This window comes from Microbacterium sp. Root553 (assembly GCF_001426995.1).
In the GTDB taxonomy this organism is placed as follows: domain Bacteria; phylum Actinomycetota; class Actinomycetes; order Actinomycetales; family Microbacteriaceae; genus Microbacterium.
The window spans coordinates 169,696-225,445 of sequence record NZ_LMFY01000003.1; the positions used below are offsets into that span (position 1 = coordinate 169,696).

Annotated in this window: 58 protein-coding genes, 1 tRNA gene and 1 riboswitch (2 of these 60 running past the window's edge); of the genes, 40 read left to right on the top strand and 19 right to left on the bottom strand. The window is 67.3% G+C overall.

The genetic code is table 11. From position 1 onward, the window contains the following. Positions 1-13, top strand: partial view of a dihydrofolate reductase family protein gene (locus ASD43_RS16465; protein ID WP_056421194.1) — the 3' portion only. 563 nt of this gene lie to the left of the window's left edge; 13 of the gene's 576 nt are visible here — the last part of the coding sequence; its start codon lies beyond the left edge, outside the window; it ends in the stop codon at positions 11-13. A gap of 83 nt (positions 14-96) precedes the next feature. Continuing rightward, complete coding sequence (locus ASD43_RS16470; protein ID WP_056420990.1) at positions 97-1,017, top strand: cation diffusion facilitator family transporter; 921 nt, start codon at positions 97-99, stop codon at positions 1,015-1,017. A gap of 3 nt (positions 1,018-1,020) precedes the next feature. On the opposite strand, the gene ligD is transcribed toward ASD43_RS16470, so the two are convergent. Further along, positions 1,021-3,000: a non-homologous end-joining DNA ligase gene (ligD, locus tag ASD43_RS16475; RefSeq protein WP_056420993.1), complete on the bottom strand. Its 1,980-nt coding sequence runs from the start codon at positions 2,998-3,000 to the stop codon at positions 1,021-1,023. Positions 3,001-3,058: 58 nt separating this feature from the next. Between ligD and ku the strand changes: the two genes are divergently transcribed. Then, the gene (gene ku / locus ASD43_RS16480) at positions 3,059-3,913 is read left to right on the top strand and encodes a non-homologous end joining protein Ku (protein WP_056420995.1); all 855 of its coding nucleotides are present in this window, start codon (positions 3,059-3,061) and stop codon (positions 3,911-3,913) included. Positions 3,914-3,946: 33 nt separating this feature from the next. Here ku and ASD43_RS16485 read toward each other — a convergent pair whose 3' ends face one another. Both ASD43_RS16485 and ASD43_RS16490 read right to left on the bottom strand, forming a co-directional pair. After that, positions 3,947-4,717, bottom strand: coding sequence for a DedA family protein (locus ASD43_RS16485; RefSeq protein WP_056421196.1), 771 nt, complete (start codon positions 4,715-4,717; stop codon positions 3,947-3,949). A 66-nt stretch (positions 4,718-4,783) separates the two neighbouring features. Then, positions 4,784-4,865, bottom strand: a tRNA-Leu gene (locus tag ASD43_RS16490). A gap of 120 nt (positions 4,866-4,985) precedes the next feature. On the opposite strand from ASD43_RS16490, the gene ASD43_RS16495 reads away from it, so the two are divergent. Further along, complete coding sequence (locus tag ASD43_RS16495; protein ID WP_056420997.1) at positions 4,986-5,345, top strand: hypothetical protein; 360 nt, start codon at positions 4,986-4,988, stop codon at positions 5,343-5,345. A 75-nt stretch (positions 5,346-5,420) separates the two neighbouring features. On the opposite strand, the gene ASD43_RS16500 is transcribed toward ASD43_RS16495, so the two are convergent. The 3 genes from ASD43_RS16500 to ASD43_RS16510 form a co-directional block, all read right to left on the bottom strand. Continuing rightward, positions 5,421-5,906 carry a hypothetical protein gene (locus ASD43_RS16500; protein WP_056421002.1) on the bottom strand — a complete coding sequence of 162 codons (486 nt, stop codon included), beginning with the start codon at positions 5,904-5,906 and terminating at the stop codon, positions 5,421-5,423. A gap of 21 nt (positions 5,907-5,927) precedes the next feature. Then, positions 5,928-6,590 (bottom strand): hypothetical protein, encoded by a 663-nt coding sequence (locus tag ASD43_RS16505; RefSeq protein ID WP_056421004.1) that lies wholly within the window; start codon positions 6,588-6,590, stop codon positions 5,928-5,930. Between the two features lie 66 nt (positions 6,591-6,656). Further along, entirely contained in the window at positions 6,657-6,974 is a 318-nt protein-coding gene (locus ASD43_RS16510) for a hypothetical protein (protein WP_056421008.1), read from the bottom strand. 61 nt (positions 6,975-7,035) lie between these two features. Here ASD43_RS16510 and ASD43_RS16515 point away from each other — a divergent pair, with 61 nt between their 5' ends. Beyond that, positions 7,036-8,451 carry a hypothetical protein gene (locus ASD43_RS16515; RefSeq protein WP_157551082.1) on the top strand — a complete coding sequence of 472 codons (1,416 nt, stop codon included), beginning with the start codon at positions 7,036-7,038 and terminating at the stop codon, positions 8,449-8,451. 864 nt (positions 8,452-9,315) lie between these two features. Here ASD43_RS16515 and ASD43_RS17710 read toward each other — a convergent pair. Further along, positions 9,316-9,828 (bottom strand): substrate-binding domain-containing protein, encoded by a 513-nt coding sequence (locus ASD43_RS17710; protein WP_082539509.1) that lies wholly within the window; start codon positions 9,826-9,828, stop codon positions 9,316-9,318. An 84-nt stretch (positions 9,829-9,912) separates the two neighbouring features. On the opposite strand from ASD43_RS17710, the gene ASD43_RS16535 reads away from it, so the two are divergent. Continuing rightward, positions 9,913-11,271 (top strand): hypothetical protein, encoded by a 1,359-nt coding sequence (locus ASD43_RS16535; protein ID WP_056421023.1) that lies wholly within the window; start codon positions 9,913-9,915, stop codon positions 11,269-11,271. Positions 11,272-11,447: 176 nt separating this feature from the next. Beyond that, positions 11,448-13,637, top strand: a complete 2,190-nt coding sequence (locus tag ASD43_RS16540; protein ID WP_157551084.1) for a hypothetical protein — start codon at positions 11,448-11,450, stop codon at positions 13,635-13,637. A gap of 129 nt (positions 13,638-13,766) precedes the next feature. Here ASD43_RS16540 and ASD43_RS16545 read toward each other — a convergent pair whose 3' ends face one another. The 5 genes from ASD43_RS16545 to ASD43_RS16565 form a co-directional block, all read right to left on the bottom strand. After that, positions 13,767-14,219: a hypothetical protein gene (locus tag ASD43_RS16545; RefSeq protein ID WP_056421030.1), complete on the bottom strand. Its 453-nt coding sequence runs from the start codon at positions 14,217-14,219 to the stop codon at positions 13,767-13,769. Between the two features lie 189 nt (positions 14,220-14,408). Next, positions 14,409-14,990 carry a hypothetical protein gene (locus ASD43_RS16550; protein ID WP_056421033.1) on the bottom strand — a complete coding sequence of 194 codons (582 nt, stop codon included), beginning with the start codon at positions 14,988-14,990 and terminating at the stop codon, positions 14,409-14,411. Positions 14,991-15,039: 49 nt separating this feature from the next. Further along, positions 15,040-15,552: a hypothetical protein gene (locus ASD43_RS16555; RefSeq protein WP_056421036.1), complete on the bottom strand. Its 513-nt coding sequence runs from the start codon at positions 15,550-15,552 to the stop codon at positions 15,040-15,042. A gap of 13 nt (positions 15,553-15,565) precedes the next feature. Next, positions 15,566-16,177 (bottom strand): hypothetical protein, encoded by a 612-nt coding sequence (locus tag ASD43_RS16560; RefSeq protein WP_056421039.1) that lies wholly within the window; start codon positions 16,175-16,177, stop codon positions 15,566-15,568. Between the two features lie 10 nt (positions 16,178-16,187). Continuing rightward, the gene (locus ASD43_RS16565) at positions 16,188-16,988 is read right to left on the bottom strand and encodes an adenylate/guanylate cyclase domain-containing protein (RefSeq protein ID WP_200946627.1); all 801 of its coding nucleotides are present in this window, start codon (positions 16,986-16,988) and stop codon (positions 16,188-16,190) included. Positions 16,989-17,128: 140 nt separating this feature from the next. On the opposite strand from ASD43_RS16565, the gene ASD43_RS16570 reads away from it, so the two are divergent. The 6 genes from ASD43_RS16570 to ASD43_RS16590 all read left to right on the top strand — a co-directional run bounded on the left by ASD43_RS16570 (position 17,129) and on the right by ASD43_RS16590 (position 22,034). Continuing rightward, positions 17,129-17,440, top strand: a complete 312-nt coding sequence (locus ASD43_RS16570) for a hypothetical protein (protein ID WP_157551086.1) — start codon at positions 17,129-17,131, stop codon at positions 17,438-17,440. Continuing rightward, positions 17,433-18,515: a helix-turn-helix domain-containing protein gene (locus ASD43_RS16575; protein ID WP_056421047.1), complete on the top strand. Its 1,083-nt coding sequence runs from the start codon at positions 17,433-17,435 to the stop codon at positions 18,513-18,515. The genes ASD43_RS16570 and ASD43_RS16575 overlap by 8 nt, the downstream gene beginning before the upstream one ends. A gap of 225 nt (positions 18,516-18,740) precedes the next feature. Continuing rightward, positions 18,741-20,156, top strand: coding sequence for an ATP-binding protein (locus ASD43_RS17265; protein ID WP_157551088.1), 1,416 nt, complete (start codon positions 18,741-18,743; stop codon positions 20,154-20,156). A gap of 168 nt (positions 20,157-20,324) precedes the next feature. Continuing rightward, entirely contained in the window at positions 20,325-20,729 is a 405-nt protein-coding gene (locus tag ASD43_RS16585; RefSeq protein ID WP_056421200.1) for a TadE/TadG family type IV pilus assembly protein, read from the top strand. After that, positions 20,719-20,985: a hypothetical protein gene (locus ASD43_RS17270; protein WP_157551090.1), complete on the top strand. Its 267-nt coding sequence runs from the start codon at positions 20,719-20,721 to the stop codon at positions 20,983-20,985. The genes ASD43_RS16585 and ASD43_RS17270 overlap by 11 nt, the downstream gene beginning before the upstream one ends. Before the next feature lie 176 nt (positions 20,986-21,161). Continuing rightward, positions 21,162-22,034, top strand: coding sequence for a hypothetical protein (locus ASD43_RS16590; RefSeq protein ID WP_056421054.1), 873 nt, complete (start codon positions 21,162-21,164; stop codon positions 22,032-22,034). Positions 22,035-22,333: 299 nt separating this feature from the next. Here the strand turns inward: ASD43_RS16590 and ASD43_RS16595 are convergent, their stop codons facing one another. Continuing rightward, entirely contained in the window at positions 22,334-22,885 is a 552-nt protein-coding gene (locus tag ASD43_RS16595; protein ID WP_056421057.1) for an NUDIX hydrolase, read from the bottom strand. Next, the gene (locus ASD43_RS16600) at positions 22,882-24,114 is read right to left on the bottom strand and encodes an MFS transporter (RefSeq protein WP_056421060.1); all 1,233 of its coding nucleotides are present in this window, start codon (positions 24,112-24,114) and stop codon (positions 22,882-22,884) included. The genes ASD43_RS16595 and ASD43_RS16600 overlap by 4 nt, the downstream gene beginning before the upstream one ends. Before the next feature lie 107 nt (positions 24,115-24,221). On the opposite strand from ASD43_RS16600, the gene prfB reads away from it, so the two are divergent. Further along, positions 24,222-25,331 carry a peptide chain release factor 2 gene (gene prfB, locus ASD43_RS16605; protein WP_056421063.1) on the top strand — a complete coding sequence of 370 codons (1,110 nt, stop codon included), beginning with the start codon at positions 24,222-24,224 and terminating at the stop codon, positions 25,329-25,331. Between the two features lie 99 nt (positions 25,332-25,430). On the opposite strand, the gene ASD43_RS16610 is transcribed toward prfB, so the two are convergent. Next, complete coding sequence (locus ASD43_RS16610; protein ID WP_056421066.1) at positions 25,431-27,038, bottom strand: DUF2510 domain-containing protein; 1,608 nt, start codon at positions 27,036-27,038, stop codon at positions 25,431-25,433. Positions 27,039-27,175: 137 nt separating this feature from the next. On the opposite strand from ASD43_RS16610, the gene ftsE reads away from it, so the two are divergent. The 3 genes from ftsE (at position 27,176) to smpB (ending at position 29,711) form a co-directional block, all read left to right on the top strand. After that, positions 27,176-28,237: a cell division ATP-binding protein FtsE gene (ftsE, locus tag ASD43_RS16615; protein WP_056421070.1), complete on the top strand. Its 1,062-nt coding sequence runs from the start codon at positions 27,176-27,178 to the stop codon at positions 28,235-28,237. After that, entirely contained in the window at positions 28,234-29,148 is a 915-nt protein-coding gene (ftsX, locus tag ASD43_RS16620; protein WP_056421072.1) for a permease-like cell division protein FtsX, read from the top strand. The genes ftsE and ftsX overlap by 4 nt, the downstream gene beginning before the upstream one ends. Before the next feature lie 86 nt (positions 29,149-29,234). Beyond that, on the top strand, positions 29,235-29,711 hold the full coding sequence (gene smpB, locus ASD43_RS16625; RefSeq protein WP_056421074.1) for an SsrA-binding protein SmpB: 477 nt from the start codon (positions 29,235-29,237) through the stop codon (positions 29,709-29,711). On the opposite strand, the gene ASD43_RS16630 is transcribed toward smpB, so the two are convergent. Both ASD43_RS16630 and lexA read right to left on the bottom strand, forming a co-directional pair. Further along, a complete protein-coding gene (locus tag ASD43_RS16630) occupies positions 29,712-31,577 on the bottom strand; it encodes a S9 family peptidase (protein ID WP_056421076.1) in 1,866 nt (621 codons plus the stop codon). It lies immediately after the preceding gene. 35 nt (positions 31,578-31,612) lie between these two features. Beyond that, the gene (gene lexA, locus ASD43_RS16635; protein ID WP_056421078.1) at positions 31,613-32,299 is read right to left on the bottom strand and encodes a transcriptional repressor LexA; all 687 of its coding nucleotides are present in this window, start codon (positions 32,297-32,299) and stop codon (positions 31,613-31,615) included. A 281-nt stretch (positions 32,300-32,580) separates the two neighbouring features. On the opposite strand from lexA, the gene ASD43_RS16640 reads away from it, so the two are divergent. From ASD43_RS16640 to hisH, 4 genes are all read left to right on the top strand, one after another. After that, positions 32,581-32,943, top strand: coding sequence for a LysM peptidoglycan-binding domain-containing protein (locus ASD43_RS16640; RefSeq protein WP_056421080.1), 363 nt, complete (start codon positions 32,581-32,583; stop codon positions 32,941-32,943). A gap of 67 nt (positions 32,944-33,010) precedes the next feature. Beyond that, entirely contained in the window at positions 33,011-34,105 is a 1,095-nt protein-coding gene (locus ASD43_RS16645) for a histidinol-phosphate transaminase (protein WP_200946628.1), read from the top strand. Then, positions 34,102-34,719 (top strand): imidazoleglycerol-phosphate dehydratase HisB, encoded by a 618-nt coding sequence (gene hisB, locus ASD43_RS16650; RefSeq protein ID WP_056421084.1) that lies wholly within the window; start codon positions 34,102-34,104, stop codon positions 34,717-34,719. The genes ASD43_RS16645 and hisB overlap by 4 nt, the downstream gene beginning before the upstream one ends. Then, positions 34,716-35,357 (top strand): imidazole glycerol phosphate synthase subunit HisH, encoded by a 642-nt coding sequence (gene hisH, locus ASD43_RS16655; protein ID WP_056421087.1) that lies wholly within the window; start codon positions 34,716-34,718, stop codon positions 35,355-35,357. The genes hisB and hisH overlap by 4 nt, the downstream gene beginning before the upstream one ends. Before the next feature lie 73 nt (positions 35,358-35,430). Here hisH and ASD43_RS17445 read toward each other — a convergent pair whose 3' ends face one another. Beyond that, positions 35,431-37,161 (bottom strand): MinD/ParA family ATP-binding protein, encoded by a 1,731-nt coding sequence (locus tag ASD43_RS17445; RefSeq protein WP_056421089.1) that lies wholly within the window; start codon positions 37,159-37,161, stop codon positions 35,431-35,433. Between the two features lie 154 nt (positions 37,162-37,315). On the opposite strand from ASD43_RS17445, the gene priA reads away from it, so the two are divergent. Then, positions 37,316-38,065 carry a bifunctional 1-(5-phosphoribosyl)-5-((5-phosphoribosylamino)methylideneamino)imidazole-4-carboxamide isomerase/phosphoribosylanthranilate isomerase PriA gene (gene priA, locus ASD43_RS16665; protein WP_056421092.1) on the top strand — a complete coding sequence of 250 codons (750 nt, stop codon included), beginning with the start codon at positions 37,316-37,318 and terminating at the stop codon, positions 38,063-38,065. Continuing rightward, the gene (locus tag ASD43_RS16670; protein WP_056421093.1) at positions 38,046-38,855 is read left to right on the top strand and encodes an SseB family protein; all 810 of its coding nucleotides are present in this window, start codon (positions 38,046-38,048) and stop codon (positions 38,853-38,855) included. The genes priA and ASD43_RS16670 overlap by 20 nt, the downstream gene beginning before the upstream one ends. A gap of 186 nt (positions 38,856-39,041) precedes the next feature. Here the strand turns inward: ASD43_RS16670 and ASD43_RS16675 are convergent, their stop codons facing one another. Continuing rightward, positions 39,042-39,440: a DUF1844 domain-containing protein gene (locus ASD43_RS16675; RefSeq protein WP_045252679.1), complete on the bottom strand. Its 399-nt coding sequence runs from the start codon at positions 39,438-39,440 to the stop codon at positions 39,042-39,044. Between the two features lie 231 nt (positions 39,441-39,671). On the opposite strand from ASD43_RS16675, the gene infC reads away from it, so the two are divergent. The 17 genes from infC to ASD43_RS16760 form a co-directional block, all read left to right on the top strand. Beyond that, the gene (gene infC / locus ASD43_RS16680; protein ID WP_082539511.1) at positions 39,672-40,322 is read left to right on the top strand and encodes a translation initiation factor IF-3; all 651 of its coding nucleotides are present in this window, start codon (positions 39,672-39,674) and stop codon (positions 40,320-40,322) included. Positions 40,323-40,394: 72 nt separating this feature from the next. Continuing rightward, the gene (rpmI, locus tag ASD43_RS16685) at positions 40,395-40,589 is read left to right on the top strand and encodes a 50S ribosomal protein L35 (protein ID WP_017828564.1); all 195 of its coding nucleotides are present in this window, start codon (positions 40,395-40,397) and stop codon (positions 40,587-40,589) included. Positions 40,590-40,621: 32 nt separating this feature from the next. Then, positions 40,622-41,008: a 50S ribosomal protein L20 gene (gene rplT, locus ASD43_RS16690; protein ID WP_045252681.1), complete on the top strand. Its 387-nt coding sequence runs from the start codon at positions 40,622-40,624 to the stop codon at positions 41,006-41,008. A 101-nt stretch (positions 41,009-41,109) separates the two neighbouring features. Then, the gene (locus tag ASD43_RS16695; protein ID WP_056421105.1) at positions 41,110-41,922 is read left to right on the top strand and encodes a TrmH family RNA methyltransferase; all 813 of its coding nucleotides are present in this window, start codon (positions 41,110-41,112) and stop codon (positions 41,920-41,922) included. A gap of 129 nt (positions 41,923-42,051) precedes the next feature. Continuing rightward, positions 42,052-42,720, top strand: coding sequence for a response regulator transcription factor (locus ASD43_RS16700; RefSeq protein ID WP_056421106.1), 669 nt, complete (start codon positions 42,052-42,054; stop codon positions 42,718-42,720). 6 nt (positions 42,721-42,726) lie between these two features. After that, on the top strand, positions 42,727-44,103 hold the full coding sequence (locus tag ASD43_RS16705) for a sensor histidine kinase (protein ID WP_056421108.1): 1,377 nt from the start codon (positions 42,727-42,729) through the stop codon (positions 44,101-44,103). Beyond that, on the top strand, positions 44,100-45,092 hold the full coding sequence (locus tag ASD43_RS16710) for a TAXI family TRAP transporter solute-binding subunit (RefSeq protein WP_056421110.1): 993 nt from the start codon (positions 44,100-44,102) through the stop codon (positions 45,090-45,092). Before ASD43_RS16705 ends, ASD43_RS16710 begins: the two co-directional genes overlap by 4 nt. Before the next feature lie 353 nt (positions 45,093-45,445). After that, the gene (locus tag ASD43_RS16715; protein ID WP_374612801.1) at positions 45,446-46,195 is read left to right on the top strand and encodes an amino acid ABC transporter ATP-binding protein; all 750 of its coding nucleotides are present in this window, start codon (positions 45,446-45,448) and stop codon (positions 46,193-46,195) included. A 75-nt stretch (positions 46,196-46,270) separates the two neighbouring features. Further along, positions 46,271-47,188: a glutamate ABC transporter substrate-binding protein gene (locus tag ASD43_RS16720; protein ID WP_056421112.1), complete on the top strand. Its 918-nt coding sequence runs from the start codon at positions 46,271-46,273 to the stop codon at positions 47,186-47,188. A gap of 81 nt (positions 47,189-47,269) precedes the next feature. After that, complete coding sequence (locus ASD43_RS16725) at positions 47,270-47,917, top strand: amino acid ABC transporter permease (protein ID WP_045252686.1); 648 nt, start codon at positions 47,270-47,272, stop codon at positions 47,915-47,917. Then, entirely contained in the window at positions 47,914-48,837 is a 924-nt protein-coding gene (locus ASD43_RS16730) for an amino acid ABC transporter permease (protein WP_056421115.1), read from the top strand. The genes ASD43_RS16725 and ASD43_RS16730 overlap by 4 nt, the downstream gene beginning before the upstream one ends. A 49-nt stretch (positions 48,838-48,886) precedes the next feature. Next, a complete protein-coding gene (pheS, locus tag ASD43_RS16735; RefSeq protein WP_056421116.1) occupies positions 48,887-49,927 on the top strand; it encodes a phenylalanine--tRNA ligase subunit alpha in 1,041 nt (346 codons plus the stop codon). Beyond that, the gene (gene pheT, locus ASD43_RS16740; RefSeq protein ID WP_056421204.1) at positions 49,927-52,431 is read left to right on the top strand and encodes a phenylalanine--tRNA ligase subunit beta; all 2,505 of its coding nucleotides are present in this window, start codon (positions 49,927-49,929) and stop codon (positions 52,429-52,431) included. The genes pheS and pheT overlap by 1 nt, the downstream gene beginning before the upstream one ends. Before the next feature lie 95 nt (positions 52,432-52,526). Continuing rightward, positions 52,527-53,243, top strand: a complete 717-nt coding sequence (locus tag ASD43_RS16745) for a DUF402 domain-containing protein (protein WP_157551092.1) — start codon at positions 52,527-52,529, stop codon at positions 53,241-53,243. Positions 53,244-53,307: 64 nt separating this feature from the next. Further along, on the top strand, positions 53,308-54,270 hold the full coding sequence (locus ASD43_RS16750; protein ID WP_056421119.1) for an NAD-dependent epimerase/dehydratase family protein: 963 nt from the start codon (positions 53,308-53,310) through the stop codon (positions 54,268-54,270). A gap of 23 nt (positions 54,271-54,293) precedes the next feature. Further along, positions 54,294-54,387: riboswitch (TPP riboswitch) on the top strand. Next, positions 54,378-55,226: a hydroxyethylthiazole kinase gene (gene thiM, locus ASD43_RS16755; protein ID WP_056421121.1), complete on the top strand. Its 849-nt coding sequence runs from the start codon at positions 54,378-54,380 to the stop codon at positions 55,224-55,226. (Overlaps the previous riboswitch by 10 nt.) Further along, positions 55,223-55,750, top strand: the 5' end (the start) of a protein-coding gene (locus ASD43_RS16760) for a bifunctional hydroxymethylpyrimidine kinase/phosphomethylpyrimidine kinase (RefSeq protein ID WP_056421123.1). The gene runs 1,623 nt beyond the window's last position; only the first 528 of its 2,151 coding nucleotides appear in the window; the start codon lies at positions 55,223-55,225; its stop codon lies off the right edge, out of view. Before thiM ends, ASD43_RS16760 begins: the two co-directional genes overlap by 4 nt.

The following is a 55,750-nucleotide window of genomic DNA, read 5'->3' on the forward strand; positions in this document are numbered from 1 at the left end:
CCGCCTGCGCTGAGGACGCGGCTACTGAGAATCATCACCATTCCCGACTGCGCCGAGACCCGCCGAACGGCACCATGGCCGGTCTAGCCTGGAGACATGCACGATCACGCGCCCGCTGCCGGCGGCATCCGCTCTGCGAGTCATCGCCGTCTTCTGGCGATCTCGCTGAGCCTGACCGCGACCATCATGGTCGTACAGGTCGTGGGTGCGATCTTCACCGGGTCGCTCGCGCTCCTGGCCGATGCCGCCCACATGTTCACCGACGCCTCGGCGCTCGTGATCGCTCTGATCGCCGCGGCCGTCGCCGCACGACCGGCCGACGACCGCCGGACGTTCGGATACCAGCGTGCCGAGGTGTTCGGTGCGCTGATCAACGCGATCATCCTGATTCTGCTCGCCGGATGGGTCGGGATCGAGGCCGTCGGGCGGCTGATCGACCCGGGCGAGACCGAGGTCGTCGGAGGGCTCATGCTCGTCGTCGCGATCGTCGGTCTCGTCGCGAACGCGATCTCGATGTGGTTGCTCAGCCGCGCGCAGCGCACGAGCATCAACGTCCGCGGCGCCTATCTCGAGGTGATGGGCGATCTGATCGGCTCGGCGATGGTGATCATCGCCGCGATCGTCATCGTCACGACCGGCTGGATGCCCGCCGATGCGATCGCCTCGATCATGATCGCCGTGCTGATCATCCCGCGGGCCATCGCGCTGCTGCGCGAAGTGTTCTCTGTTCTGTCCGAGTCGGCACCGAAGGGCACCGCGGTGAGCGAGATCCGACAGCACCTGCTCGACTACGACGGCGTCGTGGGAGTCCACGATGTGCACGTGTGGCAGCTGACCCGGGGTGCCCCGGTGTTCAGCGCTCACGTCAGCGTCGACCCTGCGCTGCTCGCGGGCGGACGGTCGGCGAAGCTGCTGAGCGACCTGCAGTCGTGCCTCGCTCATCACTTCGACGTCGAGCACTCGACCTTCCAGATCGAGCCGGCGGAGCAGTCGGACTGCGAGCCGCACCACGCGTGATCGTCAGCTCTCGACGACGACCTCGGCGGGGGACTTGTCGGGACGCAGCCCGCGCCAGCGGGAGTGACGGAGCACGCCGTCGGGCGTCCAGTTCGCGAACTCGACCTCGCCGACCACGTCGGGCTCCACCCACAGCGCGTCGGACGCGTCGAGTGCGGGCACGCCATCGAGCGGTGCCGCATCGATGCGCAGCGGTGTGAGACGCGCGAGGAGGTCTCGCAGCATCCGGTCGCTGAAACCGGTGCCCACGCGCCCGACGTAGCGGAGGTCGCCGGCGTCGGGCACGGCGAGCAGCAGGGACCCGAAGGTCCCCTCGCGGTCACCCTTGCCGGGGCGGATGCCGACGATCACGACCTCCTGCGTCCTGGTGTGTTTGAGCTTGAGCCAGGCGGGGGAGCGCTGCCCCGGTCGGTACCGGGAGGCGGGATCCTTCACGACGACGCCCTCCAGACCGAACTCCGCGCTGGCCGCCAGCGCGGCATCGACGTCGTCGAACACCGGCGGCACCTGTACGGGAGCATCGAGGTCGGCGATCACGTCGTCGAGCAGGGTGCGCCGCTGGGAAAGAGGCATCGCGCTGAGGTCATGCCCGTTGAGACGGAGCAGGTCGAAGACCATGAACACGATCGGTGTGCGCACCACTTCTCGCTCGATCTCGCGGGGACGGGTGAGGTGCATCCGGTTCTGCAGCAGAGAGAAGCTGGGGCGGCCCTGCCGATCGAACGCGACGATCTCGCCGTCGACGATCGCGTCGCCGACGGGGAGGAAGGGTGCGCCGTCGGCCGTGAGCTCGGGATATCGGGCGGTGATGTCGGTGCCGCTGCGGGCGTGCAGCAGCATCCGTCCGTCGGCCCACGTGCCGATCGCCCGGATGCCGTCCCACTTCACCTCCACCCAGGAGGGTGAGCTGAGGCCGCGGGCGATCGCCGGTGTGCCGTTCTCCGCGAGCATCGGGGACACCGAGGCCGGAGCAGCGGATGCCGGCGCGCTCGCGGCCCCGGCGAGCCTCGGGCGGTGACGGGCAGGAGCCACGCGCTCGGCGGCGTCGTCCCGATCGGATGCGGGTCTGTCCGCGGCCGAGACTCCGGAGGCCGGATCCGGGCGCAGCGTGGCGATCGGATCGAGGCCCGACTCCGCCCGCTCCATCACCGTCGCGAAGTCGAGCTGTGCCAGGTCGGGGTCCTCGAGCTCGTCCCAGGTGCGGGGCGCGGCCACCCACGGCTGTGCGCGCCCGCGCATCGAGTAGGGCGAGATGGTGGTCTTCCTGCCGTTGTTCTGGCTCCAGTCGAGGAACACCTTGCCGCCTCGGGCGGCTTTGGCCATGGTGCTCGTGGCGAGGTCGGGGTGCTCGGTCTCGATGAGGCGGGCGATCTCCTTGACGACGGAGGAGATCTCGTCGCTGGTCTGCGCGCCGGGAAGAGCGGCGTACAGATGGATGCCCTTGCTGCCGCTGGTGACGGGCAGAGGGTCCAGTCCGATGTCGGCGAGCAGTGCGCGGGCGATGCGGGCCACCTCAGCGCACTGGGCCAGCCCGACGCCAGGGCCGGGGTCGAGGTCGAGCACGAGGCGGTCGGGGGTGCCGGGCGCACCGTCAGCCGCGAAGCGCCACTGCGGGACGTGCAGTTCGATCGCGGCGACCTGCGCGAGCCAGACGAGGGTCGGCACATCGTCGACCAGCGGATACTCCTTGGGGCCCTCCGAATGGCGGATCTCCCGACGCGCGATCCATTCGGGTGCCCCCGGCTCGAGCTGCTTCGTGAAGAAGGAGTCGGCGGGGTGATCCGCGGTCCCGACGCCCTCGACCCAGCGCTTGCGCGTGACCGGACGACCCTCGAGCAGCGGGAGCAGGTGCGGCGCGATCGCCGTGTAGTAGGCGATGATCTCGCCCTTGGTGGTGCCGGTCTCGGGATACACGACCTTGTCGAGGTTGGTGACGCGCAGTCGACGCCCGTCGATCTGCACGTTCTGCGCCTCCGGGACCATGACGCCAGCGTAGTCAAGCCTCTGGCCTCCACCGCTGCTGCTGGTGTTCACTGGTGCCATGAGAACGATCTGGAAGGGTGCGCTCACCTTCGGCCTCGTCAACGTGCCGGTCAAGGTGTACTCCGCCACGGAGGACCACGACGTGCCGCTGCATCAGGTGCACGAGAAGGACGGCGGCCGCATCCGCTACCAGCGCACCTGCGAGGTGTGCGGGGAGACCGTCGCCTACGCCGACATCGACCGCGCCTACGTCGAGGAGGGTCAGACCGTCGTTCTCACGAAGGAGGATCTCGCCGCGCTGCCGTCCGAGAAGAGCCGGGAGATCGACGTCGTCGAGTTCGTGCCCTCCGAGCAGGTCGACCTTCTGACGCTCGACAAGCCCTACTACCTGGAGCCCGACTCGACGTCGCCCAAGTCCTACGTGCTGCTGCGCAAGACGCTCGAGCAGACCGACCGCACCGCGATCGTGCGGTTCACGCTGCGACAGAAGACGCGGCTCGCCGCGCTCCGCGTTCGGGGCAAGGTGCTGGTGCTGCAGACGCTGCTGTGGGCCGACGAGGTGCGCGAAGCGGAGTTCCCGTCGCTGGATGAGGATGTGCGTATCTCGAAGAAGGAGCTCGAGCTCTCGGCATCCCTCGTCGACAGCTACTCGGCCGACTTCGACCCCGCCTCGTTCGTCGACGAGTACCAGCAGGAGCTGCGCACCCTGATCGACGCCAAGATCGAGGCCGGCGACACCTTCGACGTGTCGGAGACGTTCGGCGAGACCGAGGGTGACGCCAAGAGCGGAGAGGTCATCGACCTCATGGAAGCCCTGCGCGCGAGCGTCGCGCGGACGAAGGCCGCTCGGTCGGAACCCGCCGAGAAGACCAGCACGACGAAGAAGGCCCCGAGCAAGAAGAAGGCGGGCTGAGTCCTCAGCCCGCCTTCTGTCAGCTGACGCTGATCAGTGCTTCCCGTCGCCGTCGAGGTCGGGAGCCCGGTCGAAGACCTCGGCGTCGAGTGTGAGCTCCTGGGCTTCGACGGCGTCGGTCTCGCCGTGGCCGGCCTCGCGCTCCTTCTTCGCCTTGTGCCGCTCGGACAGGTAGTGCCAGAGCGTGACCAGCGCGGTGCCGCCGACGGCTGCGAGGAGGATCAGATCGATGTAGCTCTCGACGAACTCGGCGACCGGGGGGATGAAGCCGATCGCGTATCCGAACATCGTGAGACCGAAGCCCCAGAGGATCGCGCCGATGAGGTTGTAGAGGGTGTAGCGGCGCCACGGCATGTGACCGACGCCGGCCGCGACCGGTGCGAAGGTGCGCACGATCGGCACGAAGCGGGCGAGGATGACGGTGATGCCGCCGAACCGCTCGAAGAAGGCGTTGGTGCGCTCGACGTTCTTCTTGCTGAAGAGGCCTGATTCCTTGCGTTCGAAGACCGCAGGCCCGCCCTTGTGGCCGATCAGGTAGCCGACCTCACCGCCGACGAACGCCGACAGTCCGATGAGCAGCGCGACGATCCACACGTTGAGGCCGAAGACACCGTGCTCGGAGCCGGCGATCGGGTGCGACAGCAGTCCGGAGATCACCAGCAGTGTGTCGCCCGGCAGCAGGAACCCGACGAGAAGGCCCGTCTCGGCGAAGACGATGAAGCACACCACCAGCAGAGCCCACGGGCCGGCCGAGCCGATGATCGTGGCGGGGTCGAGCCAGGGGATGAGAGCGGCGTGATGCATGGATTTCCCGTCGTAGTGCGCTGCGCGGCGGTCACGTCGTCGGTCGCACGGCATGCGACTGATCGGTGCGGAAGGTGGGACTTGAACCCACACGCCCTGGGGCACAGGAACCTAAATCCTGCGTGTCTGCCAATTCCACCACTCCCGCGCGGTGGAATCAGTCTACTGATCGGGGCATCCGCTGATGCTGGGGATCCGCCCGCAGGTGCGCTGCTGTGGTTGTGGATAACTTAGACGGCCCGAGGCGGATCCTTGCAAGGATGCTCGGGTGATCCAGCCGACCGTCCTCGTCTCCGAACGCGTCCGGCAGCGCCTTCGCGCTGAGGGCACGGACCCCACTCTCGATGCGGAGACGGCGCACGGCATCGCGCTCGCCGAGGTGAGGCGGTACAACGACGCGGCGCTCGCCCGTGGCGGGACTCTGATCGACGACGAGCCGGGGTGCGTGCGCGACGTGCTCGCGGCGGCGGCTGTCGTCGTCGACGGCGCCACCGCCGCGTTCGACATCACCGAGATCACCATCCCGATCGCCGCCGGCTATCTCTACCTGTCGAGCCTGTTCGGTCTCGCGGTCACAGTGCCGAACGTGCCCACCCCGCGCGCGCTCCTGCGTCGGGATCTCCGCTGAGCGCAGCACATACAGAGAAGACCCCCGCCTAGCCTTCGGGCCGGGTGGGGGTTTTTCTGCGTGAGGGCGACGAGGTCAGGCGAGAACCGCTGGTCCGGCTAGGTAGGGCAAGAATCCATTTTCTCGAATCCGAACGAGTGACTCGGCGTTGGACCGAACTGGCTCGGATGCTTCGTTCTCCTTCCACCATCTCTGAACAGCGAGAACTACGTCGGCGCAGAACGTCTCGAGATCGAGGATGTAGGCATCATCCGCGATGCACTGATGCATGAGGGTCCGCTGGCCAGGAAGCATGAACAGGATTGCCTTGTATTGCTTCGATGCAGAGCGGCCCTGGTGCAGCATGCCGCACCGAAGTTCATATGCATCTGCAGCGCTGAACTCCTCGTACTTAGGTGCGATGTGCTCGGAGAACCATGCTTTGAACGCGTCTCCGGAAGCGCGACCGGTCCGCGATTCAAGGGCGCCGCAAATGTCGACGAGCGCGAGAGTTGCTTGCAATGCGACGGTGAAGAGCTCACGGCGTAGCGCGGCATCGATTTCCGTGATCATCCGGTCCATGTTGCGCACTCTACCGATAGCTCAGAGTCCGTACTCGCTGAGGTCTCCTAGCTCGCCCGGCGTGTAGTCAGGGATAGGACGCGCCGCGAGCCATTCCGCGGCTCGCGCGGACACATCGCGGATTGCATCAACTACTGCCGATATCGAGATGGATCGGTCAAGCGCGGTGTATTCGAGGGTTTCGTGATCGATGTGCCGCATCCAAATGATGTTCTCAGGCGGCACAGGCAGCGGGAACTCAGACCTCTTCGAGACGCTGATGTCGACGACGGCAGTGATCTTCTTCGGCCGGTCGTCGGGAGACCATGGCCCTTGATGGGTGCCCTCTTCACGGACGCTGCTGTCGAGGGTGATGTCGTCGAGGCGAGAGTCATAGTGCTCGATTGCGTTTCGAACTGCGCGCCCCTGCAGAATGGGGTCCGGCTTCACGATGGCGCGCAGCGAGGCCGCGCGATTGACTGCGAATGCGGTGCGTTCCGGCGTCCAGCTAGCGCTGGTGTCCGCCCAAAGTAGTTTCGAGATCTGCGCGGCTCCGGTCAAGATCATCTGAGAAGCCGCGAAGCACCCTACGCTCGAATCAGGGAGAGCCTGTAACGCATCGTCGAGGATGTGAACTGCCAACTCCACGAGGTTCCGCTGGTGCTGGATCTCATCGACGTACGCTCGAAGGTCGTCATCATGCATGACCTGAGGCTAACGGACGTCGTGGTCACTGATCGGTGGCGTTGAATGTTGCTTCAGTGATCCCTATTACGAGTCATCGGCGAGCACCACGGCATTGCCCCACACCCAGCAACGGAACGTCTGATCCTCGGCGCGGAACTCGATGCCGGCGGCGAGCGGGGTGGACCGCAGCAGGCTCGCATCAACGCGCACGGGGACGACACCGAAGCGCACCCATGCCCGCACACGCTTGGGTCGCGGGTAGATCGTCATCGGCTGCTCAGTCGCACCGATCTCGCGATCCGTGAGCGACTGCAATGGACCGACCTTCGCGGCGTCGAGGATCTCGCGCCACTGATCCCGTCGGTCGTACGCTGCCGAGAGGTGCGCGCCTGGGTTCCCCACGTATGCCGGATGTCCTTTCTCCGGCAGAGCCAACTCGTCAAGACTTCGCTATGTTCAACCTGTGAACACTGAAGAGCCCCCGGTGGATGATGCCCCGGAAGAAGAAGTTTCGGAAGAGCGAGAGCTGACGCCGGATGAGATCTTTCAGTTCCGCGTCACCTCCTTGCTGTCAACCTTCTCGCTTCGTCAGACGGAGATCCTTCGTCTCGTGAGCTTCATGGATGAGCGCGCCGCGGAGATTGACAACGCTGCGGCGCGTGCACGAGAGCTCGTCGAAGATCAGTTGGACGACGACCTCGATGAAGCTGGACTCGAGCGTCTCATTACACTGCTTGGTGACGAGATCAACAGCGATGAGACCGATGGCTTGACTGGTGAGGAGCGTCACGAAGCCTTCGTGCAGGCGCTCACTGAAGTTGGGGACGCACTCCCGGAGGGACACTACTCGACCTACGTCGACAACGTCCTTCGGGCGCTGCAGGCGCCGCCGTCCGGTAACTTTCTGCGCTCATCACTCCTCGTTACACTCGTCGGCGAACTCGAAATGGTCGTCAATCAGCTCGCGCGCACCGCAGTGGAACGAGTCCCTCAAACCATCGAGGAGAGCGGACGCACGTTCACCTGGGCTGAGATTTCTGCGCACGAGAGCATTGCGGACCTCAGGGACTCTCTCGTGGATCGAGCGATTGAGGATGTGTTCAGGGGGTCTCTTACCGACTGGATGGACTTCTTCGTCAAGAAGTTCAAGATCGACCCGATTGCTATTGCGGGGACATTCGAAGCGCAGGAAGCCGTGCAACGGCGCCATTGCGTCGTTCATAACGCCGGAACCATCTCGCAGATGTACCTGAACAAGCTCGAGTCATTCAAACCCAAAGGAGAGATCGGAGACTCGCTGGATGTTGACTCCAGCTACATCCGCGACGCGGCGGACACCATGTTCCTGGTTGTCTTCTCATTGGTCTGGTCCCTCTCGATGAAGCTATGCAGAAATGAGGAAGATCGCGACGACGTGTTCGGTGCTCTGTGCAACCGCACGTACTTCATGCTCCAAGAGCGCCGTTACGACCTACTGACGCGCCTCGGACAAGCTGCGCCGCTTGAGAAGCTTCCCGACCGCCTAGGGCTTGTCATGAAGGTCAATGTGTGGCTCGCGCATAAGCAACGAGGCACCTTCGATAGCGTCCGCGACGAGGTCGTGGCGTTCGATACTTCCGCACGAAGCCGAGACTTCCAACTTGCGAAGTATGCGCTGCTCGACGAGTTCGAGGACGCGTCCCGCGTAGCAGAATCGATGCTCAGGGATGAAGAGTTGAGCCGGGCGCACTATTTGACGTGGCCTTTACTTGCGGGGGTGCGAGAACACAAGCGCAAGACGCAAGAAGCGTCATCGGTTGCCGATGATTCTGACGACGCACTAGTCTCGGTATCAGACGCAGGTCAGGAAGGACTCGCCATGAGCACGCCAGATCTCTAAGACACAACGGCCCGGGGGATTCCCCGGGCCGTTTCACTTTCCGCTCAGGGGAGATTGTCGAGCAGGAGACGGTCAGTACCACACTGACGTGCGAACAGCTATGGCTCCTCATTGAACGTCACCGCGTTGCCCCATACCCAGCAACGGAACGTCTGTTCGCCAGCGCGGAACTCGATCCCAGCGGCGAGCGGTGTTGACCTGGCGAGCTTCGCGTCCACACGGATCGCTTCCGCACCGAAGTGCACCCAGGCGTGCACCGCACGGTACGGCTGCGGGTAGGTCGTCAAGGGTTGCTCCCGGAGTGCGACCTCCCGCTCCGACAGCGACTGGAGTGGACCTGACCGGGCTGCTCGGAGGATTGCCTGGTGGTGGGTGCGCATGTCGTAGTGAGCGGCTAGTCGCTTACTCGAACCCATGCCGGCACCCTTTCTCCGGCCTCAGGACAGGTTAGCAACATTCGAATCTATGTTCTATTCTCGAATCATGAGATCCGCGGCCGCCCACCCACCTGCCACCATATGGATGGTCGACGACATCCCCTCCAGGATGATGTTCGCCGGACGCCGCTGGCGCGTCACTGATACGCCGACACGACTGAGGGACGCGGTGTGGGCGGTGCCGCTGGAATCGGGCCAGGAAAGCCGTGGACTCTATGGGTGGCCCTCCAGGGCACCGACGACGTTGGACAGTCTCTGGTTTTCGACGTCTTCAAGGGGGAGGACGGGTGGCACGTCCACCGAAGTTACGAGTAGCCGCCGCAGGTGACCTGCGAACTAGAGTTGGGGACGTCCATAGTCGGCTCACGGGCGACGAACGTGCCGGGAAGCTGCACCTCACGAGATGGATCCTTCACCTTCAGGCCGTTCACCGCTCGATGAGCATGCAGGCCGCGGTCGAGCCCAGGACTGGTCGCGAGACGACGGACGGTGCAGGTGCGAACGCCTCGCTCCACGGACTGCTGTCGAAGGTGATGACGGAGAGGTCTTCGGGCACCCGCAGGCCAGCTTTCCGGGGCGCTGAGAGGGCTGACAGTGCAACGAGGCTGTCTGTGGCGAGGATCGCGGTCGGAGGATTGTTCGCGAACCGTGACGCTGCCTTGTCCGTGGCCGGCAGTGTCCAACCGCCGATCCAGAAATCTGAGGAACTTGGGGGGATGCCGACCGCCCTCAGCGCCGCGCGCACTCCACCGAAACGCTCGGACATCGACGAGATGTATGGAACGTCGTCGCTCGGTCTGCGCGTCGCGGTCCGCGACCGTGCCACCCATCCGTCGGATGAGGTCATCGCCGGGCAGGTGCACACACGTGGGGTGGGTGACCACCATTCGCGCGTCCGATTCTCGGCAGGTACTGGGCGTTCGCCGAGCCTGATCCCCATCGTTCGTGGTCGTGACGCGAGTGCTCGCCGGAACTCGTGCTGTCAGTAAGCTGGCGGCGGAGTCCCAGAGGAAGGGCATGACCCATGACGAGAGTGCTGCTCGGCCCCGCGACGACCCGATCCGAACTCCGTGACGCCCACACGCGCCTCGCTGAAGGTGACGGCGAGTCGGCGACGCTCGTGTTGGACGACGGGCTTCACTCGACCACCCCCGGGCAGTTCAGCGCCTGGATGCAGATGGTGTTCACGTGGGGGCAGGACGTCATCGGGCGCAACCTCGAACTCACGGCCGCAACTGTCGAACGCTTCCAGACTCGTACCTCGCTGAGTGACGTCGAGGTCTTCGCGGCGATACTCGCCGAGTCCATCACGAGTGGCGGGACGGATGTCACATCCGACGTGCAGGAGGCCGCGCGAGAGGTCCTGGTTCAGCGGGACGCGCTCACTAAGCACGATGGCGACGGTGAGGGTGCGATGTCATCGTTGCTGCTCGCCGCGCACACGTTCTCGAACCAGACCAGCCCCGACCTCCACGCGCGATGGGAGGGGAAGCTCGGGATCGAGGAGAGCGCTCGCACCCTCTACCACGACATCTGGCCGTCGGGAATGCCGGTGCGTAAGCCGCTCCTCGAGTTCGGGGAGGTCACCGTTCGCGCCGGCGAGCACGCGTACGTGACCCGACGGGCGGGGGCGGACGGGCAGTTCGCGACGCTCGCCGCTCGCGCACCACAGATCCGTGGGCTCGCGCTGGAACTCGCGACCACGGTGCGGCAGCAGCCGAAGCCTGTCCGAGAGGAAGTCGGCGAGCTGCTGTTCGAGCTGGTGCAGAACACGGAGTGGCATGCGGTCGAGCAGTCCGGTGGGCGTACCGGCGCGAACTGCAGGGCCCTGTCGTTCCGTGAGTACACGTTCGACGCCGATGACCTGGATGCGGCACGCCTGTATGACCCGCCGTTCGCGACCTACGCGCGAAGCATCCTTGACAAGGTCCGAGAAGAACGCGGCCACCCTGAGGTGCACCAGGTGACTCTGGGAACCATAACCATCGTGGACAGTGGGGTCGGGCTTGCACGGTCCGTGGCCGCGGCCCTCGGGGAGGAGGACCGCCTCACGAGGAACACCGAGATCAGCTACCTCATCAGGGCGCTCAGCAAGCATCTCCGCCGTCGCCGTTTCGAGCTCGGGAACATCGGCTTGGCGCGCGTCCAACTGCTGCTCACGAACCTCAGCGGGTACATGACGGTACACACCGGCTCGGTGGACATCCTCCGCAACTTCGTCTCGAAGCCTTTCGACACCATCGACCCCTCCAAGCCGCATGCTCCGGCCCCCGCGCTCATGATGGAGTGGATCCCGGAAGACCCCGACGAGTTCATCGCGGGACCGCGCCTGGGCACAGCCATCACCGTCGCCTACCCGGTCGAATTCGGCGGTGACCAGTGAGAGTCCGAGAGTCGTTCGTCGACGAAAGCCGCTACATCTTCACTGCGGACTTCGTGGATGACGACGGCCTTCCTGCGTACGCAGCCGTGCACTGGACCGGCACCGCCTTCAACCCCGATGAGAGCTTCCTGGTCCCGCTCCGGGAGTACCTCGACGTGCACCACGAGGCGACCGAAGTGTGGTTCCTGTTCCCCGCGGACCTGCGGCCGCTCATCGAGACGTTGAAGAGCTCAAAGCGCTTCGAGATCCTCACTGTCACCGGGCCGCCGCGGTTTTTCGCCGTCGACGTCCACGGCTACCTCACAGAGCAGTGGGTAGCGCTGCCGAGCATCGACCGTCACATCGACGACGTGCTGCAAAGCGGTCTGCGTCAGCTGTTCCGTGATTCCGAGTCGCTGGCGCTCTCCGCGGCAGGGTTCCACTTCGCGCACCCGAGCGGCAAGCACTCCGAGTACTTCATCCGCGCATCGCAGGCGGTGTCGCGCAGGCATCACAGCTACTTCGTCGCCATGACGCTCCTGCGACGCATCCCGATCCGAGACGAACTACACGGTGATGGAACGATCTGGGTGGACACGGCCTCGATCTCCTCGCTCGGCTACGCGTACGCCGACCTCCTGCGTCGGGGAGGCATCACAACGTCCCTGCAGGTGGAGTCGTTCGGCGGACACGACGGTGTGGACCGGACATTGAAGCCGGGACCGGCGGACATCGTGTTCGTCTCCGGATCGACGTCCGGGACGCTCAGCGACAGGATCATCAAGACCAAAGGCGTCGCTGAGGACCAGATCGTCACGCTGTTCTACCTGGCTGAAGCTCCCTGGGACGAAGCCAAGGGTCTCCTGCTGTGCAACTTGACCAGCCCCGAGCCCGTGCTCTCGTTCTCCGTGCGGGAGTCGCGCCTTGACCCCTACGACTCGTTCGACGCGAGCGACTGTTCGCTCTGCAACAACGGTCGAGGTGTGGTGGTGCTGGAAGGGGACTCGTTCTTCCCCGCGGCGACGCAGATGGAACTTCGCATGCCCATCATCACAGACCGGCCTCATCGCGGAATCACAGGACCTGACCGCCCGAAATCTCCGCTTGAATTCGATGGTCAGGACTTCTTCCTCGACCTTGCGGGCGCCGGGGCGTTGAAAGCCGACAAGTCCCCGCATGGAGTGTCCACGAAGTTAGGGCACCTGCTCGCTCCCGCGAGCACGACCCCTGCGGCGCGGCGCATTCTCGCGAAGGCGAAGTCGCGGGTGGGCCGCGGTCCCGTCGCCATCCTCTCCCTCAACGACAAGCAGTCCGTCGCGCTCGGCCGGTTCCTTAGCCACCACTTCTTCGGCTCCAAGGTCACGGACGACAAGACTCGTGCGTGGCGGGAATGGCGCAAGCCGGGTCTGGACCGGCTGGAAGACGCGAATGGTGGAACGGTCCTCATCGTCGCGGCCGTCATCGCGTCTGGCCGCAGCCTCACCGACCTCAGCCGCGAGTTGCGCGTGCATGCCGGGAAGTTCCACCCGGAGTACCTCATCGCGGCCGCGCACCCTGAGTCGTCGTCCACCTGGGACATCCTCAAGCGCGGCCTCGAACGTGTGACCAGCGCTAAGCAGACGCAGGTCACCGTGGCCTGGAAGATTCCACGGCAGCCGCGGTCACCGGGCACGGGCAGCCCGTGGATCCGGGAACGCGCAACGCTGAACATCGTTCACGGGTGGCTCGCCGACCGCTCCGCCAAGGATGCGGCGAACGCGAAGTTCGACTCTCGGTTGACCGCGTTGAACGCACCCCACGACAAATCCCTGTTCGTCGGCGCGCTGGACGCCAGGCCGATCCCGGACCTCAACAAGGGCTTCGCTCTATGGCCGAAGGCGTGGGAGGACCTGCCTGGGAGTCCCTGCCCGACGCACCCGGAGATCTACGCGACTGTCGCGCACCTGATGTACGAGTCCCGACACCGGAACGCGCAGTTGGAGAAGCGGTCCCTCACCGTCAGACGCCACGGCTACGCGCTACACCCGTCCATGTTCGACCGGTTCAACGATCCCGTCATCCAGGCGGCCATCCTCCGTGCGGCGGAGCCGGGCGAGCTCCACTACAGCTCGGACCTCCATGCGTCCGCGGCGGTTGCTAACCTGCTGCTGTTCGTGCTGAAGAACGTCCACAACGAGGCCGGCGCCGCCGCCTACGAGTTCCTCCTCGCTCTCAGCCAGGGGATGAGCGACGACCAGGCTCATGGGCTGCGGATTCATGACGAGTGTCTGGAGGACCTGCTCCGTGAAGTGACGAAGAAGTACGGGGACGACTTCGAGAAGCTTCAAGCCACGGCACCGCAGGTTCGCGCGCTCTTGCTGTTCGTTCAGGCTCGCGGTAAGAACTGAGGCGAGGGCTGTCGGAGCGCTCTGGTGCTCGGCGACGAGCTCGAATCCACCTCGAACTCGACCGCCACAGCCCGACATCGGCACGAGACCTGAACAGAGCCGGGCGCCTACCTCGCACCGCCTGGCGGACTACGCCGTTGCGATGGCCCCGACGAGCTGAAGGATGGCGCCGACCGCCGCAAGACTAAGACCACCAGCCGCGAGGCGCGTGTCGGCTCGAGCCTCCGCCTTCCGGCTGCTCTCTTCGCGGACGCGCTCCGCCCGCACCTCACTGCGCAGTTGACGCACAGACTCCTTGCGCTCGTTTGCCTCGGTTGTGAGTCTCTGGTCGAACGCGGCGAGAACCTGGTGCACCCGTGAGAGCTTGTCGTCGACGGTCTCGTTCGGGTTGATGACGTACGCGTAGGCGGTTCCCGTGAGCGCGGAGAGCGTTGCGGATACAGCTCCGGCGGATTGGCTCTTCCGGCGAAGTGGCACGAACGGATGTCCCTCGGCGACGCCGCGCCAGGTGAGCAGAAGACCGTACGCGGCCAGCGCGAGACCGATGATCTCCACACCGCCGCCGATGAGTGTCCACGTCATGGGCTGAGTGTAAGGGCCGGACGATAGCCATTGGCGGAGACGCACGAACAGCGACCCGCCGACCACCTGGTTCGCGTCAGTGAGGCGCTGGCGTCAACGCTCGGAGCGAGAGTACACCCGCGGCGCTGGTGCGCCGTTGGTCACGCATCTGATCCGCGGACACTAGGCCGTCGCCCGAGGTCACGGTTCTCACCGGCCGCTGCGCAACATCTCGTACCAGTCACGAGCGAAGTCGTCGAGTTCCTCTCCGAGCTCATCCAGAAGAGTGTCGACGTGTGCTTCTAGCGTATCGGCGCTGATGACGTTCAAGATGTTGCCGGTCCCGTTCAGCCAGATCGTGAGTTCGGCATGGGGGAGAGCACCCAGCCCACGTCCTTGGCTCGGCCCCGGCGTTGCCGTCCACTCGTCTTCGTCGATCTCGGATTCGTCGAGGTGGACGACCGCGTTCCGGAGTTCTCGAAGGTAGGGCATTCGCTCAGGGGCGGGCCGTCCGCGGGCGAGATAGAGCTTGGTGAGCCAAACTTCGAACTGTGACGCCGTGATGACCAGGAGGCACTCTGCGGTCCAGGCTTCGCCAAACGCGGTTTGCACGTCGTTCCAGGTCAAGTGGTCTACGTCCATGCGTTCATGGGCTTCGTCGAGTGACCGGAATCGACGGCGAAGTGCCCGGGCATCACGCAACGCATTCACCGTTCGCTCAGCCCAGCTCCGCGCGAGGAACAGAGGGACATCGTCATCGGCGGAGTCGAACGACTGGAGGGGCTCGGTCATACGTTGAGAGTAGTTCGAGGCGAGCACGCCGGGCTCTCGCGCAAGATCATCAGAGGTTGGCGGCAATCGTCTGAATGACCACCATCGCAAGCAGTGCTCCGAGGTAGACGCAGAAGGAGATCAACGCGATCTTGAAGGAGCGGTACTTCGCCGCCGCGATGCGTGCCAGCGACGCAGCCTGTTCCCACGCCTCGGCACGGATGTCTGCGGCGGAGAGCTTCTCAGGTGGAAGGTGCTGTGCCGCGACGTTCGCCAGGCTCGGCCAGGCGAACCGGTTCATCAGACTGTTCCCCAGCGAGGTTCTGGGCAGTAGTGCGTTCCCGATCCGGTAGCCCGTGAGCAGCGCGGCCGTCACGAGGATCACGGCAGCCGCGACCCACAGACCGAAGGCGAACGGAGCGATGAAGACCGTGGGGAGTGCCTCCAGAAGGCGTGGCACGGCGAATGTGAGGCTCAGGCCGAAGGACCCGGCGAGAATAGTCGACTTGGTGTCTGCGTTCTTGATCCAACCTCCGGTCTCCTGGATCGCGAGCTTGATCTGCTCCCAGTCCGCAGGCGTCACGGAAGGTTCCGGCTTACGAGGCATGCGCGTGTGTTCCGTCAGCGGGCCACCGCCGGCTCATGCGCCATTCGGTGTAGGCGGCGAGCCAGTGGGCACCCCACGCGATAGCGGTCGCGGCGTCGTGCTCGTCGGGGTGCCACTCGTCGACGTCGGCGACGCAGAGGTTGCCGCTGTCGTAGAGGTGCTCGGAGCGCACCCAGCGTCCGGACGAAAACGCTCCGAGCTTCGGTCCGATCACGCGCAGCATGGGGAGGGAACGATCTGCTCGCAGCTCCACTTCCAGAGTGAAGGTCCCTCGCCCCGTGTTGATCTTGCCCGTCCAGCGCGGGCCGAAACCGGACGCTGCCTCGGTATAGATGAAGCCAGGAAAAGCCCGATGCACAGCATCGAGGTGTCGACCGAGTTCAGCGGGATCATCCCACCACAGGTCGTTGGCTGCTGCTTCGGGACGGTCTTCGCCCCCATGGAACGTGTGGGTGGCGACCGGGGTGACCGGCCCGAAGGTTTCGTGCACGGCCGCGCCGGCCGAGGTGATGCTGACGCCGCTGAAGACGATCTGGCCGTCGACGGTGACGTAGCGGGGGATGTCCACTCCGTGGTGGCTCAGAAGCGATGCAATCGACATGACGTTCCTCTCAGCCAATGCTCACGGCGGAGACAGGGCGTCCAGCGAGCTCTTCGATAAGGGACTCGGAGTGTGTCAGGGTTCCGCGCCAGCGGTAGTCGTGGAAGTGGTAGCGCTCGGTGTGGTGGTCTCGGGTGTAGGTCTTCGGCGGGTACACCTTGGTGAACGGCGAGGCGCCCGGGAACAGGTTGGCCAGGTTCTCGCCCGTCACGATCTCCCAGGACTTCGCCTGCTTCTCGCACTTGGCCGCGAAGTTCGCTGCGAAGCCCACAGGGTTGATCTCGCTGTGTCCCGGTGAACCTGTGCGGACGAACGTGATGTCGCCGAAGTCGAGTCCGGCACGAGCCTGCACGGGGCGGATGCCGCGCTGCTCAAGCCTCGGATTCACGTTCTTGTCGATGGCGTTGAGGGCGAAGGCGCCGGCGGCGAGACCGAACGAGGCGCCCACTCGGGGATCGCCCGGACCGAAGCCAGCGAACAGGCCATCTCCTCGCAGCCCCAGCGGATACCCACCGTGACGAAGAACGGTCTCGATGAATCCCGCGAGAATCGCGTGAGCGAGGTCTGCGACCTGATCCTGAGGGTCCCAGAAGGAGCGGCCCGTGAAGTCGCGAAGGTCGATGAACATCGCTGTCATCTGAACGGTCCGCTTCTGTCCGATGTCCAGTCCCTCGAACTCGGGGTGCCCCAGCGCGACGGCGTCGCGTTCCTCCCTAGCCTCGTGAGCGAAGACCTGCCCCTCCGACACGCGTCGGCGGCGCTCGTACTGTCCGAGGACGGTGTCCCCGAACCGATCTGCTGTGTAGTGCATCTGTTTCCCCAAACTGGATTGCGTCGGCGTGTCCCCCACGCTCTACTTCAAGTGTAGCGCATGCTTCACCCCAAGGGTGAAGGCGTGTATACGACATGACGATTTGGGGGTACTATGGGCTATGACATCCAGTGGGGGGCATGGTGCGTATCGAGTTCGAGGACGATCTGGTGTGCGCGTTCTGCGAACAGCACGTCGGCATCGTCTTCCCATGGCCCTCGACGCTTCGACGTCCTCTGATGACGCGGATGCAGAGCCTTGATGCGGCAGTCGACGAGCGGGACATTCTCGCTCTGAGTTCACTGGACTACGCGCCCGACAGCGCGACCAGCGGCACCATCCGTATCGACACGGCGTATCGGCTGGGCATCGAGTTTCTGCCCGGCCGTCCAGCGGTTGTGTCGATCCTTGGCCTCGCGCCAGCACCAGCAACAGGAGACCGTAATGAATGAGTTCCGCGCCGACGACGTTCAGCCAGCGGGGGATCATCTGCTTGAAGAGTTGACCGCGAGAGGGTGGACGCAGGCCGAGTTCGCCGGCATCCTTGGCCGCCCAGTGCAGTTCCTCTCGGAGATCATCAATGGGAAGAAAGAGATCACGAGGGAGTCCGCCGCCCAGATCGGGGCCGCGCTTGGAACGTCGGCGGAGTACTGGCTCAACTGGCAGGACCGGTATCACTTGGCTCTTCAAGCCGCTGACACCGAGGCTGTGGCGAGACTGGCTGCCGTGCGCCGGCGTGTTCACCTCAGGGAGTCGTTTCCCGTTTCGGTTCTCGCCGGGCGGGGGCTCATTCACGCAAGCGATCCGGAACAACAAGAGCGCGACATTCTTCGGCTCTACCGGATTTCCTCGTTGGACAAGCGCGAAATGTTCGAGCTGGCAGCTCGGCGCTCAAATGTCGCTGAACCGATGACGCAATTGCAAGAAGCTTGGTTCGTATGCGTCCGGGATAAAGCGGATCGCATCAATGTCGGCGGCTATCGCGCACGTCGCTTTGGTGAATTGGTGCAAACTCTTCCGCAGCGGATCAAGTCGGAGGACGACTTTGAGTGGTTGCCTGAGGCATTCGCTGAAGTCGGAGTCAAGCTAGTCCACATCGACACATTCCCGACGAGCAAGCTCGATGGGTGCGCTTTCGTCGTAGACGGCACACCGGTAATCGGACTCACCGGTCGTGGCAAACGACTCGACAAAGTCTTCTTCACCTTGCTGCACGAAGCAGCGCACATTCTTCTCGACCACGTCGGGTCGAGGCCGATTGTCGATGAAGTGGATGCAGATCACGATCCCCACCGACTGATTGAAGATGAGGCCGACAAACTTGCCGGAGAGTGGCTTTTCGGCGAGGGACTCCCGGTTGCACCGGCCAAGATCAGTGAAGCCTGGGTTGAATCTGTGGCGAAGTCCGCCGGAGTCCATCCACTCCTTGTCGTCGGGCGGTTACAGCATGACGAGGTCCTGAGCTGGCGAACCTCTCTGGTCAAGGGCGCTCCGACGGTCACGCGCCAGCTGGAGCACTGGGGCTGAAGCGCCTGCGGTCAGTTCCGCCTGACGTGGGAGACAAAGGCTAGCCGTCTTGCCCGAGGTTGCCGCGGATCTATGATGTAGCTGCACGTTACAGCCACGAAGCCCCTAGAGAAGGGTTGGGTGCTGGTCACGCTGATGACGTGACCTGCACCCTTGTCAGTCTCAAGTAAGCGAGGAACGCGCTGGGGTGGCAACATTTCTTTCGCGCGACCCTAGGGTGGAGAGATGTCGATGTTCCGATCCAAGAAGCCGCAAGCACCGGAGCCCGTATCGGTAGAAGTGCCTAAGAAGGGAGTGCGAGTCGCGGAAGTGTTCACGCCTTCGGTTCCCGCAGGCCGCGGTTTCGTCGGTCGAGAGGTCGAGATGAAAGACCTACGTACCAAAGGACTGAGAGTCCCCGGAACTCAGATAGTTGTCTGGGGTGAGTCAGGGGCCGGAAAGTCATCTCTCATCAACAAGGCACTCCTAGATGAGGGCCTCACGGCGGTCAAGACATCGTGCACGCCGGACTCGACGTATTCGGAGATTCTGGCCTCTGCGTTCGCGGGTACGGGTGCTTTCTACGTTGCAGAGAGCACCGAGGGTACTGAGGGGAGCGTTGCCCTCGCGAGCACCTTTGGTAGCGAACTGATCGGAGCGAAGGTCGAGGTCACTGGGACGGCGAGTGTGGCTTCAGGCGTAACTCGCCAGCCGATTACGGCACCGCAGCTGAGCCCGCAGCGCCTAGTAGCAGAGTTGGGTGCTCGAGATCTCTCCTGGGTGATCGAAGACTTTCACAAGGTTGCCGAGACCGAGCGCACCAAGTTAGCTCACGCGCTCAAGGTCTTTGCCGATGAAGGCGCTCGCTACGAGTCCACCCGCGTGATTGTGCTGGGAGTCTCAGAGTCCGTTGACGAACTCGTCGCTGGGGCGACAAATGTTGGAAGCCGGTTGGTCGACATTCAGGTTCCCCCGCTCGGACACGACGAACTCGGCAAGATCCTCGACGTCGGAGGCAGACTCCTCAATCTTGATTTCTCGACCATTCGAAGCGAACTGCTTGACACTGCGGTCGGCACGGCAAGTATCACCCACGCGCTTGCGCTCGCCTGTTGTGATGAACGCGAGGTGACCAGAACCGTCGACGAAACCACTGTCTTCTCCAAGAAGGACTTCGTTGCGGCGGCACAGGGATACGTTCGAACCCGGTCGGGCACCGTTCGTGCGCGCTTCCGTAGCGCGTTGAAGGTGCATCGCAAACGCACCTACGACAACACCGAGATCATCCTTCGCGCGCTGACTCAGTTGCCAGAAAGCGGCGGAACAGTGGGTGAGATTCTCGCCATCATCAGGCGGGAGCATAAGGATTACCCGTCGTCGAATGCGACCCACTACCTTCGCGAACTCCAAGAGGAGCGACGGGGCGCGCTGATTCGCAAGACCGCGTCGGGCGAGTTCAGGTTCGACGAGCCTCTGCAGCACGCTTACGCCAAGTCATACTTTGGCTTGGCTTCCTCGTCCCATCCCGCGAAGGAGCAGCTCGCCACAAGCGCCTGGCAAGACGCACTCGATGCGCTTGTCGTGAACTGGGCGAGCATCGCTGCCGACCTTGCAGCCGACCATGACTCCCTTGTCGACGCCGAGGATGAGCCCACCGACTAAACTCACGCCACGGACCGGTGGCCGGAGCGTCAGCCTTGCGGGAACTGAACCTACTCACACTGATGACCGCCGGTCTGGTGGTTCTCATCTGGGCGGTCGCCGGGCCGGCATTGAGCGCGCTTTTCGAACAGGCCATTCAGAGGGTGTCGGGGATCTGAGGTGGTCCGGGTGGCCGTCGCCCCGCGCCGCACCGGGGATGACAGGGGCTCGAGTCCCGTCGAGTTCGTGCTGGTGGGCACACTTCTCACCGCGCTGACGCTCGCTGTGCTGCAGCTGGCGCTCGCCGTGTACGTCCGCAACGTGGTGCACGACGCGGCGGTCGAAGGCGCCTACTACGCCGCCCTCGCCGATACGACCCTGGAGGACGGTGCGCAACGCGCACGCGACGGCATCGCCCGAGCGGTCGGCGATGGATACGCCGGTGAGGTGACCGTCGAGCGTTCCACCGCGCACGGGTACCCGACGGTCGATCTGCGGATCCGTACGACCCTGCCCGTCATCGGTCTCCTCGGCATCCCGCTGGCTCTGGAGGTGGAATCCCATGCGCCGGAGGAGTCGTTCGATGAGCGATGACGACGCGCCTGGAATCGACACGCCTGAGTCGGACGACGCTGCGGTGAGCTCAGACGGCCAGGCGGCCGCGCACGCGCTACTCGAAGGCGTACCGACCGTCTGCAGCCAGCACATCCGTTGGACAACACCGCTAATCCTCGGACTCGGCATCGCCTCGCCCATACGACGACCGGGCGTGATGAACATCACGTTAGACGGTTCAGACATTGCGGATTTCGCATCGTTGGTTGAAAAATCAGCGGGCTGTGCCGGGTAGGAAAATTGTCGCGAATCGCACACCACGCCTATATCGATATTCCAAGATGAAGCGGCGGGCATAGCGATTAAGGTCACAAGGTTCGTCTTTGATCGGCAAACCTTGGTTTGGCACCAAAAAGCCATCCTCCCTTAGTTAGGAAACGAAAAATGCATGTAAACACGTCGCGCCGCAGTGTGAAACTGAAGATCGGTGCCGCTGTCGCGGTGATCGTTGGTCAGCTGCTCATGGCTGTACCGGCGAACGCTGCACCCTCAACTGAGTCGTCATCTGACTCGCCCTTCGAGTCGGCGCAGGAAGCTCTCGGACTTTCGTCGGACGACGCCGCGAAGATGACGACTGGCGTCTCGGCCACTGCGACCGAAAGTGAAGCCGTGGTCGCTCTTGGCGACTTCGAGGTAAAGGTGACCGCGCCTGAAGGCAACGACTCCGCGACGACTATCTTGCCTGACGGGGTTCGAGTCATGAGCTTGCTCGATGAGGGTGAATCCTCCGCGAGCTTCACGGTCGACCTTCCGAAAGGAGCAACTCTGACTCCGAACGGTGGCGGCTTCGATGTTGTCGTCGACGCAGGCGGCACACGTATTTCCCTCGGGCAGATAGAAGCGCCGTGGGCAGTTGACGCCAACGGAACCAAGCTCTCTACGTCCTACACCCTGGCGGGCGACACGCTGACTCAGAGCGTGAACACAGAGGGAGCGGCATACCCGATCGTGGCTGACCCTGCAGTCACCGTAGGCGTCGGAGCGGACGGCCCGGGCGTGTACTGGAACATGACCGGCGCACAGGCCAAGGCGATCTCGGCTGCGTCTGCGTCAGCTGTTGCGCTAGCGCTTGCTGGTGGTTGCGCGGGAGCGAGTAAAGTTCCCAAGATCGGTGGCATGCTTTCAGCGCTCTGTGGATTCGTTGGGGCTCCCACGCTGTCCTCAGTCTTCGGTGATATCAAGAAGATTCTCACCAACAGCAAGATCGAAAGCAACGCCTGCTACCAGCTACGCATTCCGCTGGGATCCGGCCTCCACAAGACAGGCAAGGCGAACTGTGCGTAGTGCAACCATTCTTCGTGCCTGGGTGCCCGGAATTTTGATTGTCGCTTCGGTCGTACTCGCGCTGGTTACGCCCATTGATCCGTGGATCATCGGCGCGTGCACGGGGGTACTCATCGTGATCGTTCTCGTCTCGGACTGGGCACTTCGAAGAGGGAAGCGCCCCCGCGATCCGGCGGGCGTTCCCAGACGCTAGTACCGGACGTGCGGCTCCTCGCCCGCCTTTCAGGGGAGGGGCCGCATGACGGGAGTGCCTATCAGGGGAACGCGTGCGCCTGGAGCCGGACGGCGCTGCGGTGAGCTCAGCCAGCCAGGCGATCGCGCAGGCGGAGCACGCGCTGCTCGAAACCGTGCGGAACGTCGGCCGGCAGTGCGTCCAGCGCCCACCAGCGCACATCCTCGGACTCGTCGCTCAGCCGGAGCGGCGCGCCATCTGGCACCACGACGGCGACACCGATGTCGAGATGCGAGGCGCAACGACCGAACGCCGACGACAGCGCGTGGTGGTCGAGGTCGTAGACGAACCGATCGCCGAGCGAAGCAGGGGCGGCCCCCGTCTCCTCCCGCAGCTCGCGCAGCGCGGCGTGCGTGATCGATGCGTCATCTCGCTCGAGATGACCGCCTGGTTGCACCCAGAAACGCCCCTTGCCGTGGAACACGAGCAGCGTGCGCGTGAGCGTCGGGTCGAAGGCGAACGCGGAGGCCGTCGCGTGACGCGGGCCATCGTTGCGCGACACCGGCCCGTCATCGTCGGCGAAGAACGTTGCGAAGTCCTCTCGGGCAGCGCGCTCCCGCTCGGACGACACGGCTGCGCCGTCCACCAGGCGACGCACGTCGGCACCCAGCACGCTCACGAGCGCTCCTCCTTCGCGCGCGGCACGAATCGGGGGATCCAGCGGATGAACCCACCGGCGCCGACCAGTCCGATCACGCCGACGACGGCAGCCGCGATCGGCAGCGAGGCGAGCGCGGTGACCGCCGAGACCATGAGAGGCGCGACCGCGCCTCCGGCATCCGTCAGAGTGCGCCACGACCCGAGGAACGCGGCCGGCTCGCTCTTCGGTGCGACATCGGCCCCGAGGGTCAGCAGAATGCCGCTGGAGAGCCCGTTGCCCACCCCGAGCACCGCGGCGAACATGCCGAACCACAGCACGGACGAGTCGAGATCGTGAGTCAGCGACAGCGCGAGGAACCCCGAGCCCATCAACACCATCGCGGGCATGGCCGCCCACAGCCTGCCGAAGCGGTCCATCACCTGGCCGCTCGCGTAGAAGAGGGCGAAGTCGATGGCGCCCGAGATGCCGACGACCAGCGCGATGGTCGAGGCGTCGAGTCCGAGGGAGAGACCCCACAGCGGCAGCACGACCTGTCGTGCGGACCGGACGGCCGACAGCGACGCCGCCGCGAGTCCGAGACGCCCGAGCACACTGCGCTGCTGCCACATCGTGCGGAAGATCCCCGCCCGCTCCGCCGTGGGGATCGCTCCGCTCACAGCCTCGCCGGAGTCCGTCGCGAGGGGAGCTGTGCGCAGGGCGGTCGTCACCGGGATCGTCTTCTCGGGATCCGGGCCGAGCAGCACGAGCAGCACCATGACGACGAGACACCCGAGGAAGAACCAGATCGCGGCGGACTCGGCACCGAACAGCTGCAGCAGCCCGGCCGCGACGAACGGGCCGATGAAGACGCCGAGACGGAAGCTCCCGCCCAGCAGCGAGAGCGCACGCGCGCGGAAGGCGATCGGTACGCGGGTCGTCATGAACGCGTGCCGTGCGAGGCCGAACGCCGCGGCGCAGAAGCCGAGAAGGAAGACGGATGCCGCCAGCACGCCGAGCGAGGGAGCGAAGACCATGCCCACGCCCGAGCCGATCGCGATCACTCCCGCGATGACCATGGTCAACCGCTCTCCGATGCGCGACACCGCCCATCCTGCAGGCAGATTGCCGCACAGCTGTCCCACCACGAGCGCCGAGGCGACCAGCGCGGCGAACGCGACATCCGCCCCCATGCGCGAGGCGATCACGGGGATCAGCGGGATCACCGCCCCCTCACCGAGGGAGAAGAGCACCGTGGGGAGGTACACCATCGGCCCGAATCGTCTCAGAACCGTCGATGCGCTGCTCACTCGTTTCACGCTACTCCCGTTCGACGCCGTCCCCGCCTGCGCAGGCGGCACGTTAGGCTGGTCCCGACATGCTCGAACTCGATCTCTCCGCCGACATCCAGGCCCTGCGACTCACCTACGGTGACATTCGCGAGGTCCTCGACGTCGAGGCCATCCGCTCCGACATCGCCCGCCTCAGTGAGGAGGCCGGTGCGCCGGACCTCTGGGACGACCCCGAACGCGCACAGAAGGTGACCAGTGCGCTGAGCCACCGGCAGTCCGCGCTCGCCAGGGTCGAGGGGATCGGCCAGCGGCTCGACGACCTCGAGGTGCTGGTCGGACTCGCGAACGAGATGGGCGACGAGGAGTCGGCCGTCGAGGCGCGCGTCGAGCTCAGCGCTCTCACCGAGATGATCAACCAGCTCGAGGTCCAGACGCTCATGGACGGCGAGTACGACGAGCGATCGGCGATCATCACGATCCGCTCCGGCGCCGGCGGCGATGACGCCACCGACTTCGCCGAGATGCTCATGCGCATGTACCTGCGCTGGGCCGAGCGCCACAAGTACCCCGTCAAGGTCATGGACACCTCGTACGCCGAGGGCGCGGGCATCAAGTCGGCGACGTTCGAGATCGACGCGCCGTACGCGTTCGGCACGGTGTCGGTCGAGGCTGGCACGCACCGTCTCGCGCGCATCAGCCCCTTCGGCTCCGCCGACAAGCGGCAGACGTCGTTCGCGGCGGTCGAGGTCATCCCCCTCATGGAAGAGGCGACCGAGGTCGACATCCCCGAGAGCGACATCCGCGTCGACGTGTTCCGCTCATCGGGCCCCGGTGGTCAGTCCGTCAACACCACCGACTCCGCTGTGCGACTCACGCACCTTCCGACCGGCATCGTCGTCTCGATGCAGAACGAGAAGTCGCAGATCCAGAACCGTGCGGCCGCGATGCGCGTGCTCCAGACGAGGCTCCTGCTGCAGCAGAAGGAGCAGGAGGCTGCGAAGAAGAAGGAACTCGCCGGCACCATCACGGCCAGCTGGGGCGACCAGATGCGTTCGTACTTCCTCTACGGCCAGCAGCTCGTCAAGGATCTGCGCACCGGACACGAGTCGGGCAACCCCGCCGCCGTGTTCGACGGCGACCTCGACGGGTTCATCTCGGCCGGGATCCGCTGGCGCAAGCGCAAGGACGACGACTGACCACTCCCGGCGACGAGGACTGACCTCGTCCGGCACGGAGTCCCGCATACACGAGACGCCCGGCGATCACGATGATCGCCGGGCGTCGTCGTATGTCGGTCAGCCCTCGGACGGGGTGAACGCGATGCTCGCGACGTCCTGCAGCAGTTCGTCGGTGAAGGTGATCCGGTACGCGGTGCTCTTGGCGACGTCGAAGGTGATCTTGCCCGAGACGGTGTCGCCTTCAGCGAGCTCCTCTGCCACGATGCCGTCGACGTAGTAGTCGTACGTGCCCTCGGTGCCCTCGGCGGTCGTGAGCGCGAAGTAGAACGGGTTGACGTAGCTCGTGCCCGATACGCCCGTGAAGGTCACGTCGAGGATCACGTACCCGCCGTTGGTCGAGGGGATGCTCGAACCGTCGTCGGTCGCCCAGGTCGCGGAGTTGACCGTGACCTCGCTCGTGCCCGACATCTGCGTGATCGTGAGGGGAGACCCGATCTCGCCCTGGACCACGTCGGTGGGGCCGGTGCCTCCGTCGGTACCGGGATCCGTACCCTCGTCGGTGCCGGTGCCGGTGCCGGTGTCGGAGTCACTCGAGGGCGGTGCGGTCGGCAGGTCGCGCACGACCTGAGCGACGCTCGACGTCACGAACACGATGGCCACGACGACCGCGAGGATCGTGCCGACGACCGACAGGATGAGACCGGCGATGCCCGGCCACTTCTTGCCCTTGAGGAAGATCGAGATCAGCGACACGATGAAGCCGGCGGCCAGCAGGATCCAGCCGAAGACGAAGGTCGCCGGGATGCAGGAGAGGATCGTGCCGAGGCCGGCGATCGCGAGTCCGACGACGCCCACGATGGAGAGGCGCGGCGGTTCGACGGGAGCAGGGCTGCCGTACGGGGCCGGGTAGCCGCCGCCTGCGCCGTATGCCTGACCGGGCGGAGCGTACGCGGATGCGCCGGGGTACCCGGGCGTCGTCTGGGGGTAGCCGGGGGTCGTCTGGGGGTATCCGGGTGCGCTCTGGTACTGCTGCGGCTGTTCGGGAGCGGCCGCTCCCGGGTAGGAAGCTCCGGCGCCCGGGTACGAGGGGGCGGGGTGTCCGTAGGGCGACGTCGTCTCGCTCAGGGGAGTGGTGGCAGCGGTGGCGCCCGGGGCGGCGAAGCCCTGGTCCGGCCACTGGGGCGCGTTCTCGCTCGGGGCCTCGACGCCGTTGTCGGTGGTGTCGGTGTCGGTGGCGGCGGTGTCGGTGGGCGGCCACGTCGCGGCCGGCTCGCCCGCGTCGGATCCGTACGCGGGGGCGGCATACGCGGAGTCCGCATCGGCATACGCGGAGCCTGCAGCGGCGGAGCCCGCATCGTCAGAGCTAGCCGTGCCGGCGTCAGCGCCATCGTTCGGGGCCGGGGTGTTCCAGGACTGGCTCTCGACGGCGGCCACCGAGCCGATCGCGTCTGCGGTCTCGGCGGCGGCAGCGTCATGCGGAGCCTCGTCGCGCGCGGCCGCAGCGGTCTCGACGGCTCCGGCGTCGGTACCGGTGACATCGGTACCGGTGACATCGGTACCGGTGACATCGCCACCGGTGACATCCGTTCCGGTCGTGTCGCTTCCGCTCGTGTCAGCGGCGGGCGCTTCGGCGGCCAGGGGAGCGAAGTGCTCGGTCCACTGCGTCCCGTCCCACCAGCGCTGTCGGCCGGATCCGTCGTCGTACCAGCCAGCAGGCGTCGTCATGGTTCCCCCTCGGAGTCGCGTCCACGCGGACGGCATGGATCAGCATCTTCATGTATAGCAGTGCCCGTCGACACTCCGGGGTCGAGCGGGGTGTCGCTCGCGGACTCGATGGACAGCGCGCTTAGGCTCGAAACGCCATGATTCGGTTCGAGAACGTCACGAAGCGCTATCGCGGGACCCTGCGTCCCGCGCTGTCCGAGGTCGACTTCGAAGTCCAACGCGGGGAGTTCGTCTTCCTCGTCGGAGCATCGGGTTCGGGCAAGTCCTCCTGTCTGCGGCTCATCCTGCGCGAAGACGTGCCGACGACCGGCCGGGTCGCCGTGCTCGGGCGCGATCTGAGATCGCTCGCCAACCGCAAGGTCCCCTACTTCCGCCGCCACATCGGATCCGTGTTCCAGGACTTCCGGCTGCTGCCGTCGAAGACCGTCTATCAGAACGTCGCGTTCACGCTCCAGGTGACCGGCTCCTCGAGGGGCTTCATCCAGCAGGCCGTGCCCGAGGCGCTCGCACTGGTGGGACTCGACGGCAAGCAGAAGCGGATGCCGCATGAGCTCTCCGGCGGTGAGCAGCAGCGCGTCGCGATCGCGAGGGCGCTCGTCAACCGCCCACAGGTGCTGCTCGCCGACGAGCCGACCGGAAACCTCGACCCCGCCACGTCGGTCGACATCATGCAGCTGCTCGCGCGTATCAACGCGGGAGGCACGACCGTGCTCATGGCCACGCACGAGGCGGCGTTCGTCGATCAGATGCAACGCCGGGTCATCGAGCTCCGCGACGGAGTGATGGTCAGGGACGAGGTGCACGGCGGATACGGCGACACCTCGAACATCCCGCGGCTCGTGCCCGAGGAGGTGCGCGGGGCGGCAGCGGCTGCCGCACTCACCGCGGTGCAGGAGGTCCAGCGGCAGACGGCTGACCTCTCCGTCGTGCGTGCGGCCCTCAGCGAGGAGCTCAGCGCTCAGCGACGCGCAGCGGCGACGTCGTCGGACGCCGTGCCGAGCGCCTCGGAGACGCCCGAGGCCCAGGCCGCCCCCTCCGATGCGCCCGTACCGGAGGACACGACGCTCCATGTGTCGGCCGCGGTGGGCCCGCGCACGCATCCGATCGTGCTGCCCGCCGTGGACGTCGCAGAACTCGGAGTCGCCGATCGCCTCGGCCTGTCCGACGACGGCGCAGATGAAGTGGGGCCGACCTCATGAGAATCGGACTGATCCTCGCCGAGGCCCTCGGTGGCCTTCGTCGCAACATCTCGATGGTGATCTCGGTGGTGCTCGTCACCTTCGTCTCGCTCACGTTCGTCGGCGCGGCGATCCTCATGCAGGGCCAGATCGGCACCATGCGGGGGTACTGGACGGAGCGGGCCCAGGTCGCGGTCTACATGTGCTCGGACATCTCCGAGAAGGACACCTGCGTCGACGGCGGCGCCTCCGAGGAGCAGGTCGACGCGGTGCGCGCGCAACTCGAGGGCGAAGCGCTGTCCCCGCTCATCAGCGAGGTGACGTTCGACTCGAAGGAAGACACCTACGCCAAGCTCGTGGATCAGCTCGGCGAGGACCAGGCCAGCGTCATCACGCCCGACCAGGCCTTCGAGGTCTTCTTCGTCACCATGAAAGACCCGGGGCAGTCGCAGGTGATCGCGGAGGCGTTCAACGGCGTCGCCGGTGTGGAGCAGGTGCAGGACCAGCTGCAGTACCTGGAGCCGCTGTTCTCGGCGCTCACGGTCGCCACCTACATCGCGGTGGGGATCGCCGTGCTCATGCTGATCGCGGCGATCCTGCTGATCGGCACGACCATCAGGCTGTCCGCCTATGCCAGACGCAAGGAGATCGGCATCATGCGCCTCGTGGGCGCGTCGAACCGGTTCATCCAGACTCCGTTCGTGCTCGAGGGGGTGTTCGCCGCGTTCCTCGGCTCCGTCCTGGCCAGCGCCGCGGTGGTCGCCGGAGTGCACTTCGGCGTCAACGGCTACCTCCGCGGACGCGTGCCGTTCATCACGACCTGGATCGGGATGCAGGATGCCGCGGTCGTGGTCCCCGTGCTCATCGGCATCGGCGTGCTCCTGGCCGCGCTGTCGGCGGGATTCGCGATCCGCAGATGGCTGCGTACCTGAGCTCGCGGCCGGTATAGACTGACAGGCTGTCGTGTGCCCCGGACGGGGCTCGAGAACCACTGCACGGCACGGATCAGGAGAGAATCATGCCCAGGGAACGCGGGGAGAAGGTCATCGCGACCAATCGTCGCGCACGTCACGACTACACGATCGAGAAGTCGTACGAGGCGGGGATGGTGCTCACCGGCACCGAGGTCAAGTCGCTGCGTCAGGGACGCGCGAACCTGAGCGACGGCTACGCCTTCGTGAAGGGCAACGAGGTCTTCCTCGACTCCGTGCACATTCCGGAGTACTCGCAGGGGCACTGGACGAACCACGCGTCGAAGCGCGTGCGCAAGCTGCTGCTGCACCGCGAGGAGATCGCGAAGCTCGCCCATGCCGTCTCGGCCGGCGGCTACACGTTGATCCCGCTCAAGCTCTACTTCTCGGACGGACGCGCCAAGGTCGAGATCGCTCTCGCGAAGGGCAAGCGCGAGTACGACAAGCGTCAGACCCTGCGCGAACGCCAGGACACCCGCGAGGCCGACCGGGCCATGCGGCTGCGCAACCGCGTCGGGGAATGATCAGTCCGCGGGACTGAACCCGAACACGCGCCCGAGGAAGCGCAGTTCGCGCTCGAGGGCGTCGACGATCGTCTCGGAAGAGCGGAATCCGTGCCCCTCGCCCGGGTACAGCACGTACTCGTGGTCGACGCCGCGCTCCGCCAGTGCGTCGCGGATGGCCTCGGACTGGGCGGGTGGGACGACGCGGTCGTCTGCCCCCTGCATGAGGAGCACCGGCACGTCGATGCGATCGGCGTGGGTCAGGGGAGACCTCTCGATGTAGAGGTCCTCCGCCTCGGGCAGCGGTCCGACGAGCCCCTCGATGTACGGGGCCTCGAAGTCGTGCGAGTGCGCGCTGAGCATCCGCAGATCGGTCACCCCGTAGCGGCTGATGCCTGCGGCGAAGGTTCCCCCGCGCACGAGCGCCGAGAGCACCGTCCACCCTCCGGCGGAGCTCCCGCGGATCGCGATGCGCGCGGGATCGGCGAGACCCGCATCAGCCAGTCCTCGCGCCGCGGCGATCACGTCGTCGACGTCGACGACGCCCCATCCGCCGTCGAGACGCTCGCGGTAGGCGCGCCCGTAGCCGCTCGATCCGCCGTAGTTCACGTCGAGCACGCCGATCCCGCGGCTCGTGTAGAACGCGATGGCCGCGGACGCAGCACCCGTCACGTGCGCGGTGGGTCCGCCGTGCACGAGGACGAGATAGGGAGGCAGCTCGCCCGCGGAAGTCGAGACGTCGGGGTGGGAGGGCGGATAGGCGAAGGCGTGCACGGCGCCATGCGCGCCGTCGACCGCGATCGGAGATGCCGGCGGCATCCAGGCGCGATCGACAGGCCGGCCGCCCGCGACGGTCGTCACGACGCCGCTGTCCACATCGACGCACCAGACACCGGATGCGGCACGGGAGCTGTCGCCGGTGAGCAGCACACGCGAGCCGCTGACGTCGTCGACGCTGACATGGCCGTCCGCAGGGATGTCCAGGCGCCGCATCCGTCCGTCGTGTTCGACAACGACCACTTCATCGCGTCCGTCCGTGCGCACGAGCACGATGCGTCCGTCGTCCAACGGCTGATACCAGCGGTTGCCCAGCACCCAGAGGCCGTAGCCCGTGTCGGCGTCGTCCCCCGCATCGCCGACGGGGACAGGAGCGCCCTCGGGGTCGAGGTGGTGCAGGCGCTGACGGTGCAGGGCCCAGCGACCGCTGGGGTCGTCCGCGTACACGAGGGCGTCGTCACCATCCCACTCCGGCTGCAGCGCGGCCAGGGTCGGAAGCGTCGTGCGTCGTGTTCCGTCGGACACGACGAGCGACGCCTGCTGCCACGGCATCCGCTGACCGGACCATTCGACCCATGCGAGGCGCGTGCCGTCGGGGGAGAGTGCGGGATGCGCGTGGAACGAGGGCCCCTCCGTGACGATCGAGAGTCTCGATGCGTCCTCCGCAGCAGACCCGTCGGTCGGGATCTCGATGATCGCCCGGCGGTGAGGTTCGGATGACAGGTCCTCGCGCACCGCGAACAGCCGCCCCTGCTGCACACGAAGGCCGCCGTGGGCGGGGCCCTCCGGGGTGAGTGGCGCAGGGGCGTCGCCCGGACTCATCCGGTGCACGCGCTGCGTGTCGGCGTCGACGAAGTACAGCGTGCCCGAGGAGTCGGCGGTCCAGGCGCCGCCGCCGTATTCGTGCACGCGGGATCGGGCGCTCCACGGTGCCGGCAGGATCTCTGCGCCTGTGGTGCTGCGCACGGTGCGTCGACCACCCTGGGCGGGGACGCTCTCGCCCCACCAGATCTCGTCGCCGACGAACACGGCGCCGTCGAATCGTGGCGAGGACGCCGCGACGGCCGACGGGGAGAAGGGTGATGGCCAGGTACCGAACGGCGACGACATGGGACGAGCCTACGGCGCGTGCGGGGAGGCCGTCGTCACACGGCGCGGAGCACGGCGACGACCTTGCCGAGCACGACCGACTCGTCGCCGAGGATCGGCTCGAAGGCGGAGTTGCGGGGCAGCAGCCACGTGTGGCCGTCGCGGCGGCGCAGCACCTTGACGGTGGCCTCGCCGTCGAGCATGGCGGCGACGATCTCGCCGTTCTCGGCGCTGTTCTGCGATCGGATGACCACCCAGTCCCCGTCGCAGATGGCGGCGTCGATCATCGATTCGCCCGAGACCTTGAGCATGAACAGATCGCCCTTGCCCACGAGCTGACGGGGCAGGGGGAAGATCTCCTCGACCTGCTGGTCGGCGGTGATGGGGACGCCCGCGGCGATCCGCCCCACGAGCGGCACGAGTGCGGCGTCGCCGACGGGTGTGGCGACGTCATCCGGATTCTCGGCACTCGAACCCGGGAGGTCGATGAGGACCTCCATGGCGCGTGTCTTGCCGGGGTCGCGGCGGAGGTAGCCGCTGAGCTCGAGCTGGCCGAGCTGGTGCGTGACGCTCGAGAGCGACTTCAGCCCGACGGCGTCACCGATCTCCCGCATGCTCGGCGGGTAGCCGTAACGGCTGATCGATGTCTGGATGACCTCGAGGATCGCCATCTGCTTCGGGCTCAGGCTCTTCCGGCGACGCGTGCGGGGGGCGTCGGACTCGGGGGCGGCGATGTCGCTCATGGTGCTCCTCAGGTGTGCGATCCGGCGTCTCAGTTCGAATGTCGGAGGCCCGTGGTGGGGTGTTCGTATCGAAACCGTATCCGAGAATCACCTGGATCTGGAAGATCTGTTCGAGCGTGTCGAGGTATTCACGGCCCGGTTTTTCGAAGAACGCTTGACAGATGTTCGAATTCGAAGATAACTTCGGAACGTAGCTTCGCATTCACGGCTCCCGGCCGAGACGCGGATGCGAACGCTACGCCAACTTCACCGCTCACGCGGTAGATGCAGAGGAGTACGACATGAGCACCATCACCTTCAGCAACGCAGCCATCGTCTCGCCCCGTTCGGCGACGAAGCTCCGGCTGACGGCGCGTGGCCGCCGGGTCGTGCTCGCGCTGGCCGCAGTGCCACTCGCGGTGGGCATCGGATTCGCCGCATTGAGCGGCGGCAGCGCGATGGCCTCGGGCGAGCAGGTCGCCACCGCGTCCTTCGCCTCGGTCACCGTGATGCCGGGAGACACCCTCTGGTCGATCGCCGAGTCGGTGGCACCCGGTGCCGACCCGCGCGAGGTCATCGGCGACATCACGCGCCTGAACGCCCTCCGCGGCGGGGCGCTGCAGATCGGCCAGGAGCTGGCGATCCCCGCACAGTACTCGGAGTGAATCGCAGCGGCCCCTCGGTCGCTCATTCACCGTCACCTCGGAGTGAAGCGGTCGTGCGCGGCCTACCATGGGAAGGGTGACTGCATCACTCGACGACCTCCCGCTCCGTGACGATCTCCGAGGGCTCACGCCCTACGGTGCCCCGCAGGCTCCGCTGCCGGTGGCGCTGAACGTGAACGAGAACACGCATCCGGTTCCCGACCTCGTGGCGAGCGACATCCTCGACGACATCGCGGTCGCGCTCCGTGACGTCAACCGATACCCGGATCGCGAGTTCACCACACTGCGCGACGGCTTCGCGGACTATCTCGGTCACGGCCTGCAGGCTGAGCAGATCTGGGCCGGAAACGGATCGAACGAAGTGCTGCAGCACATCCTGCAGGCCTTCGGGGGGCCCGGCCGCACGGCGTTCAGCTTCGCACCGACCTACTCGATGTACCCGCTGATCGCGCAGGGGACCGGCGCCCGCTGGATCGCGGGGACCCGCCAGCCCGACTACACGATCACCCCCGAGGAGGCGACAGCCCAGGTGGCCGACGCCGACCCGGATGTGATCCTGCTGTGCTCGCCGAACAACCCGACCGGCACCCCGCTCGGGCTCGATGTGATCGAGGCGGTGTATGAGGCGTCCCGAGGCGTCGTGGTGGTCGACGAGGCGTACCAGGAATTCGCCCCACGAGAGGCTCCCTCCGCGCTGACCCTGCTCGAGGGGCGCCCTCGTCTGGCGGTCTCGCGCACCATGAGCAAGGCCTTCGCGTTCGCGGGTGCCCGCGTCGGATATCTCGCCGCCGACCCCGCGTTCATCGATGCGCTGCGGCTCGTGCGCCTTCCGTATCACCTGAGCGCCCTGACGCAGGCTGCTGCCGTCGCGGCCTTGCGCAACTCCGAAGTGATGCTCGGCATGGTCGCCGAGATCGTCGAGCAGCGTGACCGCATCTCGGCGACGCTCGAAGCGCTCGGCTACACGCCCCATGAGTCCTGGTCGAACTTCGTCCTGTTCGGCGGCGTCGCGGATCCGCACAGGGTGTGGCAGCAGCTGTACGACCGCGGCGTGCTCGTGCGCGATGTCGGCATCCCCGGACACCTGCGTGTCACCGCGGGAACAGAGGCCGAGACCACGGCATTCCTCGATGCCCTCGCCTCGATAGGATCGGACTCATGAGCACCCCTGCCCCGACACCCCGCACCGCGACGCGCGTGCGCAGCACGTCGGAGTCCACCGTCGAGCTCGAGCTGAACCTCGACGGCACCGGATCCAGCCGCATCGACACCTCGGTGCCGTTCTTCGACCACATGCTGACGGCGTTCGCGAAGCACTCGCTCACCGACCTCACGGTCCGCGCCTCCGGTGACACCCAGATCGACGCCCACCACACGGTCGAAGACATCTCGATCGTGCTCGGACAGGCCATCCGCGAAGCTCTCGGCGACAAGTCGGGGATCTCCCGATACGGAGATGCCCTCGTTCCGCTCGATGAGGCTCTCGCCCAGGCCGTGGTCGACATCTCCGGGCGTCCGTACCTCGTGCACACCGGCGAGCCTGTCGGGTTCGAGCACCACCTCATCGGGGGCCACTTCACCGGGTCGCTCGTGCGGCACACGTTCGAGGCGATCGCGTTCAACGCCGGACTGACCGTGCACGTGCGAGTCCTCGGCGGCCGCGACCCGCATCACATCGCCGAGGCCGAGTACAAGGCGTTCGCTCGGGCCTTCCGCCAGGCCAAGGCCCTCGACCCCCTGGTCGACGGGGTGCCGTCGACGAAGGGTGCGCTGTGAGCGGCGCGCCCAGGGTCGCCGTCTTCGACTACGAATCAGGCAACGTCCATTCTGCGGTGAAGGCTCTCGTCGCCGCGGGCGCCGATGCCGTCCTCACGCGCGACCGCAAGGAGGCGACCGAGGCCGACGGTCTGCTCGTCCCCGGCGTGGGGGCGTTCCAGGCCGTCCGTGAGGCGCTCCACGCCCACGGCGGCGATGAGATCATCGATCGGCGTCTGGCCGGCGGACGCCCCGTGCTCGGCATCTGCGTCGGGATGCAGGTGCTCTTCGCTCACGGCGTCGAGCGTGGACACGATGCGGAGGGGCTCGGCGAATGGCCGGGAGCGGTCACGGAGCTCAACGCGCCGGTGCTGCCGCACATGGGATGGAACACGGTCGAGCCCGGCGCCGACTCGGTGCTGTTCCGGGGCATCGAGCAGGAGCGCTTCTACTTCGTGCACTCCTACGCCGCTCAGTCCTGGGAGCTCGACGTGATCCCGCCGTTCCCGCAGCCGGTTCTCACCTGGTCGACGTACGGCGATCCGTTCCTCGCGGCGGTGGAGAACGGTCCGCTCTCCGCGACGCAGTTCCACCCGGAGAAGTCCGGCGAGGCGGGGATCCAGCTGCTCCGCAACTGGGTCGGAAGCCTGCGCGGCTGAGTCGTCCCGCGCTCGGCATCCGCCTGTCGCGAGTGTCGCAGAGCAGGCGAAGGTCTCGCGTGTCGCGCGTGACTCAGAAGCCTCGCGCGACCGCGGCCGCGGCGGAGAGCCAGGCGCGCTGAGTGGGTGCAGCCAGCGCACGGAGCCGCAGATGCCCGTCGACCATCTCGCGGTCGAACGGGATGTCGACGACCTCTCGCGCGAGCGAACGGTAGCCGGCGACGACCTCGGAGACGTCCGCAGCGGATGCTTTCGGGTCCGCTTGGCTGACGACGACGACGGACTCGCGCGCGAGCCGGGCCGAGCGTTCGTCGCGGTCCTCCAGGGCTTCGAGCAGGAGCGCGCCGGCCTCGGCATGGTCGTCCCGAGTGGTGGTGGCGACGACGATCTGGTCGGCGAGATCGATCATCCGCAACCACATCGGGTCGGATTCGTCGTTGCCGGAGTCGATGATGATCAGGCGGTAGAACTTCGCGGCGACCGCATGGATGGCATCGACGTCGGTGGGGCTCAACCGATTCTCGTGCGCGAGGCGGATCGGCTTCGACCGGAGCACGTCGTACTTCTCCTGCGGCTGGTGGTGCACGAAGTGCGCCAGGTCGGCGGACTGCCCCTGTGCGCCGAGCAGCCGCTGCGTCTGCGGCAGCAGTTCGAGCAGGGTCCTGTCGTGCGCGCCGGTCTCGGTGCGCCAGCCGAGCGTGCCGCGGGTCTGGTTGTTGTCCCAGGCGAGCACTCCCGCACCGCCGTACTGGGCGAAGACCGCCGAGAGCAGGACCGTGGCGGGCGTCTTGCCCGCACCGCCCTTGCCGTTGACGATCGCGACGGTGCGAGGACCAGGCCAATGCCGACTGACGGCGTGCTCGTCGTCACGCACCGCGCGTTCGCGGGAGTCGGGACCGAGGGAGAAGCCGACGCGGTTCAGGAGGCCCCGCGCACCCCGACGGGCGGGTTCCTCGCGTCGCTCGTCCTGCAGGAAGGAACGGCGCTCGACACCCTGCTCGCGCTGCTGGCGTCTGGAGGAGGAGGACGCGTGCGGTGCGGCCGCGGAATCGGCGGGCGCGGCGCGGGGAGCCGGGGGTGCGGGCGGCGCGACGATGTCGTCCCGGAACGGGATCCTCGCGGGGGCGTGTGCCGGTGTCGGTGCCTCTCGCTGCGCCTGTGCCGGTGTCGGTGCCTCTCGCTGCGCCTGTGCCGGTGCCGGTGCCGGTGCCGGAGTCGGTGCCGGCGCCAGAGTCGGGGACGGGGAGGGAGCCGAGGCGTCGGCGGAGGACGGAGACGCGGATGCCGCCGGAGATACGGATGCCTCCGGAGCCGGAGCCGGAGCCGGAGCCGGAGCCGGAGCCGGAGCCGGAGTCGGTGCGGAGGTTGCGGCCTGTGCCTGTGTCGGAGCCGGGGAGGCGAGCGGGGGTGAGGCCGGAGGTGTGGACGGCACCGGGGGAGTGGGCGGAGTCGTCGCCACAGCCGGCGTGGGAGGCGCCGACGGCCGCGGCGCGGGCGGAGTCGGCACCGGGGGGAGGGCGATCGCCGGGGTCGGCCGATCGGCGGACCCGGACGCCGGAGCCTGCGCGCGCGACCAGGCGGCGGCTGCGGCCGCCGCTGCTCGCGTCCCCGGCACGGGAGGACGGTCGGATGCGGCTGTGCGCAGGGGGCGTGTCTGCTCGATGTCGTCGGGGAGCGGTGGCACCGCGGAGGGGGCGACGATCTCCTGCGGCTCGTCGGCCGCAGGGGCCGCACCGGTATCGGGCGTCTCGGGGTTGCCGCGCCGCAGGGGGCCGACTCCACGCGCATCCGCATCGCGCACCATGGAACATCTCCTCACCGACCGAACAGGGGCGTGATCGAGGCTACCGCGTGCCGCCTCCGTTCTCTGCCGTCATCGTTTTGGAGCGGGAGGATGCGCGGGATAGTGTCGATTCTCGTGCCGACGAATCGGCCCTCCCATCTCACCTGAGGACGTCATGAACGACTTCGCGCAGTCCCCATCGCTCACCCTGCTCCCCGCGGTCGATGTCGCCGGAGGCAAGGCCGTCCGTCTCACCCAGGGCGAGGCAGGCACCGAGACCAGCTACGGCGACCCGTTGGACGCCGCAGGCGAGTGGGTCGCGCAGGGCGCCAAGTGGATCCACCTCGTCGACCTCGATGCGGCCTTCGGGCGCGGCACCAACGCTCCGATCCTGCGCAAGGTCATCAAGCAGTTCAAGAACGTCAACGTCGAGCTCTCGGGTGGCATCCGCGATGACGCCACGCTCGAGGCGGCGCTGGAGAGCGGTGCGACGCGCATCAACCTCGGCACCGCGGCACTGGAGAACCCCGAGTGGGCCGCCGATGTGATCAGCCGCTACGGCGAGGCGATCGCCGTCGGCCTGGACGTCCGCGGCACCACTCTCGCGGCGCGCGGCTGGACGAAGGAGGGCGGCGACCTCTGGGAGGTCCTCGAGCGCCTCGAAGACGCGGGCTGCAGCCGCTACGTCGTCACCGACGTCACGAAGGACGGCACTCTGAAGGGACCGAACCTCGAGCTGCTGCGCGAGGTCACGGCACGCACCCCCAAGCCCGTGGTCGCCTCGGGTGGCATCTCGAACCTCGACGACATCGCCGCTCTTCGCGAACTCGTCCCGCTCGGCGTCGAGGGCGCCATCGTCGGAAAGGCCCTGTACGCGGGAGCGTTCACGCTGGCCGAGGCGCTGGATGTCGCCGGCGACGACTGATGGGCCGAGCGGCCACGGCGACCACGATCACGCGGCCGGTCACGGTGATTCCGCGGGTGTCCCCTGGGAGGGGCGCAGCTTCGAGTCGAACCCGCATGCCGCCGACGACGGGTCTGCCGACCCCGCCCTGCTGGCGGCACTGCTGCGGTTCCGCGCCGGTGAGGGCAGTCAGGTCGAGGTCGTCGACGCCTTCCGCAACGCGAGGATCCTGATCCCCCTGATCGCAGAGAAGGGTGACGAGGGCGTCGCGCCCAGCGGTCTCGCCGTCGACAAGACGCAGGAGCTGTCGATCGTGACGGTCGCTGCACCCGACGGACGTCGCGTGCAGCCGGTGTTCTCGTCCGTCGAGGCGATGCGCACGTGGGATGCCACGGCGCGGCCGATCCCGGTCGAGGCCGTGCGTGCGGCGCTTGCGGCATCGGCCGAGGACACCGACCTCATCGTGCTCGACCCGACGTCGGACACCGAGTTCATCCTCCGTCGCCCCGCGGTCTGGGCTGTCGCGCAGGGACACGCCTGGGAGCCGAGCTTCCTGTCGCCCGAGGTGTTCGGGGCGCTGCAGGAGAGCGTCGCGCACGAGCTGGCCGTGATCGACGTCGCGGTCGCGCCCGGTGATCCCGACGCCCGCCTGCGTGGGCCCGAGCTCGTCGTGGTACTCGAGCTCGTCGACGGCCTCGAGCGCGAGGTCCTCGATGCCGTGCTGTCGCGCCTCGCGCAGCGCTGGGCGGGCGATGACCGCATCGCCGTCCTCGCCGACTCCCTCACCGTCAAGCTGCGCCGCTCGATCTGATCGGTCCCGCGGTCTGATCGGTCCCGCGGTCTGATGCTGCCCGCAGCCCGGTCAGGATGCAGGACCGATGCACGGATGCAGGGACGGATCGGGTGATCCGTCCCTGCATCCGTGCCGTGATCCTGCATCCGTCCCGTCGAACGCCGCGGAGCCCGGAATCAGGACCTAGGAGCCCGGAATCAGGACCTAGTTGACCGGCCCGGTCCACTTCTCGCCCGGGCCCTTGCCGATCGGGTCGGGGATGGGGGACGCCTCGCGGAACGCGAGCTGCAGGGAACGCAGACCGTCGCGCAGCGATCGGGCGTGCATGTCGCTGATCTCGGGCGCTCCCGCGGTGATCAGCCCGGCCAGGGCGTTGATCAGCTTGCGCGCCTCGTCGAGGTCGAGCTGAGCGGCCGCGTCGGGGTCGTCGGCGAGGCCCAGCTTGACGGCCGCCGCGCTCATCAGGTGCACGGCCGCAGTGGTGATCACCTCGACCGCGGGGACGTCGGCGATGTCCCGTGTGGCTGAAGACGCCGCCTCCTCTTGCCGTGCCCAGCGCTCTTCGCGCTCGCGTGCAGCCTCGTCCGATGCCTGGTTCGTCACTTCGCCTTGCCTTCTGTTAGACTGTGTCGGGCTCCGGAGCGTCATGCTCCGGCACGAAAGAGGATTCACTTCCCACCCGCGCTTGCCGTTCCAGGCTACCGGGTCTTGCACTCCACCGGATCTCGTCGTCAGACGGGATCCGGCAGATCGGGTGCGGAGCCGGCGTCTGAATGCCGGTGGGTGGGACGATTCTGACTTCGCCCGGGATGCTGACAGCATCCTGGTGGCCGAATCCACTCGTCTAAGGAGTTCCGCATCAGCGATCCCCGCACCAATGAGCGCATCCGCGTCCCCGAGGTCCGCCTCGTCGGCCCCGCGGGTGAGCAGATCGGCGTCGTCCGCATCGAGGCGGCGCTGCGCCTTGCGCAGGAAGCCGACCTCGACCTCGTCGAGGTCGCACCCAACTCGAAGCCGCCCGTGGTCAAGATCATGGACTACGGCAAGTTCAAGTACGAAGCTGCCCAGAAGGAGAAGGAAGCTCGCCGCAACCAGGCGAACACCATCCTGAAGGAGGTGCGCTTCCGTCTGAAGATCGAGGCGCACGACTACACGACCAAGCTCAAGCGCGCCGAGGGGTTCCTCAAGGCCGGAGACAAGGTCAAGGCGATGATCCTCTTCCGCGGTCGCGAGCAGTCGCGCCCCGAGCAGGGCGTGCGTCTGCTCCGCAAGTTCGCGGAGGATGTCGCCGAACTCGGAACGGTCGAGTCCAACCCGACCATCGACGGTCGCAACATGGTCATGATCGTCGCTCCGATGAAGAGCAAGTCCGAGGCCAAGCAGGAGCAGAACGCCGTTCGCGACGCACAGCGCGCCGACAAGAAGCAGGCTGCTCGCGATGCCAAGACCGAGGCGGATGCACCCGCCAAGGCCACCGCGGAGTAACTCCCGCCCCCAGACTCCCGCACCGCGGGTTGACACCGTCGCCTGAGAAGGCGCCATACGAAGGAAGAGAAGATGCCGAAGCAGAAGACCCACTCGGGTGCTAAGAAGCGCTTCAAGATCACCGGCAGCGGCAAGCTGAAGAAGCAGCAGGCCGGGATGCGCCACAACCTCGAGCACAAGTCGAGCCGTCGCACCCGCCGCCTCAACCAGGACCAGGTGCTGTCGAAGGCTGACACCAAGGTCGCCAAGAAGCTTCTCGGTCGCTGAGCGCCCGAACGCACGAATAGGAACACAGGAAAATGGCAAGAGTCAAGCGGGCGGTAAACGCCCACAAGAAGCGTCGGGTCATCCTCGAGCGCGCCTCCGGCTACCGCGGTCAGCGTTCGCGCCTCTACCGCAAGGCCAAAGAGCAGGTCATCCACTCCCTGGTCTACTCGTACCGTGACCGTCGCAAGCGCAAGGGCGACTTCCGTCGTCTGTGGATCCAGCGCATCAACGCTGCGGCCCGTCAGAACGGCATCACGTACAACCGCTTCATCCAGGGCCTCGGCCTCGCGGGTGTCACGGTCGACCGCCGCATGCTCGCCGACCTCGCGGTCAATGACGCAGCGACGTTCACGACCCTGGTCGAGACGGCGAAGAAGGCACTGCCCTCCGACGTCAACGCACCGAAGTCGGCCGCGTAGGCAGCTCTTCACCACAGTGGGCGCTCTCCTTCGGGAGGGCGCCCTCTGTCGTTCCCGTCGCCGTGCACGGCAAGGGCGTCGTCGTTCTCTAGACTGAGATCGTGCTGGAGAACCCGCGTTCGCCCCGAGTCCGAGCTGTCGCGAAGCTCACCAAGCGCAGCGCCCGCAGCGAGACCGGCCTGTTCCTCCTCGAGGGGCCGCAGGCGGTGCGCGAGGCGCTGACCTACAGCCCCGAGGCGATCGTCGAGCTGTTCGCGACGCCGGCCGGCTGGGACAAGCATCCCGACATCCGGGCGAAGGCCTCGTCGGCCGACGTCGAGGTCGAGCACGTCACCGAGTACGTCCTGAACGCGATGGCCGACACGGTCACACCGCAGGGACTCGTCGCGGTCGTGCGGCAGACGCCCACTTCGGTGCGCGACATCTTCGCGGCCTCGCCGCGCCTCGTCGCGATCTGCGAGGAGATCAGGGACCCCGGCAACCTCGGCACGATCATCCGAGCCGCAGACGCGGCGGGTGCGGATGCCGTCGTGCTGACCGGCCGTACGGTCGACCCGTACAACCCGAAAGTCGTGCGCGCCACGACAGGATCGCTCTTCCACCTGCCCGTGTCGGTGGGGGCGGAGCTCGAGGACGTCGTCGAGAAGGCTCACGCCGCGGGGCTGCGGGTGCTCGCCGCCGATGTGAAGGGCGATGATCTGCTGCGTGCCCGCGCAGACGGCGTCCTCGCAGAGCCCACTGCCTGGCTGTTCGGAAACGAGGCCAGGGGACTCGAGGATGAGGCGCTGGCTCAGGCCGATCAGGTGCTGAAGCTCCCGATCTTCGGTCGGGCGGAGTCGCTGAATCTGGCGACTGCGGCCAGTGTCTGCCTGTATGAGAGCGCCTTCGCGCAGCGCGCAGGCTCCGTCGACTGACCTCCGGCGGGCCGACGTCCCCGCACGAAGCCGCATGTCGGCGCCCCGTCGCCGGGTGAGCTGCCGTATGCGCGCCCGCACGGCTGATAGATTGAGGCCTGCTCGAGCGGAGAAGGGGCCCCGGAGTCGATGCAGATTCTGATCGTGGAGGACGACGACCGTGTCTCGGCCGCCCTCGAGGCCTTTCTTGCACGATCCGGCTACGCCACGGTGCGCGCCTCGGACGGTGCCGCCGCGCTCGAGCTTCTGGGCGCGGACACCGAGGTCGTCCTGCTCGATCTCGGGCTGCCCGACATCGACGGCGTCGATCTGTGTCGCCGTATCCGTGGCCGTTCGGAGGTGCCCATCGTCATCGTGACGGCGCGCAGTCAGGTGGCGGAGCGCATCAGGGGTCTGCGGGCCGGAGCAGATGACTTCGTCGTCAAGCCCTACGACGTGCACGAGCTTCTGGCTCGCATCGAGGCGGTCACCCGGCGGTCGCGCCCGATCCGCCCCGAGTCCGAGGCGGTGGTGCTCCTGCAGGACGGTGCCGTGCAGATCGATCTCGTGGGCAGGCAGGTGCTCATCGACAGCTCCGCGATCGAGCTCACCCGCAAGGAGTTCGACATCGTCGCGGTGCTGGCCAGGTATCCGGGAGTCGCCGTGCCGAAGGAACGGCTGATCCGCGAAGTGTGGAACACCGACTGGCGCGGCTTCGGGCACTCCCTCGAGGTACACGTGGGTGCGATCCGCCGCAAGTCCGGCGCGCACCGTCTCATCGAGACCGTGCGCGGCGTGGGCTACCGGCTGGCGGGGTGACGGGCGATGCTGCGCCGTCTCGTCGTGGTGTTCCTCGTGCCGCTGCTGGCCGTCCTGCTGCTGCTCGGCAGCGCGACGGCGTGGAGTGCGACCCGTGGCATCCAACAGGCGTTCTATGCCGAGCAGCTCGGTGACCTCGGGTACTTCGCCGCGAGTGCGCGTCAGGCGCTGCGGTCGGGGAGCACCACGGTGATCGATGCGGAGGTGCAGCGTTTCCATGAGGTCTACGGGACGGAGGTGATGGTCTTCGATCTCGCGGGCGGCATCTGGGCGGCCGGGGGAGCGGTCGACCGGGTCCTCGCGGATGACGAGGCCGCGCGCGTGCGTCTCGCGCTCTCCGGCCGTCGCGCAGACGCTCCGGAACCGGTCTTCCCCTGGATGCTCGCCGAGTCGTCCCTCGCCGAGCCGGTGTTCGACGACGGTGATGTGATCGGGGCCGTGATGGTGTCCGCGGATGTCGATGCGCCCCGTACGCAGATCCTTCAGCAGATCCTCCTTCTCAGCATCGTGTCGATCCTCGCTGTCGGGTTGGGGGTGCTCCTGGTTTTCCAGATGGCACGGTGGGTGCTGTCACCGGTCAGGCGCCTCGACGAGGCGATGGTCGCGATCGAGCGCGGGGCGATGGACGCCCGCGTGTCGGAGGACACCGGACCGCCGGAGCTGCGCCGCATGACGCGGGTGTTCAACGGCATGGCGGACGAGATCGAACGGGTGATGACGCGGCAGCAGGAGTTCGCGCTCAACGCCTCGCACGAACTGCGCAACCCGCTGAACGCCCTGCTGCTGCGCGTCGAGCACCTCTCGACCGGACTCGGAGCGGAGTGGCAGGGCGATATCGAGGAGACCCGCGAGGAGGGGCGACGGATGGTGCGGATCCTCGAGACGCTGCTGGGCCTTGCGCGCGGCGGGCGCGCCGACATCGCCGTCTCGGCCGTCGATCTGAGCGTGCTGGCGGCTCGCCGGGCGGACGCCTGGCGGGATGTCGCCGCGCAGCGCGGGGTCCGGATGCAGGCCGGCGCCGAGGCATCCGTGATGAGTGTGACCGATCGCACGATCGTCGAGAGCGCCCTCGACGCGGTGATCGACAACGCGGTGAAGTTCTCGCCCGCCGACTCGGTCGTGGTGGTCGAGGCATCGAGGGAGGGCGATCTGTGCCGGCTCACGGTGCGCGATCACGGTCCTGGCCTCACGATCGCCGAAGCGGCCTCGGCGGCGGACCGGTTCTGGCGCAGCGAGGACAGCGGCGAGACGCCGGGAACGGGATTGGGGCTGGCGATCGCGACCGACCTGCTGGAGTCGATCGGCGGCGCGCTCGCGGTCTCCTCTGCCGACGGCGGTGGCCTCGTCGTGGCCCTCGTGCTGCCGGACGGAGCGGACCGATGAACGGTGCTCGGCGTCCGCGCGGCTCCAGAGGCTCACGGTGGGGGCGGATCACGGCGGCCGTCCTGGTGCTCGTGATGGCCGGTGCGTCGAGCGCCTGCGCCGGGCGGTCGGAGCACTGGGGCACGGCGCGGTATGTGATCGCCGGAGGAGGGTCGAACGGCCTCTACTTCGCGTACGGCAGCGAGCTCGCGACGGAGCTGTCGTCCTCACTGGACGTGCGGATGGAGGCCGCCGAGACCGCGGGATCGGTCGACAACCTCCTCCGTGTGAGCTCGGGTGAGGCGCTCCTCGGATTCGCGCAGGGCGACGCGGCGGCGGATGCCGTCGCCGGAGCCGGTCCGTTCGCCGAGCCGATGCCCGTGCAGGCGGTCGCCCGGTTGTACGACGAGTACCTGCACGTCGTCGTCCGCGCGGACTCGCCGATCGACTCGCTCGACGATCTGGCCGGACGGCGGGTCTCCCTCGGGGCCGAGAACTCCGGAGTCAACGTCATCGCCTCACGCGTGCTCGACGCCGCCGGCGTGGACGTGGCCACCATCGAGGATCCGGAGCTGGATCTGGGCGAGTCGATCAGCGCGCTGGAGCGCTCGGGCATAGACGGGTTCTTCTGGGTCGGCGGCATCCCGACCCCCGGGATCGCCCAGCTCGCCGAGACCGCTCCCGTGCGGCTGCTGCCCATCGAGCAGAGCTGGGTCAACACGGTCAATGCGCGTTACTCCGACGCCTACCGTCCTTCCGACTTCCCGATCGGGCTCTACGGGCTCGATGCGTCCCAGCCGACGATGGCGGTCCCGAACTACCTGGTGACGTCGTCCGAGACCCCGGACGGCATGGTGCGCGACGTCCTCGAGGGCCTCTTCGACGCCAGGACCCGCATCGCCCGGAACGTTCCTGCCGCGGCACTCCTGGACCTGAGGCAGGCCATCTTCTCGGGACCCGTGGCCCTGCATCCCGGCGCGATCGCCTATTACCGGAGCCAGCGGGACTGACCCCTCAAGAAATCCTCAAGAAGTCCTCCCCCCGACGGGCCGCTCTGCCACTCTGAGGATCGATCGCGCTCGATTCGACGGAGAATTCAGATGCCACAGTGCCCACGCCCCTCGCAGAGGCGCGCACTCAGCGACCGTCTCGCCCCGTCGCACGATCGCATCCGGCCGGAGGCCTGCCGCCGCGTTCTCCTCGGGGGAGGGGCGCAGCGGCAGGGACGCCTCCGCGGCTCGCGGGGGCGGGCCGCGGGGCGCTCCGCGTCCGGGGCGCGGTCCGATGCCTCGCGCGGTTACGAACGTGTAAATGTCGCCGCGTCCGTGTGGAGCCACGTGTTCGACCTGGCTAGTTTGGAGAAATGATGACCTCTGGTAAGCCTCTCGTCGTTGTCGACAACGTTCAGAAGCACTACGGCGACTTCCAGGCACTGACCGATATCGATCTCACGGTCAACGCCGGCGAGGTCGTCGTCGTGATCGGCCCGTCGGGTTCGGGCAAGTCGACGCTGTGCCGCACGATCAACCGCCTCGAGACGATCACGAGCGGGTCGATCAGCATCGACGGCAAGGAGCTGCCGGCCGAGGGCAAGGGGCTCGCGAACCTGCGCGCCGACGTCGGCATGGTGTTCCAGTCGTTCAACCTGTTCGCGCATCTCACGATCCTCGAGAACGTGACGCTCGGTCCCATCAAGGTCCGTGGTCTCAAGAAGGCCGCCGCCGAGAAGGAGGCCATGCAGCTCCTCGAGCGCGTCGGCATCGCGAAGCAGGCATCGAAGCTCCCCGCGCAGCTCTCGGGCGGACAGCAGCAGCGCGTGGCGATCGCCCGTGCGCTCGCGATGCACCCCAAGGTGATGCTGTTCGACGAGCCGACCAGCGCACTCGACCCCGAGATGATCAACGAGGTGCTCGATGTCATGGTCGACCTCGCGCACGAGGGCATGACGATGATCGTCGTCACCCACGAGATGGGCTTCGCCCGCAAGGCCGCCGACCGGGTGGTCTTCATGGCCGACGGGCGGATCGTGGAGGAGGCGACTCCTGAGGAGTTCTTCACGAACCCGAAGAGCGACCGTGCCAAGGACTTCCTCTCGAAGCTCCTCACGCACTGACGCGCGCAGCACGACGCACATCAGCACCCACGCACTTCACAGACCCTGCACACACAGCACACGAAGGAGACGCACATGCGACGCACACGGACACTGGCAGGCATCGGGATCGCCGCGGCAGCGCTGCTCGCGCTGACCGCCTGCAACAGCGGCACGCCGTCCAGCACGGGAGCCCCGGAGGGGGGCGACGAGGGTGACACCTCCAGCAGCACTCCGTGGACCGTTCTGACCGATGTCAGCATCGATGGCAGCCCCACGTTCGACCGGATCGAGTCCGCCGGCACGATCAAGGTCGGAGTCAAGGAGGACCAGCCCGGTCTGGGCTACCTGGACCCGGTGACGAACGAACGCACGGGATTCGACGTCGACATCGCCCGCTGGATGGCGGCATCGCTCGGAGTCGACCCGGAGAAGATCGAGTTCCAGGCGATCGCTTCCGCGAACCGCGAGCAGGCGATCGTGAACGGCGACATCGACTACTACGTCGGCACGTACTCGATCACCGACAAGCGCAAGGAGCAGATCTCCTTCGCCGGTCCGTACTTCGTCACAGGTCAGGGACTGCTCGTCGGCGCAGACAGCGATATCAAGAGCGTGGACGACCTGAGCGCGGACACGACCGTGTGCTCGGCGACGGGATCGACTCCGATCCAGAACATCAAGACGAACTACCCCGACGTGCCCACCAAGGAATACGACACGTACTCCAAGTGCGTCGAGGACCTCAAGAACGGCCAGGTCGATGCCGTCACCACCGATGAGGCGATCCTCATCGGCTACGCGGCTCAGGACCCGGACAAGCTCAAGGTCGTCGGGGAGCCGTTCAGCGAGGAGCGCTACGGCATCGGACTCGCCAAGGGCGATGACGCGCTGGCCGAGTACTTCAACACGCAGCTGACCGACGGCGGCGAGATCTGGCAGCAGATCTTCGACAACAACCTCGGCGCCTCCGGCGTCAAGGCGACCCAGCCCGAGGTCGATCCGATCGGCTGATTCCCGCGGGGCGGTCGACTCGCTCGACCGCCCCGCTCACCGGCAGGAACCATCCGAGAATTCGAATCGACAGGAGCACCAGTGGGAGTCATCACCGACCACCTCGATCTCTGGGGAGAGGCGCTGTGGGGAACCATCGTGCTGTTTCTGGGCGGTGGCATCATCGCGCTGGTCCTCGGACTGATCGTCGGGGCAGCGCGCGTGTCCCCGGTTCCGATCGCCCGCGCCGTCGGAGGCGTGTACGTCAACTGGATCCGCAACACACCGCTGACGCTCGTCATGTTCTTCTTCGCGTTCTGCCTCCCGATCCTGCTGGGGGAGCGCGTGAACTCACTGCTCCTGGCCGTGATCGCGCTCGGGCTCTACACCGCGACCTACGTCGCCGAGGCGTTGCGCGCCGGCATCAACACCGTGCCGGTCGGCCAGGCCGAAGCGGCGCGTGCGATCGGCCTGAACTTCGGACAGGTCATGCGCTACGTCGTGCTGCCGCAGGCGACGCGCTCCGTTGTCCCGCCGATGATGAGCGTCCTGATCGCTCTCATGAAGAACACCACGGTGGCCGCCGGCTTCTCCGTCGTCAACCTCGGCACGATCCGCGCGGCGCTCAGCGAGCGCGGTGAGAGCGCGCTCGTCGTGCTGCTGTGGGTCATGGTCCTGTTCGTGGTGCTGGTGCTGCTGCTCGCCTGGGTGCAGCGCGTTCTCGAGAACAAGTGGAGGATCGCGCGATGAGTTCCGTCCTTTTCGACGTCCCCGGCCCTCGGGCCATCGCTCGCAACCGACTCATCGGAGTCGCCACCATCCTCGTCGTCCTCGCCGTGCTCGGTTGGGTCGTGTGGAGGCTGATCGCCACCGGTCAGTTCTCAGCCGAGAAGTGGAACATCTTCACGTTCTCGGCCGTCTGGGTCCGCTTCGGCGAAGGGCTGCTGTCGACGCTGGCAGCGTTCGTCGTCGCCGGTGTCGGGGCCATCGCCCTCGGCTTCCTGCTCGGCATCGGACGCCTGTCGGAGCACGCCTGGGTGCGTGAGCCGGTCCGGTGGATCATCGAGGTGCTGCGAGCGGTTCCGGTGCTCATCCTGATGATGCTGCTGTACTACGGCCTCCCCGTGATCGGCGTGAAGATGCCGCCCTATTGGGCCGTCGTGATCGCCCTGATCGTGTACAACGGATCGGTGCTCGCCGAGGTCCTCCGAGCCGGCATCGAGTCCCTGCCCCGTGGGCAGAAGGAAGCCGGTTACGCGATCGGACTGCGAAAGACCGGGGTGATGTACTTCATCCTCATCCCGCAGGCCGTGCGCGCCATGATGCCGGTGATCATCGCGCAGCTCGTCGTGGCGCTCAAGGACACCGCGCTCGGGTTCATCATCACCTACCAGGAGCTGCTGTACGTCATCAACCAGATCGGCAACCAGGCGCCGTACGGATCTCCGCTGATCCCCGCTGCACTCGTCGGCGGGTCCATGTACGTCGCGGTCTGCCTCCTGCTCTCGTACGTCGCATTCCGTCTGCAGAAGCGCGCGCGCCGTTCGCCGGCTCAGACCGCGGCCGCCGGAAACGTCGCGGCCGACGACGAGTCGACTCTGACCCAGGTGATCGCGCTGCAGAAGGGCGCGGGCGCGTCTGGTCTGGACGGCGGTTCGGGCAGGGGCTGACGGTCTGGCGGCGCGGGGTGACCACCGCGCGCCGGTAGACTCCTGTCTCGTGTCTGAGTCTCCCGAAATCACCCCGGAAGCCGTCGAGGCCGCTGTCGCAGCCGCCCTCGAAGCGATCGCCGCAGCCGCCGATACGGCCGAGCTGAAGACGGCCCGAGCAGCCCACGTGGCCGACGGCTCGCCGCTCGCCGTGCTGAACGCCTCGATGCGTCAGGTCGCCCCTGAGAACAAGGCCGCTTTCGGCAAGCTCGTCGGCCAGGGTCGTGGGCAGGTGACCAAGGCGCTCGCCGCCAAGGAGGCCGAGCTCGCCGCCGCCGAGGTGGCCGCCCGCCTCGAGGCCGAGCGCGTCGACATCACCGCCGTGCCGTCGCGCACGCGCGTCGGTGCACGGCATCCGCTGACGCTGCTCAGCGAGCAGATCTCCGACATCTTCGTCGGCATGGGATGGGAGATCGCGGAGGGGCCGGAGCTCGAGCACGAGTGGTTCAACTTCGACGCCCTGAACTTCGACGTCGACCACCCGGCCCGCCAGGAGCAGGACACGTTCTACGTCGACCCGACGTCGCGTCACCTGGTGATGCGCACGCACACGAGTCCCGTGCAGGTGCGTTCGATGCTCGACCGCGAGGTGCCGATCTACGTGCTGTGCCCCGGCCGGGTCTACCGCACCGACGAGTTCGACGCGACCCACCTGCCGGTGTTCACGCAGTTCGAGGGCCTGGTCATCGACAAGGGCATCTCGATGGCGCACCTCAAGGGCACGCTCGACCACGTCGCGCGTCAGCTCTTCGGGCCCGAGGCGAAGACGCGCTTCCGCACCAACTTCTTCCCCTTCACCGAGCCCTCCGCCGAACTCGACCTGTGGCACCCGACCTTCAAGGGCGGTGCGCGCTGGATCGAATGGGGCGGCTGCGGCATGGTGAATCCGAACGTGCTGCGCGCGGCGGGCATCGATCCCGATGTCTACAGCGGCTTCGCCTTCGGCATGGGCGTCGAGCGGGCACTGATGTTCCGCAGCGATGTGCAGGACATGAGGGACATGGCAGAGGGCGATGTCCGATTCAGCGAGCAGTACGGGATGGTGGTGTGATGCGCGTCCCGCTTTCGTGGTTGCGTGAGTACGTCGATCTGGCAGCGGATGCGACGCCCGAGGACGTCCTCGCGGCGATGGTCACCGTGGGCTTCGAAGAGGAGGACGTGCACCGCTTCGACATCTCCGGCCCGGTCGTCGTCGGTCAGGTCGTGTCGCTCGAGGGCGAACCGCAGTCCAACGGCAAGACGATCAACTGGTGCCAGGTCGATGTCGGCGCTTCGAACGGCGGCGTCCGCGGCATCGTCTGCGGCGCCCACAACTTCACGGCAGGCGACAAGGTCATCGTGACGCTTCCCGGCGCGGTGCTGCCCGGGCCTTTCCCCATCGCCGCGCGCAAGACGTACGGCCATGTGTCGGACGGCATGATCGCCTCGGCGCGCGAGCTCGGCCTCGGCGACGAGCACAACGGCATCCTCGTGCTCGCGGACCTCGGCATCGACGCGCCCGTCGGCACCGACGCCATCAGCCTGCTCGGGCTCGATGACGTCGCCGTCGAGATCAACGTCACCCCCGACCGCGGGTACGCCTTCTCGCTGCGCGGTGTCGCCCGCGAGTACTCCCACGCCACCGGCTCCTCCTTCCGCGACCCCGCCGAGCGCGACGTCGCCGAGCTGCAGCCCGGCACCGGCCACACGGCGATCGTCGACGATGCGGCACCCATCCGCGGCAACGCCGGCGCGAGCGAGTTCGTCACCCGCGTGGTGCGCGGGGTCGACCCGTCACGGCCGACCCCGCCGTGGATGATCGCCCGTCTGTCGCTCGCCGGCATGCGCTCGCTCGGCATCCTCATCGACATCACGAACTACGTGATGCTCGAGCTCGGCCAGCCGCTGCACGGATACGACCTCGACCGTCTCACCGGCGGCATCACGGTGCGCCGTGCGGCACCGGGGGAGAAGATGACGACCCTCGACGGCCAGGAGCGCACGCTCCACGGCGAGGATCTGCTGATCACGGACGAGTCGGGACCGATCGGCCTCGCGGGGGTCATGGGCGGCGGTACCACCGAGATGAGCGAGTCCACGCGGAACGTCCTCATCGAGGCCGCGACCTTCGACCCGATCACCATCGCGCGCAGCGCCCGTCGCCACAAGCTCCCCAGCGAGGCGTCCAAGCGGTTCGAGCGCGGCGTCGACCCGCTGGTGCCGTTCGTGGCGGCGCGCCGGGCCGCGGATCTCATGGTCGAGCTCGCCGGAGGATCGCTCACCGACGAGGGGGGAGCACTGTTCGCGGAGGTCTTCGTCGGCGACATCCACCTGCCCGAGGGTTTCGTGCAGGCGCTGATCGGCGTCGACTACACCGATGCCGAGATCACCGACGCGCTGACGATGATCGGCGCCGAGGTCACCGCGGCCGAGGGCGGCTGGCTCGTCATCCCACCGACCTGGCGCCCAGACATCACCGACAAGTGGTCCCTCGCCGAGGAGGTCGCCCGCATCCACGGTCTCGACCGCATCCCCTCGGTGCTTCCGACGCCGCCCTCGGGTCGTGGTCTGACCGCGCACCAGCAGGGTCGCCGGCGGGTGGCCGACGCCCTCGCGGCGGCGGGACTCGTCGAGACGCCGTCGTTCCCGTTCACCACGGCGGCCGAGAACGACCTGCACGGCTCCGCATCGGGAGAGCACCTGCCCAGCATCCGGCTCGCGAACCCCCTCGACGGATCCGCGCCGTTCCTGCGCCGCTCGCTCATCCCGGGCCTGCTGCAGATCGCACATCGGAACATCTCGCGCGGCCTCACGGATCTCTCGCTGTTCGAGACCGGTGTCGTCTTCCTGCCCGAGCCCGGTGTCGAGTACGGCACCGACGAGGTCCCGCCGCTCGGTGAGCGCCCGTCGGACGAGACGCTGGCAGCGCTGAACGCCTCGATCCCGCCGCAGCATCGTCACGTCGCCGTGCTGCTCACCGGGAACGTCGTCGTGCGCCAGCCCGGCCGCACCGCCGAGGTCGCGGGTCTCTCCGAGGCTCTCGACGCGGTCCGTGTGATCGGTGCCGCCGCCGGGGTCGACATCGATGTCGCGCAGGGGCGTCGCGCCGCTCTGCACCCGGGGCGTACCGGCGTGCTGTCGGTCGCGGGCGTCGAGGTCGGATACATCGGCGAGCTGCACCCCGACGTCTCGGCCGCGGCCGACCTGCCGGGGCGAGCCACGGTGCTCGAACTCGATCTCGACGGCATCCTCACGCTCGCGACGCCTCGTGCCGTGGCGGCATCGTTGTCGACGTTCCCTGCCGCCACCCAGGACGTGTCCCTGGTGATCGACGCGGGCGTCGCCGCGGGCGAGGTGCGCGAGGCGTTGGCCGAGGGGGCAGGATCGCTGCTCGAGGGCATCCGCCTCGTCGACGACTACCGCGGCGACGGCCTCCCGGCCGGGCAGAAGAGCCTCACGTTCGCGCTGCGCTTCCGTGCCGATGACCGCACGCTGACCGCCGCGGAGGCGACCGAGGCGAAGCTCGCCGGTGTCGCCGTGGCGTCCGAGCGTTTCGGTGCGACCCTGCGCGACTGATCCGCAGCGCTCACTGCACGAGGCCCGCCTCCTCTCGGGGATGCGGGCCTCGTGCACGCTCAGCCTCTCGGAACGGGCGGCGATAGCGTGTGCTGATGAGCATCCTCCCTCACAGCACTCCCGCCGCGGTGCCCGACGGTGCGCGGCCGATGGGCGAGGGACCGTTCCTCCGGCCCGGAGACCAGATCGACTGGCACTATCGCCCGCCCGGCTGGCAGCCGGGCGACGCGTCGACGATCACGCCCATGCGCGTGGTGCGCGACGACGAGCGCGGGTTGGTGGCCTGGCTCGCACCCGGGACGCTCCAGGAGACGCCGGGGACGACCGAGGGGGAGCGCATCCGCACCGTGCCGCTGGACCGCCGCTGGCTCGACCCTCGTACGCGCATCGTGGAGGAGTGGTGGGGCAACGGGATCCTGCGCATCGCACCCGCCGGTGCCGCCTGGTCGGTGTGGCTGTTCTGGAGCGAGACGGAGGGGTCGCACTGGCGCTTCGCGGGCTGGTACGTGAACCTCGAGAACGCGCATCTGCGCACCGATCGAGACACGTACTCGTCGGATCACATCCTCGACGTGCAGATCGACGCCGAGGGGAGCGTGCGCCTCAAGGACGAGGACGAGCTGGCGGCCGCCATCGAGCAGGGCCGGCTCACGGGTGAGCAGGCCGCGCAGATCGAGCGCCATGCATCCGCTGCGATCGAGTCGTTCCGGGCGGGCGACTGGCCCTTCGATCCCGAGTGGCAGCTGTGGCGCCCCGACACCTCGTGGACGGTCCCCGAGCTCTCCGGCATCGGAGAGCTGCGCAGAAGGTGAGCGCGGCATCCGCCCTGAGCGGACGCCCCTTCCCCTGCGCGGCGGATGCTGGTGGCATGAGCGCATGACAGATGTGCTGATCCTCGGAGGAACGGGCTGGCTGTCGGGCCGCATCGCCCGACGGATGCTGATGAACGGGGCGACCGTGATGTGCCTCGCGCGGGGTGGGCGGCCGTCGCCCGACGGGGCGAGCCTCGTGCTGGCCGACCGCGACGACCCCGCGGCGTACGACGCCGTGTCGGCTCGCGACTGGGATCACGTGATCGACGTCTCCTCGCGTGCGGAGCACGTCGACCGGGCCGTGGCCGCGCTGGGCGACAAGGCGGCCCGGTGGACCTACATCTCGTCGGTGTCGGTGTACGCCGACGACGAGACGGTCGGTGCGGACGAGTCGGCTCCGGTGCACGCGCCGGCGGAAGCCGGTGACGACGAGTACGGCGCGCAGAAGGTCGCGGCCGAGAACGCCGTGCGCGCCCTGGGAGAGCGTGCGCTGATCGTGCGGCCCGGTCTCATCGTGGGCGAGGGCGACCCGAGCGATCGCTTCGGCTACTGGGCCGCGGCGTTCCTCCGCTCGCAGGACGGACCCGTGCTGGTGCCGAGGTCCGAGGCACGCCACGCGCAGGTGATCGATGTCGACGACCTGGCGGAGTTCGTCGCGACGGCATCCGCGACCGGGATCGTCGACGCCGTGGGCGACCCTCATCCGCTCGCCGAGGTCCTCTCCTCCTTCCGCCGCGCTGCGGACCACCGTGGCGAGATCGTGACGGTCGACGACGAGCGGCTGATCGAGAAGGGCGTCGCGTACTGGGCGGGGGAGCGATCGCTTCCGCTCTGGCTCCCGACCGACATGACCGGTTTCATGACCCGGGCGAACACGCGGTACCGCGCCGCGGGCGGTGTGCTGCGGCCCCTCGCCGAGACGATCGCGACCGTCGTCGCCGACGAGCAGGAGCGAGGAACCGATCGCGACAGGCGCGCCGGACTCACCCGTGTCGACGAGATCGAGCTGCTGCAGCGACGAGGGTGATCTCCGGGCGTCGCTAGACTTCGAGCAGTGACACGGGGTGCCGCATCCGCGGCTGAGAACAGACCCGTCGAACCTGATCTAGTTCGTACTAGCGAAGGGATGTCGCGGTGAGCGATCGTCTGCGTCCGGAATCCGAATCGACCCTGGCGGCCTCGGCCGCCCAACTGCTGTCCGCGCTGCGTGGGTCGCCACCGCTGACCCACTGCATCACCAACACCGTCGTCACCGGGTTCACGGCCAACGTGCTGCTGGCTCTCGGGGCGGCACCCGCGATGGTCGACATCGTCGACGAGGCGGGGCTCTTCGCGGGAGTCGCGTCCGGGACGCTGATCAACCTCGGAACCCCGACTCCCGAGCAACGTGCCGCGAGTCTCGAAGCCGTCGCCGGTGCTGTCGCCGCGGGCACACCCTGGGTTCTCGATCCGGTCGCGATCGGTTCGCTGCCCGTGCGCACGGCGCTCGCACACGACCTCGTCGTCTCGCGGCCCACGGCGATCCGCGGGAACGCCTCCGAGATCCTCGCACTCGCAGGGCTCACCGCCGGGGGTCGGGGCGTCGATGCCACCGACACCACCGATGCCGCCTCCGACGCCGCCCTCGCCCTCGCCGCCCGTCACGGTTCGGTCGTCGCCGTCTCGGGACCCGTCGACCTGATCACCGACGGGCGGCGCATCGTGCGGATCGCGAACGGCGACGAGCTGCTCACCAGGGTCACCGGTGGCGGGTGCGCACTGGGCGCCGTGATGGCCGCCTTCCTGGGGACTGCCCGCACGGTCGGGATCGATCCGCTGACCGCCGTCGCGTCGGCGAGCCTGGTGTACACGGTCGCGGCGGAGCGCGCCGCCGCACGGGCCTCGGGCCCCGGCAGCTTCGCGGTCGAGCTCCTCGACGCGCTCGCGTCGGTGGGGCCGCGTGACATCGCTGACGCGGCACGGGTCGAGGAGCGTGCGCTGTGATCGCGGACCTCTCGCTGTACCTGGTCACGGACCCGGATCTCTGCGGGGAACGCGGTGTCGTCGAGACTGTCCGCCGCGCCGTCGACGGGGGTGTGCGGATCGTGCAGCTGCGGGACAAGACGGCGACGGATGCCGAGACCACGGCGCAGCTCGTCGAGCTCTCGCGCGTGATAGACGGTCGGGCACTTCTGGTCGTGAATGACCGCCTGGATGCCGCCATCGCCGCGCGGGAGCAGGGTGCGCGGGTCGACGGCATCCATCTCGGGCAGGGCGATGCATCGGTGCTGCGCGCGAGAGAAGCTCTGGGCGCCGAGGCGCTCATCGGCCTCACGGCGAACAGTCGGGAGCACTTCGAGGCTGTGCGCGCGCTGCCGCCCGACACGATCGACTACCTGGGCGTCGGCGTCATCCGCCCCACCGCCACCAAGCCCGACCATCCGCCGGCCCTCGGCGTCGAGGGCTTCCGTGCCCTCGTCGAGACGACCGTGCTCCCGTGCGTGGCGATAGGAGGGGTGGGCATCGAC

Excerpts from the sequence above, each read along its gene's own strand:
- ASD43_RS16630 (WP_056421076.1), bottom strand. The coding sequence starts at position 31,577 with ATGTCGTCGCCGTTCGGTACCTGGCCATCACCCTTCTCCCCGTCGGCC.
- ASD43_RS16710 (WP_056421110.1), top strand. The coding sequence starts at position 44,100 with ATGAACGGTGCTCGGCGTCCGCGCGGCTCCAGAGGCTCACGGTGGGGG.
- ASD43_RS16565 (WP_200946627.1), bottom strand. The coding sequence starts at position 16,988 with ATGCACTACACAGCAGATCGGTTCGGGGACACCGTCCTCGGACAGTAC.
- ASD43_RS16505 (WP_056421004.1), bottom strand. The coding sequence starts at position 6,590 with ATGCATGATGACGACCTTCGAGCGTACGTCGATGAGATCCAGCACCAG.
- ASD43_RS16705 (WP_056421108.1), top strand. The coding sequence starts at position 42,727 with ATGCTGCGCCGTCTCGTCGTGGTGTTCCTCGTGCCGCTGCTGGCCGTC.
- ftsE (WP_056421070.1), top strand. The coding sequence starts at position 27,176 with ATGATTCGGTTCGAGAACGTCACGAAGCGCTATCGCGGGACCCTGCGT.
- rpmI (WP_017828564.1), top strand. The coding sequence starts at position 40,395 with ATGCCGAAGCAGAAGACCCACTCGGGTGCTAAGAAGCGCTTCAAGATC.
- ASD43_RS16470 (WP_056420990.1), top strand. The coding sequence starts at position 97 with ATGCACGATCACGCGCCCGCTGCCGGCGGCATCCGCTCTGCGAGTCAT.
- ASD43_RS16610 (WP_056421066.1), bottom strand. The coding sequence starts at position 27,038 with ATGACGACGCCTGCTGGCTGGTACGACGACGGATCCGGCCGACAGCGC.
- ASD43_RS16640 (WP_056421080.1), top strand. The coding sequence starts at position 32,581 with ATGAGCACCATCACCTTCAGCAACGCAGCCATCGTCTCGCCCCGTTCG.
- hisB (WP_056421084.1), top strand. The coding sequence starts at position 34,102 with ATGAGCACCCCTGCCCCGACACCCCGCACCGCGACGCGCGTGCGCAGC.
- ASD43_RS16715 (WP_374612801.1), top strand. The coding sequence starts at position 45,446 with ATGATGACCTCTGGTAAGCCTCTCGTCGTTGTCGACAACGTTCAGAAG.
- lexA (WP_056421078.1), bottom strand. The coding sequence starts at position 32,299 with ATGAGCGACATCGCCGCCCCCGAGTCCGACGCCCCCCGCACGCGTCGC.
- priA (WP_056421092.1), top strand. The coding sequence starts at position 37,316 with ATGAACGACTTCGCGCAGTCCCCATCGCTCACCCTGCTCCCCGCGGTC.
- ASD43_RS16575 (WP_056421047.1), top strand. The coding sequence starts at position 17,433 with ATGAATGAGTTCCGCGCCGACGACGTTCAGCCAGCGGGGGATCATCTG.
- ASD43_RS16560 (WP_056421039.1), bottom strand. The coding sequence starts at position 16,177 with ATGTCGATTGCATCGCTTCTGAGCCACCACGGAGTGGACATCCCCCGC.
- ASD43_RS16485 (WP_056421196.1), bottom strand. The coding sequence starts at position 4,717 with ATGCATCACGCCGCTCTCATCCCCTGGCTCGACCCCGCCACGATCATC.
- ASD43_RS16500 (WP_056421002.1), bottom strand. The coding sequence starts at position 5,906 with ATGGACCGGATGATCACGGAAATCGATGCCGCGCTACGCCGTGAGCTC.
- ASD43_RS16670 (WP_056421093.1), top strand. The coding sequence starts at position 38,046 with ATGTCGCCGGCGACGACTGATGGGCCGAGCGGCCACGGCGACCACGAT.
- ASD43_RS16545 (WP_056421030.1), bottom strand. The coding sequence starts at position 14,219 with ATGACGTGGACACTCATCGGCGGCGGTGTGGAGATCATCGGTCTCGCG.
- ASD43_RS16720 (WP_056421112.1), top strand. The coding sequence starts at position 46,271 with ATGCGACGCACACGGACACTGGCAGGCATCGGGATCGCCGCGGCAGCG.
- ASD43_RS17270 (WP_157551090.1), top strand. The coding sequence starts at position 20,719 with ATGAGCGATGACGACGCGCCTGGAATCGACACGCCTGAGTCGGACGAC.
- smpB (WP_056421074.1), top strand. The coding sequence starts at position 29,235 with ATGCCCAGGGAACGCGGGGAGAAGGTCATCGCGACCAATCGTCGCGCA.
- rplT (WP_045252681.1), top strand. The coding sequence starts at position 40,622 with ATGGCAAGAGTCAAGCGGGCGGTAAACGCCCACAAGAAGCGTCGGGTC.
- ASD43_RS16730 (WP_056421115.1), top strand. The coding sequence starts at position 47,914 with ATGAGTTCCGTCCTTTTCGACGTCCCCGGCCCTCGGGCCATCGCTCGC.
- prfB (WP_056421063.1), top strand. The coding sequence starts at position 24,222 with ATGCTCGAACTCGATCTCTCCGCCGACATCCAGGCCCTGCGACTCACC.
- ligD (WP_056420993.1), bottom strand. The coding sequence starts at position 3,000 with ATGGTCCCGGAGGCGCAGAACGTGCAGATCGACGGGCGTCGACTGCGC.
- ASD43_RS17710 (WP_082539509.1), bottom strand. The coding sequence starts at position 9,828 with ATGGGGATCAGGCTCGGCGAACGCCCAGTACCTGCCGAGAATCGGACG.
- ASD43_RS16600 (WP_056421060.1), bottom strand. The coding sequence starts at position 24,114 with ATGGTGTACCTCCCCACGGTGCTCTTCTCCCTCGGTGAGGGGGCGGTG.
- ASD43_RS16745 (WP_157551092.1), top strand. The coding sequence starts at position 52,527 with ATGAGCATCCTCCCTCACAGCACTCCCGCCGCGGTGCCCGACGGTGCG.
- ftsX (WP_056421072.1), top strand. The coding sequence starts at position 28,234 with ATGAGAATCGGACTGATCCTCGCCGAGGCCCTCGGTGGCCTTCGTCGC.
- ASD43_RS17445 (WP_056421089.1), bottom strand. The coding sequence starts at position 37,161 with ATGGTGCGCGATGCGGATGCGCGTGGAGTCGGCCCCCTGCGGCGCGGC.
- pheT (WP_056421204.1), top strand. The coding sequence starts at position 49,927 with ATGCGCGTCCCGCTTTCGTGGTTGCGTGAGTACGTCGATCTGGCAGCG.
- ASD43_RS16750 (WP_056421119.1), top strand. The coding sequence starts at position 53,308 with ATGACAGATGTGCTGATCCTCGGAGGAACGGGCTGGCTGTCGGGCCGC.
- ASD43_RS16645 (WP_200946628.1), top strand. The coding sequence starts at position 33,011 with ATGGGAAGGGTGACTGCATCACTCGACGACCTCCCGCTCCGTGACGAT.
- ASD43_RS16700 (WP_056421106.1), top strand. The coding sequence starts at position 42,052 with ATGCAGATTCTGATCGTGGAGGACGACGACCGTGTCTCGGCCGCCCTC.
- ASD43_RS16535 (WP_056421023.1), top strand. The coding sequence starts at position 9,913 with ATGACGAGAGTGCTGCTCGGCCCCGCGACGACCCGATCCGAACTCCGT.
- ASD43_RS16570 (WP_157551086.1), top strand. The coding sequence starts at position 17,129 with ATGGTGCGTATCGAGTTCGAGGACGATCTGGTGTGCGCGTTCTGCGAA.
- ku (WP_056420995.1), top strand. The coding sequence starts at position 3,059 with ATGAGAACGATCTGGAAGGGTGCGCTCACCTTCGGCCTCGTCAACGTG.
- ASD43_RS16550 (WP_056421033.1), bottom strand. The coding sequence starts at position 14,990 with ATGACCGAGCCCCTCCAGTCGTTCGACTCCGCCGATGACGATGTCCCT.
- ASD43_RS17265 (WP_157551088.1), top strand. The coding sequence starts at position 18,741 with ATGTCGATGTTCCGATCCAAGAAGCCGCAAGCACCGGAGCCCGTATCG.